Origin of the sequence: Spirillospora sp. NPDC046719 (assembly GCF_040645715.1) — a bacterium.
Classification (GTDB): Bacteria; Actinomycetota; Actinomycetes; order Streptosporangiales; family Streptosporangiaceae; genus Spirillospora.
On the sequence record NZ_JBEYYT010000033.1, the window covers coordinates 1 to 43,160 of the forward strand.

Sequence of the window (43,160 nt, forward strand, 5' to 3'; positions counted from 1 at the left end):
TCCCGGCCGCCGAAGCCCGAGCGCACCCTACCCGCGGCCCCGCACCGCCGCAGCCGCCGCGCGCGGGCGGCCCGCCCGGGGGTCGCGCCGCGCGGCGCGGGGAAGGATCATGGCGGGCGGAGGCGACAGGGGAGGGCATGCCGGTGACCGGGATCGACACCACGGCCGTGGACGCGCTGGACGAGGAGCCGCTCGACTGGCGGTTCAAGGCGATCCCGGCGTCCGCGCAGGGCATGACGGTGGCGCAGGCGCGGGACGCCCGGCTGCCGCTGGACGACTTCGGCACGCCGCTGCTCACGCTCGACGGCGGAGCGCTCGACCACAACGTCCGGTTGATGGCGGACTGGGTGAGCGCCACCGGTATGGAACTCGCACCGCACGGTAAGACGACGATGGCGCCCGCGCTCTGGCGCCGGCAGCTCGACGCGGGCGCGTGGGGCATCACGCTCGCGACGTTCCCGCAGCTGCGCGTCGCGCGCGCGTTCGGCGTCCGCCGCCTGCTGCTCGCGGGCGCGCCGCTCGACCCCGCCGGCCTCGCCTGGCTGGCCGGCGAGCTGGACGGCGACCCCGAGTTCGCGTTCGTCTGCTGGGCCGACTCGGTGCGGTCCGTCGAGCTGATGGCCGAGGCGCTGCACCTCGCGCGGGCGCAGCGGCGCGTGGACGTGTGCGTCGAGCTCGGCGGCCCGAACGGCCGGACGGGCGTCCGCGACGACGGCGAGGCACGGGCCGTCGCCGACGCGATCCGCGCGGCGCCGCCGCTGCGGCTCGCCGGGATCGGCGGCTACGAGGGCGCCCTCGCGCACGACGCGTCCGCGGAGAGCCTCGACGCCGTCGACGCCTACCTGCGGCGGCTCGCGAACCTGCACGGGCGGCTCGCCTACGAGACGGACGACCCCGTCGTCACGGCGGGCGGCAGCGCCTTCTTCGACCAGGTCGCCGAGGTGCTCGGCGGGCTCGACGCGCGGGTGGTGCTGCGGTCCGGCGCGTACCTCGTCCACGACGACGGCTTCTACCAGGACATCACGCCGTTCGACCGGGGCGCCGGAGCGGGCGGCGAGCACCTGCACCCGGCCATGCACGCGTGGGGCCGCGTCGTGTCCGCGCCGGAGCCCGCTCTGGCGCTGCTGGACGTGGGGCGCCGCGACGTCCCGTTCGACTCGGGCCTGCCGCGGCCGCAGCTCGTCCGCGGCAAGGGCGCCGGGCCGGTCGAGGGCGCGCGCGTCACCGCGCTGAACGACCAGCACGCCTTCCTGCGGGACGCGTCCGTCGAGCCCGGCGACATCGTCCGCCTCGGCCTGTCCCACCCCTGCACCGCGTTCGACAAGTGGACGCTCATCCCGGTCGTCGACGACGCCGCCGCCGAGCACCCCGTGGTGACCGACTACATCCGCACCTACTTCTGACCGCCCTCCTCCCGACCGTCCTCCTCCCCGACCATCCTCCGACCGAGCGTTAGTGGTCGAGGAGGGAGCGGACGTGCCCGAGGATCGGGGTGCAGAGGGCCGGGAGGGTCGCGTGCTCGCCCAGCGCGACGCGGCCGGTGACCAGCGACGCGATGCCGCCGATGAGCATCCGGCAGGCGAACTCCGGGTCGGGCAGCGCGCGGAACCGCTCGTCCTCCGCCAGCAGCCCGTCCACGACCTCGGTGAAGCGGTGCTGCACCCGGTACCGCAGCGCGGCGGCGGCCGGGCCCGCCGCGTAGATCTCCAGCAGGAACGTGCGGGCCGCCGCCGCGTCCGCCGCCAGTTCCCGCAGGTAGGCGCGCAGCGCGCGCTCTAGGCGGCCCATCACCGGCTCGTCGCGCGCGCTCAGCGCCTCGTTCACGACGCCGAGGATGCGGTCTGCCGCGTGCTCGTACGCCGACATGAAGCACTCCTGCTTGTCGGCGAAATGCTCGTAGAACGTCTCGCGCGACACGCGCGCACGTTTCAGCACGTCCGCGACCGTCGTGCGGGCGTAGCCGCGCTCGCCGACCGCCGCCGTCATGCCCTCCAGCAGCCGGAGCCGCTGGGACGCCCTGACCTGCTCGCGGCTCAGATGGTGCCGCCCGCGCGGCAGCGACCCGCCCCCCGCACCGCCGGACCCCGCACCCGCACCGCCGGACCCCGCACCCGCACCGTCGCGCCGCGCGCCCGCACCGCCACCGCTCACGGCGCAAACGCTAGCCGGTCGCGGCGTCTCCGCCCAGTAGATCGGGTTGTTCACGAACAATCGTGTTCGCGGGGATGTTACGGTTTTCCCTTGCACAAGGGGGGCCGGACGTCTCCGCCGGCGCGTACGGCGGGACGGCCGAGCGATCAGGGCCCGGCGCAGCCGGTGCGCGGTGATGTCGCTACGTCCAGGCAGTGCGCCACGGGGGCCGATCTGCACTGGACGGCGCGTGCCGTCGCACCACCAAGGCTGACCCCGTCGCCGGGCCGATCGCCCGCCCCGCCTGCCCTGCCGGCTCTGCCGGCCGCCGGCCCCGCCCGTCCCGCAACGGGTTGTGCGCGCGCGGGGTTGTCCCGCCATGACTCCCACAGACGACGGCGTCCGGCATCCGCGCGGGATGCTCGCGGTGCTGTTCCTCGGCCAGTTCCTGGTGAACGTCGACACCGCGATCGTGAACGTGGCGGGCCCGTCCATCCAGGACGACCTGCACCCGTCCGGCGGCGCGCTGGAGCTGGTCGTGTCCGGCTACACGCTGACCTACGCGGTGCTGCTGGTCACCGGCGCGCGGCTCGGCCAGGCGCGCGGGCACCGGCGGATGTTCCTGCTCGGCCTCGCCGCCTTCACCGCCTCGTCGCTGGCCTGCGGCCTCGCACCGGCCACCGGGGCGCTGGCGGCGGCGCGGCTCGTCCAAGGCGCGGCGGGCGCGCTGATGGTGCCGCAGGTGCTGTCCGGCATCCAGATCCACTTCACCGGTAAGGCGCGGGCGCGCGCGCAGGGCATGCTGGTGCTGACGCTGTCCGGCGGCGCGGTCGCGGGACAGGTCCTCGGCGGTGTCGTGGTGTCCGCCGACCTGTTCGGGCTCGGCTGGCGACCCGTCTTCCTGGTGAACGTGCCGGCGGGGATCGCGCTGCTCGCGGCGGGCGCCCGCCTCCTGCCCCGGGACGCCGGGAACGGCTCCGGCCGGCTCGACCTCGGCGGCGTCGCGCTGCTGTCGGGGAGCGCGCTGCTGGCGACCGTCCCGCTGATCTTCGGGCGCGAGGCCGGCTGGCCCGCCTGGACGTGGATCTGCCTCGCCGCGAGCGCCCCCGCGCTGGCGCTGTTCGTCCGGCGGCAGCGGCGCGTCGCGGCGCGCGGCGGGACGCCGCTGATCGACCTGCGCGTGCTCGCCCGGCCCGTCGTCGCCTGGTCGCTCGCGTCGATCGCGCTCGCGACGTCCACCTACTTCGCGATGCTGTTCACCCTCGCGCTCTACCTGCAGCAGGGCCTCGGGAAGAGCGCGATGTTCTCCGGCCTGGTGCTCGTGTCGTGGGTCGCCGCGTTCGGCGTCGCCGGGCCGCTGCTGCCGCGCCTCCCGGCCCGCGTCGCCGCCCACGCCCCGGTCGCCGGCTACCTGATCCTCGCCGCCGCGTACCTCACCATCGGGCTGACCAGGGCGGACGGGGCGCTCCTCGTCGTGCTGCTCGGCTTCGGCGGGCTCGGCCTCGGCCTCGGCTTCGCGTCCCAGCTCGGGCGCGCCACCGCCGGCGTCCCGGCCCGGTTCGCCCCCGACCTCAGCGGCGTCGTCAACACCAACTCGCAGCTGTCGGCCGTCGCGGGCGTCGCCGTCTTCGGCACCCTGTACCTCGGGCTCGGCGGCACGCCGCAGCACGCCTTCACCGTCGTGATGACCGTGTTCGCGGGCACCGCGCTCGCCGCGTGCGCCGCCGGGTTCGCCGGATGGGCCGCCGCGCGCCGCGAGCAGGCCCCGGGTCAGGGCAGCAGCCCGGCGCGGCGCGCCGACGTCACCGCCTCCAGCCGGGTGTGAGCGTCGAGCTTGCGCATCGCCGACCGCAGGTAGCTCTTCACCGTCTCCGGCAGCAGCCCGAGGCGGTCGGCGGCCTCCGCGTTCGTGCAGCCGATCGCGACGTACGACAGCACGTCCAGCTCGCGCGGCGACAGCACCGGCCGCGGCGGCACCGCCGGGCTCGCGGCGTCCGGGTCAGGTCCGGCGCCGGGGGCCAGCCCGGCGGCGGCGAGCCGCAGCGTCATCGCGCGCAGCCGGTCGCGGGTCGGGCCGTCCGCCACCTGCTCGGCGAGCGCCCGCAGCTCGGCGTGCACCGCCCGGACCTCCTCCCACCGCGCCGCCGCGTCCGGCGGCTCCGGCGGGCGCCACGCCAGCGCCTCGTCGGCACGGTCCCGGACGGCGAGGTCCTGCTCCAGGTCGCGGGCCGCCTGCACCGCCGCGCCGACGATCCGGTCGGCGAGCGACAGCGGCTCGCGCAGCGCCCCGTACAGCACGCCGCGGACGCGCCGCCGCACCACCACCGGCACCGCCACGATCGACAGCAGCCCCTCGCGGCCGACCGGCTTGTCGTAGTCGTGGCTGATGGACGCCGCGCACGGGTAGTTGCTCACCCACACCGGCCGGCCCGTCGCCATCGACTTGCCGCCGAGCCCGTTGCCGTGCCGGACGACGAGGCCGTTCAGCGAGTCGGTGGTGTTGCCGACCAGCTCGGTGATGCGCAGCCGGTCCCGGCCGCTGAGGGCGCCGCCGAACACCATGGGCAGGCCGGTCGTGCGGTGCAGCGTCAGCACCGCCGACCGGACCGCCCCGGCGTCGTCGCCCATGCCGCCCAGCATGCCCGCGCGGGACCGATCACGGAAGGTCACGCGCCCGGAAAAACGCGCCGGCCGGACCTCACGCGTGCTTCCGGGCGGCCACGTCGCCGAGCCCGAGGATGTCCACGGCCTCGGCCCGCATCTGCACCTTGCGGATCTTCCCGGTGACCGTCATCGGGAACTCGTCCACCACGTGCACGTAGCGCGGGATCTTGAAGTGCGCCAGTTTGCCGTGGCAGAACTCGCGCAGCGCCTCGGCGGTGAGCTCCGGCGCGCCCTCGCGCAGCCGCACCCACGCCATCAGCTCCTCGCCGTACTTCTCGTCCGGGACCCCGATGACCTGGGCGTCCACGATGTCGGGATGGGTGTAGAGGAACTCCTCGATCTCGCGCGGGTACACGTTCTCGCCGCCGCGGATCACCATGTCCTTGATCCGGCCGGTGATGTTGACGTAGCCCTCGTCGTCCATCACCGCGAGGTCGCCGGTGTGCATCCAGCGGGCCGGGTCGATCGCCTCGGCCGTCTTCTCCGGCTCCTCCCAGTACCCGAGCATCACCGAGTAGCCGCGCGTGCAGAACTCGCCGGGAGTGCCGCGCGGGACGGTGACGCCCGTCTCCGGGTCCACCACCTTGACCTCCAGGTGCGGCATCACCGTGCCGACCGTGGACACGCGGCGGTCCAGGGAGTCGCCCGCCCGGGTCTGCGTCGACACCGGCGACGTCTCCGTCATGCCGTAGCAGATCGCGACCTCCGCCATCCCGAGCCGGTCGATGACCTGCTTCATCACCTCCACCGGACACGGCGACCCCGCCATGATCCCGGTGCGCAGGCTCGACAGGTCGAGGGCGTCGGCGGACGGCTCGTTCAGCACCGCGATGAACATCGTCGGCACCCCGTACAGCGACGTGCAGCGCTCCGCCGCCACCGCGTCCAGGGTCGCCTTCGGGTCGAACGCGGGCGCCGGGATGACGATGCACGCGCCGTGGCTGGTCGCCGCGAGGTTCCCCATCACCATGCCGAAGCAGTGGTAGAAGGGCACCGGCACGCAGATCCGGTCCTCCTCGTCGTAGCCGCACAGCTCCCCGACGAAGAACCCGTTGTTCAGGATGTTGTGGTGCGACAGCGTCGCGCCCTTCGGGAACCCGGTCGTCCCCGACGTGTACTGGATGTTGATCGGGTCGTCCGCGCCGAGGCCCTCGCCGATGCCGTGCAGCAGGTGCCGGTCGCCGGCCCGCCCCGTCGCCACCAGCGCGTCCCACGCGTCCGTGCCGATGAGGACCACGTCGGCCAGCGCGGCACAGCGCGGCCGCACCTCCTCGATCATCGCCGCGTAGTCGGACGTCTTGAACGACGGCGCCGCGACGAGCGTGCGGATCCCCGCCTGGTTCAGCACGAACTCCAGCTCGTGCACCCGGTACGCCGGGTTGATGTTGACCAGGATCGCGCCGAGCTTCGCCGTCGCGTACTGGACCAGCATCCACTCCGCGCAGTTCGGCGCCCAGATCCCGACCCGGTCGCCCTTCGTCACGCCGAGGTCCCGCAGCCCGAGCGCGACCGCGTCGACGTCGGCGGCGAACTGGTCGTAGGTCCAGCGCCGCCCGGACGCCATGTCCACCACGGCCTCGCGGTCGGCGAACGCGGCGACCGTCGCGTCCAGGTTGGCGCCGATCGTGTCGCCGAGCAGCGGCGTCGCCGAGACGCCCGACGCGTAGGAGAGCGTCATCGCAGGTCCTCCTCACGGAACTCCCCGGGCGGCCGGTCGTCCGCGCCCGGATGCTTGCCGATCTCCGCCGTCCGCAGCTCCACCCGGCGGATCTTCCCGGAGATCGTCTTCGGCAGCTCGCCGAACTCCAGCAGCCGCAGCCGCTTGTACGGGGACAGCTGCGCCCGGCTGTGCTCGAAGATCGCCCTCGCGGTCTCCGCGGTCGGCTCCCAGCCCGCCGCGAGCGTCACGTACGCCTTCGGCACCGCGAGCCGCACCGGGTCCGGCGACGGCACCACCGCCGCCTCCGCCACCGCCGGATGCTCGATCAGCACGCTCTCCAGCTCGAACGGGGAGATCTTGTAGTCGGACGCCTTGAACACGTCGTCCGCGCGCCCGACATAGGTGATGTAGCCGTCCGCGTCCCGGGAGCCGATGTCGCCGGTGTGGTAGAAACCGCCCGCCATCGCCTCCTCGGTGCGCGCCTCGTCCCCGTGGTAGCCCGTCATCAGCCCGAGCGGACGGTCCTCCAGGTCGAGGCAGATCTCGCCCTCCTCGCCCCGCTCCCCGGACACCGGGTCGATCAGCGCCACCGTGTAGCCCGGCACGGGACGTCCCATCGAGCCCGGCTTGACCTCCTGGCCGGGCGTGTTCGCGATCTGGACGGTCGTCTCGGTCTGCCCGAACCCGTCCCGGATCGTCCGGCCCCACGCGTCCTTCACCCGCTGGATGACCTCGGGGTTCAGCGGCTCGCCCGCCGCGACCACCTCGCGCGGCGGCGTCGGCAGCCGGCCGAGGTCGGACTGGATCAGCATCCGCCACACCGTCGGCGGCGCGCAGAAGCTCGTCACGCCGCACCGCTCCATCGCGTCCAGCAGCCGGTCGGCGTCGAACCGCGTGTAGTTGAAGATGAACACGCACGCCTCGGCGTTCCACGGCGCGAAGATGTTGCTCCACGCGTGCTTCGCCCACCCCGGCGACGAGATGTTCAGGTGGACGTCCCCGGGCCGCAGCCCGAGCCAGTACATCGTCGACAGGTGCCCCGCCGGGTACGACGCGTGCGTGTGCTCGACCAGCTTCGGCTGCGCCGTCGTCCCGGACGTGAAGTACAGCAGCAGCGTGTCCGACGACATCGTCATCCCGTACTGGGAGAACACGTCGCTGCCGTCGTAGGCGTCGGCGTACCGCAGCCACCCGTCGACCGGCTCGCCGACCGCGATCCGGGTGAACTCGCCGTCCAGCCCGGCGAACTTCCCGGCGTCGGACGAGCCCGCCACCACATGGCGCGCCCGTCCCCGCGTCAGCCGGTCCTGGAGGTCCGCCGGGCCGAGCAGCGGCGTGCACGGGATCAGCACCGCGCCGAGCTTCATCGCCGCGAGGACCGTCTCCCACAGCTCGACCTGGTTCCCGAGCATCAGCACGATCCGGTCGCCGCGCCGCACCCCCGCCGCGCGCAGCATGTTCGCGACCTGGTTCGACCGCCGCGCGAGCTGCGCGAACGAGTACCGCTCCTCCGCGCCGTCCTCCTCGACGATCCACAGCGCGGGCGCGTCGTTCCCCTCGGCGATCTTGTCGAACCAGTCGAGCGCCCAGTTGAACCCGGTCAGAACCGGCCAGCGGAACTTCTCGTACGCGGTCGCGTAGTCGTCGCGATGCGCGAGCAGGAAGTCGCGCGCCGCACGGAACTCGACTGCGGGCATGGTCTCTCCTCGTAGCCGCACGGACACCTGGCACTCCCGCCCCTCGGCCGGCCCCCGGTCTCCTCGGGGCGCCGCCGCCCGAAAGGCGTGGTCAGGGGCATGGTCGGACATCCAGAGTGACCTACGCCACCCCCGAACGGGGGTAGTCGTACCCGGTTGCCCTTGTCGGTGATCGCCGTAGGGTCGGGGAGCATGATCGCCTCCCACCTCGACACCACCCGCGCCGGCTACGACTCCGTCGCGGACCTGTACGCCGACCTGTTCGCCACCGCGTTCCTCGACATGCCGTTCGACCTCGGGATGATCAACGCGTTCGGGCGGCTCGTCCGGGACGCCGGGCCGGTCGCCGACCTCGGCTGCGGCCCCGGGCACCTCACCGCCCACCTGCGCTCGCTCGGCTGCGACGCGTTCGGCGCCGACGTGTCCGCGGAGATGATCCGGATCGCCCGCGCGGCGCACCCGGGCGTCCGGTTCGACCACGTCCCGATGACCGAGGTGGACGTCCGCGACGGCGAGCTCGGCGGCGTCCTCGCCTGGTACTCGATCATCCACGCGCCGGTGGAGGACGTGCCCGGCCTGCTCGCCGCGTTCCACCGGATGCTGGCGCCCGGCGGGCACCTGCTGCTCGGCTTCTTCGCGTCCGACACCGCCGAGCCCGTCCCGTTCGACCACAAGGTGGCGCCGGCGACCCGCTGGCCCATCGACGCCCTCGCCGGCCTGACGACCCAGGCCGGCTTCACCGAGGTCGCGCGGCTCCGCCGCGAGCCCGGCGAAGGCGAGCGCCACCGCCAGGGCCACCTCCTCGTCCGCAAGTCAGTGCAGGAGGGCGAGGCGGAGGCGGTGTAGGCGGGCCGGGTCGCTGATCACGGTGAAGCCGGCGATCCGGTCGTCCTCCACGGCGACCTGGAGGACGGCCGCGAGGCGGCCGCGGGGCGCGACGACGACGCCGACCGCGCCGTCCACCAGGGCGAGACGGGCGTTCCGGGCACGGACGGGGTTGGCGAGGGTCTCCCCGGCGATGCGGCGGGCGCCGCGGACCTCCGCCGCCCCCTCGGCGCGCCGGAACGCGTCCGGCGCGAGCACCGCGAGCAGCGCGTCCATGTCGCCGGAGCGGGACGCGGCGAGGAACGCCGACACGGCCTCCCGCTGCCGCGCGAGGTCGGCGGCGGGCACCGACGGCGACCCCTGGACGCGCTGCCGGGCCCGGCTGGCCAGCTTCTTCGTGGTCTCCGGGGTCCGCTCGACGATCCCGGCGATCTCCGCGAACGGCACGGCGAACAGGTCGTGCAGCACGAACGCGACGCGCTCGGCGGGGCCGAGGCGGTCCAGGACGACGAGCATCGCCAGCCCCACCGAGTCGGCGAGGACCGCCTCCTCCTCGGGGTCGCCGCCGGCGCGCTCCGGCCCGTCCAGGCCGTGGAGGCCGCCGGGGTCCTCGCCGCGGCGCCGCCGCGACCGCAGCATGTCGAGGCAGATCCGCCCGGCGATCGTGGTCAGCCAGCCGGGCAGGTTCGCGACGTCCCCGGCGCCCGCCCGGGACGCCCGCAGCCACGTCTCCTGGACGGCGTCGTCGGCCTCGTCCAGCGAGCCGAGCATCCGGTACGCGACCGCCCGCAGGTGGCCGCGGCACTCGTCGAACCGCTCGGCCAGCACCTGCTCGTCCATCGGTCCCTCCAACAGGGGAATTCGTGCTTTCAGGTGTGTGGAAGAGCACTTCGGCTGGGGCCAGCCGAACTCGGTTCGCCCTGCAGCCCTACCGAACTCACACGTTCCGTAGGCGAGTGCGTACTTATTGTTCCTATGATGACCACGTCCTCGTGATCAGATGCCGCTGCGCATCGAGACAAAGCACGGACCAGTGGAGGATTGGGGAGGAGGCGGTCGTGAGGCGTGCCTATAAGTTCCTTCTCAGACCCACGTCCCCTCAGGAACAAGCGCTGCGGGAGATGCTGGCCGATCATTGCTCTCTGTACAACGCAGCGTTGCAGGAGCGTCGGGACGCCTACCGGCACACGTCCAAGACGAAGATCCGATACGAGCATCAGTCGGCTCAGTTGAAAGAGATCCGGGCGTTCGATCCCGTCCGTCAGGGGCGCTGGTCGTTCTCCTCCCAGCAGGCCACGCTGCGCCGATTGAACAGGGCGTTCGAGGCGTTCTTTCGCCGGGTCAAGGGCGGGCAGATGCCTGGTCACCCGCGTTTCAAGGGCACTGGGCACTTCGACACGGTGGAGTTCCCCAGGGACGGCGACGGGTGCCGTTGGGACTCCATCCCGCACGACGCCCGCACGCGTGTCCGGCTGCAAGGTGTCGGGCATATCCGGGTGCATCAGCACCGGCCCGTTCGGGGACGTGTGAAGACGATCAGCGTGAAGCGGGAAGGGCGCCGCTGGTTCGTGATCGTCGTTTGTGGCGATGTGCCCGCAGAGCCGCTCGCGCCCACTGGGTCGGCCGTCGGCATCGACCTGGGCGTGGCCCATCTGCTCACCACATCCGAGGGGGAGTTCGTCGAGAACCCGCGCCTCCTGGCGTCGATGGCCGAGGAACTGGCGGCGGCGCAGCGGCACTTGGCCACCTTTCCCCAGCGCACGCGGCAGCGGACCAAAAGGCATCGGGCGGCGGCCCGCAAGGTCGCCAAGTTGAACGCCAAGATCCGGCGGCAGCGACTGGATCGCCACCACAAGACCGCCCTGAAACTCGTGCGCGAGCATGACGTGATCGCCTGCGAACAACTCAACATCGCGGGTATGACCAGGGCGCCCGCCTCCAGACCCGACGTCGAGCAGGCGGGCGCGTTCCTGCCCAACGGCGCTGCGGGCAAAGCGGGTCTGAACAAGAGCATTCTGGACGCGGGTTGGGGGCTGTTCCTGGGAATTCTGGCGGACAAGGCTGAGAGCGCCGGTCGCCAGGTGATCCCGGTGGACGCCCGCGATACCTCCCGTACCTGCCCGCCCTCCGCCGGAGGCTGCGGGCACGTCGCCAGGGAGAACCGCCTCACCCAAGCAAGGTTCGAGTGCGTCGCATGCGGGTTCACCGCGAACGCCGACCACGTCGGCGCCTTGAACGTTCTTCATCGGGCCGGGCTGGCCCGCTGCCCGGCGGCCTAGCCGTCGATGCAGGAAGCCCGCGACTTTCGTCGTGGGTGGAGTCACCGGTCCCCTTTCGTCGGCGCGGGTCGTCATAGCTGTGGGAACAAGGACGACACGAGAGCGAAGGAGACGCGCTCCACCATGCTATCGGCCCACGACCAGGTCACCTCGCTGCTGCACCTGGACTCCAGCCACTCCGGCGACTCCATCACCCGGCGCCTGTCCGCGCGGTTCGCGGACGCGTGGCGGGAACGGCACGGGACGTCCGGCTACCGGTACCGCGATCTCGTCGCCGATCCGGTGCCGCCGATCTCGGCGGCCTACTGCGAGCTCGGACGCCGCGTCGAGAAGAACGGCTACGTCCCGCCCGCGAAGGTCGACGCGCTCGTCGAGGGCGCCGCCGAGGAACGCGAATGGTCGCTGACCCTGCCGCTGATCGAGCAGTTCCTGGACGCCGGAACGGTGCTGATCGGCGCTCCGATGTACAACTTCTCGATCCCCGCGTCGCTCAAGGCGTGGATCGACCGGATCACCTTTCCCGGCGCGTACACCGACCCGGACACGGGCCGGAGCCTGCTGCACGGCAAGCGGGTCGTCGTCGTGACGGCGCGCGGCGGCGCGTACGGTCCCGGTACGCCGCGCGAGGACTTCGACTTCCAGGAGCCCTATCTGCGGGCCTATTTCGGCAATCTCGGCGTCGCCGAGGACGCCGTTTCCTTCGTCAACGCCGAAATGACCCTCGCCGACCTCGTCCCGCATCTGGCGCGATTCAGGGAAATGGCGGCACGGTCACTCGCCGAGGCCCGCGAGGCGGTGGTCGATCTGGCCGCGCGGTAGCGGCGGCGCAGCCGCTACTTGGCGGGGGTGTAGGGCGGGGCTTCGCCCCAGCTCCAGTGGGGCATGGGCGCTTCGAGGGGCGGGGTCGCGCCCGGCTGGGAGTTCGCCAGCGCGATGCGGGTGCCCCATTCGATGTAGGACGCGAACGCGGCGCGGAACTCGGGGTCGGCGGGCAGCCCGGCCTCGTCCGCCGCGTCCATGAGCAGGCTCACCCAGCGGCGGCGCTGCGCCTCGGTGATCGCCTTGCCGAGGTGCTGCCGGACCATGTGGTGGTAGCCGCCGCGCTCGCGGCTGTAGCGCTCGGGGCCGCGGAACACCTCGCCCAGCCAGATCGCGACCCATTTCGGGTGGTCCGGGGCCATGTGCTCGAAGAGGGGGCGGAGGAGGTCGTCCTTGAGGACGGCGGTGTAGAAGACCTCGGTGAGGCGCTGGAGGGCGTCGGCGCCGCCGGCCCAGTCGTACATGGTGGGGACGGACGAGCCCCTGCCGTGGACGGGCGTCGCCTCGTAGTGCCGCATCTCCTCGATCTGCTGGACGTACGGCTTGATCTCGGCGAAGAAGGCGGGGAAGTGCTCGCCGGAGCGGAAGCCCTGGGAGTGGTCCTCGGCGGACGTCCAGCGGATCCGCAGGATGTAGCACTCGGGCTCGTCGACGCAGCGGGTCAGCTCGTAGTCGACGCACTGCGGGGCGGCGGCGAGCGGGACGGCGGCGCGGGCGTAGGCGGCTTCGAACTCCTCCGCCCTCGCCCGGTCGATCCGGTAGCGGATGTACTCGACGATCACTGGGCCCCCAGGGATGATCTTCCGGTCGGGTAATCAATGTAACGCTGTAATCACCCGACCGGAAGACCGTTGATCATTTCTCCGGGGATTCTCCCGAGGTCCGGCGGTACCAGGCGAACCCGCCGCCCGCGACCACCACGACGGCGGCGGCCAGGCCGATCCACAGCCAGCCGGACGAGCCGCCGGAGCCCTTCCCGGCGGCCTTCGCGGCGGGCGCGGTCGCCCCGGGCGCGGTGCCAGCGGTGCCGGCGGCGCCGGTGGATCCGGTGACGGTGAACGTGTAGGTGCCGCTGATCGGGTGGCCGTCCGGCGACACGACGCGCCAGCCGACCGTGTACACACCGTTCGGCAGCGTGCCCTTCACCGCCTCGGTGACCTTGTTGTCCACCGCCTGGGCCTTGCCCGCCTCGTGCCGCCCGCCGCCCGCGTCCGTCAGCACGACCTGCGGCAGCTGCACCGGGTCGGCGTACGTCAGGACGATCTGGGTCGGCGGCGCGACCGTCGCGTTCGCGGCGGGGTTCGCGCCGGTCAGCGACGTGTGGGCGGAGGCGGGCGGGGCGGTCAGCGCCAGCGCGGCGAAGGCCGCGGCGGCGCCGGCGGCGGTGCGCCGGACGGCCCGGCTCACGCCCGGCTCCGCGCCCGGGACAGGCCGTAGCCGCCGACCGCGATGCCGATCACGCCGACGCCGATGCCGACGCCGCCGAGCACGCGGGCGGTGCCGTCGTCGGAACCCGCCTCCGTCTTGGCGGCGGGCTTGGACTGGGCGGTGAGCCCGGCGGCGGCGGTGTCGGAGGCGCCCTTGGGCGTCAGCTTGAGCGTGGGCGCCGGGTGCTCGGGCTCGTTGGCGCCGTCGCCCGGGTCCTGCTCCCACTTGACGACCTGGCCGTCGGAGTAGGTCTGGTCGGCCTTGAACGTCAACGTGTCGGTGTCGGTCGGCAGCGGGCCGAGCGAGACGTCGAACTCCTGGAACTGGCCGGGCTCGATCCTGCCGCCGGACCAGGTGATCTGCGTGACGGCCTTGGTCAGCTCGCCGCCCTCGGTCTTGACCGGCTTCGGCAGCGTGGACTCCACGACCTTCGCGGTCCAGCCGGGGACGGGCCGCACCGACACCGAAGCGAGCGGGTGGTCGGTGGGGAGGTTCACCACGAGCTTGGTCGTGGCGGCGTTGTCCTCCTCGTTCGGCACCCGGAACGAGACCTTGGCGTAGGAGCCCTGCTCGGCGGTCTTCGGGTTGACGGTGACGTGCGCGGACGCGGCGGTCGCGAACGCGACCACGCCGGCGCCGGCGAGGACGGCGAGCGTGCCGAGCCGGCGGGCATGCGTGCGGGAAGGCAAGACGGAACTCCGTTCGAGTCGTACGGGAAGGGCCGGGCGCCGGGGGTCCGGCGGCCGGTGACGTACGGCGCTCGCTCAGAGGTGGGCGAGCGCCCTCGAACGCGGAGGGGGTCCCCGCCGGACGACCTGGTGCCGGAGCGCGCGTCCCGTGGCGATCGCGCCGGCCGCCACCGGCACCACCGGGGTACGCACCGGGCGCTCCGCCGGTTCGATCAGCAGCAGCGCGAGCAGCAGCCGGATCGGGCGGTCGGCGGCGGACGCGAGGCGCCGCGCGAGGGACCACGCGGCCCGCTCGCCGCGCCGCAGCCACCAGGCCGCGACCACGGCGGCGGCGACGTGCGCGACGGTCATGGACGTGCCGGAGCCGTGCATCGCGGGCGTCGCGGCGGCGTGCCCCGCGTGCGCGGCGGTGTCGCAGTCGCGCATGCCCTCGGTCGCGCTCGTGAACAGCGTGTGCAGCGCGAACTGGCCGCCGAGCAGCCCGCCCATGATCGTCGGGAGGGAGCGCTCGTGGCCGGCGAGGGCGACGGCGACGGCGAGGGCCGCGCCGAACCCGGCGAGCACCGCCCAGCCCGGCACCGGCTCGTGCGACGCCAGGTCGTGGCCGGCGGTCGCGAGCGCGACGCACACGGTCGCGAAGACGACCGCGCGCGCGGTGCGGAAGGCCGGCTGCTTGGGACGCGGGGACATGACGGGGACATCGTCCCACCCCGCTCCGCGGCCGCGCATCCGACCCCCGCGATCCGATCCCGACGCGCCCTACATGTTGGGGTTGCGCAATGAGGATCAACAAGATGTAGGGTTCAATCCCGTGCTGGTTCGCCCCCGCCGCTCGCGGCGGGGGCGTCGTAAGAGGGAACCCGGTGCAAGTCCGGGACTGCCCCGCAGCGGTGAGCGGGAACGACCGCCGTCACAGGCACTGAACCGGATCGTCCGGATCGGGAAGCGACGGCCAGTAGGTCGTGCCTCCGGCAGGAGGCGCGGGCGCCCGCGAGTCCGAAGACCTGCCATGCACGCCGTACGTCCGAGGCTTCGCGGGTGAGCCGGGGGACGGTGCGCGGCAGCCTGCCGTCGCGCCCGTTCGCATGCCCTCGCGAGGCCGTCTCACGAGGGGAGAGAACGTGACAGTCACCATGCCTGCGGAAGCGCCGGCCGCCGGGGGGATCGCGGCCGAGGTCGCCGCGGCCTGCGCCGGCGTCGAGGGGACCGCGCCGGAACGGGTGCTCGGCGCGGTCCGGGCCGGGGACGGCGCGAGCGCCGCCGCCCTGCGGGACCTGGCGATCGGGGAGGCCGCCGCGCTGGTCGCGGCGGAACCGGGGTACTCCCGGGTCGCCGCGCGGCTGCTGGCCGCCCGGATCCGCGACGAGACCGCCGAGGCCGGCGTCCGGGGCTTCGCGGAGTCCGTCGCCGCCGCGCACGCCGAGGGCCTCCTCGCCGACGGCCCCGCCGCGTTCGTCGCCGCGAACGCCGCCGCGCTGGACGGCCTCATCGACGCGGGTCCGGGGGGCGCGGGGGGTCGCCCCCCCTCGGGAGGCGCGGTCGAGGAGGCGGACGACCGGTTCGGGTACTTCGGGCTCCGCACCCTCTACGACCGGTACCTGCTGCGGCATCCGCGTACCCGGCTCGTCCTGGAGCGGCCGCAGCACTTCTTCCTGCGAGTGGCCGTGGGCCTGTCCGACACCGTCGACGAGGCCGCCGAGCTGTACGGGCTGCTCAGCACGCTGTCGTACCTGCCCAGCTCGCCGACGCTGTTCAACTCCGCGGCGCGGCGCCCGCAGCTGTCGTCGTGCTTCCTGCTGGACTCGCCGCGCGACGAGCTGGAGGCGATCTACGAGCGGTACGGGCAGGTCGCGCGGCTCAGCAAGTACGCGGGCGGGATCGGGATCTCCTGGACGCGGGTCCGGTCGCGCGGGTCGCTGATCCGGGGGACGAACGGGCACTCGAACGGGATCGTCCCGTGGCTGCGCACGCTGGACGCCTCCGTCGCCGCCGTCAACCAGGGCGGCCGCCGCAAGGGCGCGGCGTGCGTGTACCTGGAGCCGTGGCACGCCGACGTCGAGGAGTTCCTCGAACTGCGCGACAACACCGGCGAGGAGGCGCGCCGCACCCACAACCTGAACCTGGCGAACTGGATCCCGGACGAGTTCATGCGCCGCGTCGAGGCGGACGGGACGTGGTCGCTGTTCGACCCGAAGGAGGTCCCGGAGCTGACGGACCTGTGGGGCGACGCCTTCGACGCCGCGTACCGGGCGGCCGAGAAGGAGGGCTGGTACGTCCGGCAGGTCCCGGCGCGGAAGCTGTACGGGCGGATGATGCGGACGCTCGCGGAGACCGGCAACGGCTGGATGACCTTCAAGGACGCCGCGAACCGGGCCTGCAACCAGACCGCCGAGCCGGGCCGGACCGTCCACCTGTCGAACCTGTGCACCGAGATCCTGGAGGTCACGGGCGACAACGAGGCGGCGGTGTGCAACCTCGGGTCGGTGAACCTGGCCGCGCACGTGTCGCCGTCCGGGATCGACTGGGACCGGCTCCGCGCGACCGTCCGCACCGCCGTCCGTTTCCTGGACCGCACCATCGACCGCGGCTTCTACCCGACGCCCGAGGCGGAAACGGCCAACCGGAAATGGCGTCCCGTCGGCCTCGGCGTCATGGGCCTCGCCGACGTGTTCTTCACGCTCCGGCTCCCGTTCGACTCCGCCGAGGCCCGCGAGCTGTCCACCCGGATCGCCGAGGAGATCGCGCTCGCCGCCTACGCCGCGTCCGCCGACCTGGCCGAGGCGCACGGCCGGCTCCCGGCCTACGCCGAGACCCGCACCGCGCGCGGGCAGCTGCACCTCGACCACTTCCCGGACGCCGCGCCGGCCCGTCCCGCCGAATGGGACGCGCTCCGCGCCCGGATCGCCGACGTCGGGCTGCGCAACTCGCTGCTGATCGCGATCGCGCCGACCGCCACGATCGCGTCCATCGCGGGCTGCTACGAGTGCATCGAGCCGCAGGTGTCCAACCTGTTCAAGCGCGAGACGCTGTCCGGCGAGTTCCTGCAGATCAACGGGTACCTCGTCGAGGACTTGAAGTCGCTCGGGCTGTGGAACGACGCCGTCCGCGAGGCGATCAAGCGGGCGAACGGCTCGATCCAGGGCCTCGTCGACCTGCCCGAGGAGATGCGGGACCTCTACCGGACGGCCTGGGAGCTGCCGCAGAAGGCCTTGATCGACCTCGCCGCCGCCCGCACCCCGTACATCGACCAGTCGCACTCCCTGAACCTGTTCATGGAGACGCCGACGATCGGGAAGCTGTCCTCGATGTACGCCTACGCGTGGCGCAGCGGCCTCAAGACCACCTACTACCTGCGTTCCCGGCCCGCCACGCGGATCGCGCAGACGACCGTCGCCGCGGCGGTCTGCTCCCTGGAGAACCCCGAGACCTGCGAGGCGTGCCAGTAATGCCGCTGCTCGACCCCGGCATGGACCTGACCCTGCGGCCCATGCGCTACCCCGACTTCTACGAGCGCTACCGCGCCGCGATCCGCAACACCTGGACGGTCGAGGAGGTGGACCTCGCCTCCGACCTCGCCGACCTCACCCGGCTCACGCCGGCGGAGCTGCACCTGGTGAACCGGCTCGTCGCGTTCTTCGCCACCGGCGACTCGATCGTGGCGAACAACCTCGTCCTCAACCTCTACAAGCACGTCAACGCGCCGGAGGCCCGGCTGTACCTGTCGCGGCAGCTGTTCGAGGAGGCCGTGCACGTCCAGTTCTATCTGACCCTCCTCGACACCTACCTGCCCGACCAGGACGAGCGGGCCCGGGCGTTCGCGGCGATCGAGCACATCCCGTCCATCCGGGCGAAGGCGGAGTTCTGCTTCCGCTGGATCGACTCGCTCGGCGCGCTGGACGAGCTGCGCACCGCCGCGGACCGGCGCGCGTTCCTGCTCAACCTGATCTGCTTCGCCGCGTGCATCGAGGGCCTGTTCTTCTACGGCGCGTTCGCCTACGTGTACTGGCTGCGGTCCCGCGGCCTGCTGAACGGCCTCGCGTCCGGGACGAACTGGGTCTTCCGGGACGAGTCCATGCACATGGAGTTCGCGTTCTCGGTCGTCGACACCGTCCGGGCGGAGGAGCCGGAGCTGTTCGACGCGGAGCTGACCGCGCAGGTCACCACGATGCTGGAGGAGGCCGTCGAGGCGGAACTGGCGTTCGCGCGCGACCTGTGCGGCGACGGCCTGCCCGGGATGGGCGCCGGCGACATGCGCGCCTACCTGGAGTACGTCGCCGACCAGCGGCTCGCCCGCCTCGGCCTGCCGGTCCGCTACGGGACGGCGAACCCGTTCGCGTTCATGGAGCTGCAGGACGTCCAGGAGCTGTCGAACTTCTTCGAGCGCCGCGTGTCGGCGTACCAGATCGGCGTGGAGGGCAGCGTCGCCTTCGACGAGGCGTTCTGACGGCCCCGGGCCCCGGCCCCGAACTTTCCGGCCGGGGTGCTCGTTGAACTGGGAGAAGCTAGGCCGAGGAGGAAGAACGTGGCTTCTCTCATCGACCGGATCATGAATTTCGTCCGGGGACCGCAGGGGCAGAAGGCCCGGGCGAAGGCGGAGCGGCTCGCGCAGAGCCCGCAGGCGCAGAAGGCGAAGGCCAAGGCGGAGCAGTTCGCGCACGGCCCGCAGGGCCAGAAGGCGCGGGCCAAGGCGGAGCAGCTCGCCCGCAGCCCGCAGGCGCAGAAGGCCCGCGCGAAGGCGGAGCGGTTCATCAACGACCCGCGCAACCAGGAGAAGGCCCGCAGCCTCCTCTCCCGCCTGCGCGGCGGTCCCCGCCGCTGACCGCGCGGACGGCCCGCCCCGATCCCGGGACGGGCCGTCCGGTGGCTCCGGCGTGGGGGCCGGCTCAGGTGTCGAGGTTGGCGAGGTAGGACTCGTTGCCCTGGGCGCCCGCCGCCGCGTCCGGGGGGACGATCTCCTCCAGCCGCGCGAAGACCGGCGCGTCCAGCGCCAGGTCCCCGGCGGCGGCGTTGGCGAGGGCGTTCGCGGCCTTGCGGGTCCCCGGGATCGGCAGCGCGCCGCGGTCCACCAGCCAGGCCAGCACGAGCTGCGCCGCCGTGACGCCCTGCTCGGCGGCGAGCGCGGCCACCCGGTCCGCGAGCGAGACGTTGCGCTCCACGTTGCCTGCCTGGAAGCGCGGGTTCCCGCGCCGCCAGTCGCCCGCCTCCAGGTCGTCGAAGCCGCGGACCTGGCCGCCGAGGAGGCCCCGCCCGAGCGGGCTGTAGGCGACGAACGCGACGCCCAGCTCCGCGCACGCCGGGATCAGCTCCTTCTCCGGCGCCCGCTGGAGCGGCGAGTACTCGGTCTGCAGCGCCGTCACGGGGTGGACGGCGTGCGCGCGCCGCAGCGTCCGCTCCGACACCTCCGACAGCCCGTACCCGCCGATCTTCCCCGCCTGGACGAGCTCGCCGAGCGCCCCGGCCGTCTCCTCGATCGGGGTCGTGGGGTCGAGGCGGTGCAGGTAGTACAGGTCCACGTGGTCGGTCCGGAGCCGCGACAGGCTGGCGTCCAGGGCCCGCCGGACGTACTCGGGCCGCCCCATGCCGGGGACGAGGATGCCGTTCGCGTCCTGGTTCCCGCCGAACTTGGTGGCGAGGACGTACTCGTCCCGCCGCTTCTCCAGCGTGCGGCCGATCAGGGTCTCGCTGTACCCGGCGCCGTAGATGTCGGCGGTGTCGACGAACGTGACGCCGGAGTCCAGCGCGGCCAGGAGCGTCTCCGTGGCGTCGCGCTCCTCGACGCCGCCGTAGACGGGCGCCACGTTCATCGCGCCGAACCCCACCACCGACACCTGCGGGCCGCCCGTTCCAAGGGTGCGATAGCGCACTGGTCAGTCACCTCTCGTCTGTCATGGATGTGCTTTCACCCTGCCGCGCGCGCCCCCGGGCGACCAGTGCCCGCCGATGGCTAGGACTCAGAGGGCCACCTTCCGGAGGCACACTGGGCCCATGGCGACACGCGAGATGGCGGACTTCCTGCGTTCCCGGCGCGACCGCATCAGCCCCTCGTCCGTGGGCCTGCCCGACGGCGGGCGGCGGCGCGCCCCCGGCCTGCGCCGCGCGGAGGTGGCGCTGCTCGCCGGGATCAGCCCCGACTACTACATGCGGCTGGAGCAGGGCCGCGGCATCCGCCCCTCGCCGTCCGTCCTGGACGGTCTCGCCCGGGCGCTCGTCCTCAACGACGACGAGCGCGACCACCTCTACCGGCTGGCGCTGTCGCTGCCGTCCCCGCCCTCCGCCGCCGCGGACGCTCCCGTGGCGGACGCCCCGGTGCACCCCACCGTGCGGCGCCTCCTGGACGAGATCGCCCCGGTCCCCGCCTACGTGATCAACCCCCGTCTCGACGTGCTGGCCTGGAACGCGACGGCCGCCGCGCTCATGCCGCACCTGGCGGAGCAGCCCGCGTCCCGCCGCAACATGCTCCGGTACGCGCTCTGCGACCCGCGCGCCCGCACGTTCTACGTGGAGTGGGAGGAGGTGGCCCGGCACGGCATCGCGCAACTGCGCACCGCCACCGGCCGCGACCCGGACGACCCCGCGACGCGGGCCCTGATCCGCGAGCTGTCACGGACGCCGCACTTCGGCACCTGGTGGGACCGGCAGGACGTCAAGGGCCCGGGCATGGGCCGCAAGGAGTACCGGCATCCGGTGGTCGGCCGGCTGGCCCTCGACTACATCGGCATGGTCCTCCCCGGCACCGCCGACCACCAGTTCGTCACGCTCACCGCCCCCGAGGACGGCCCCGCCCGAGCCGCCCTGGACGAGCTCGCCGCCCTGGCCCGCTCCTGAGCGCCGGGGCACATCGAATAAGTGTCACTGAAGCTTTTCGCAGCAAAAAGTAAATGGATCTTCTCCGTGCGGTCCGGGACGGTGGCGGGATGGCCTCCCGCTCCGGTTCCGCTCACCTTCTCGCCCTGGCGGGCACCGTCGTGCTCTGGGCCTCGGCCTTCCCCGCCATCCGGGTCGGCATCGACGGCCTCGGCGTGGCGGCGCTGTCGTTCCTGCGGATCGCGATCGCGGCGACGGCGCTCGCCCTGGCGGCGCCGCTGGCCAAGGTGCGCCCGCCCCGGCGCCGCGACCTGCCGATGATCGCCTTGTGCGGGGCCACCGGCGTCACCGCCTACCAGGTCCTGCTCAACTGGGGCGAGGTCCGGGTGGAGGCCGGGACCGCGAGCCTGCTGATCGCGACCGCCCCCGTCTTCAGCGTCCTGCTGGGAAGCCTGCTCCTCGGGGAGCGGCCGACGCGCACCGTCATCGCCGGGAGCACCGTCGCGCTCGCCGGCGCGGCCATGGTCGGCCTGGCCGAGGGCACCGGCGGATTCACCGTCTCGGCCCTCATCGTCCTCGCTGCCGCCGTCGTCCAGGGGACCTACCACTTCGCGACCAAGCCCCTGCTCCGCCGCTACACCGGCCTGGAGGTCGCCACCTACGCGATGGTCGCGGGAACCGTCTTCGCGCTGCCCCTGGTCCCCGCGGCGTGGTCCGCGACGTTCCGCGCACCGGCGGACGCGCTGGCCTCCGCGGTCTACCTGGGGCTGCTGCCGTCCGCGCTCGGCTTCGTCATCTGGGCCTACGCCGTCGCCCGCCTGCCGCTCGCGGCCTCCACGGCGGCCCTGTACCTGGTGCCGCCGGTGGCGCTGATCGTCTCGTTCGTCTGGCTCGGCGAGGTGCCCCACCCCGTCGAGCTGATGGGCGGCGCGGTCAGCGCGGCCGGGGTGATCCTCATCCACCGGCACAGGGCGGCTCCGGATCCCGGCGACGCCCCGGACGGCGACGTGCCGGATCGCGACGTGCCGGAGGCCGTCGGGACACACTGGGAACCGCCGCCCCGATTCGAGCGATCCGAGTAAGGAGCCCGTCCGTGCTCGACGTACGCCGTCTGCGGATCCTCCAGCACCTGGCCGCCTACGGCACCGTCGCGGCCACCGCCGAGGCCCTGCATCTGACGCCGCCGGCCGTTTCCCAGCACCTCGCCGCCCTGCAGAAGGAGGCGGGCACGCCGGTGGTGGAGAAGGTCGGCCGCACGCTGCGGCTGACCGCCGCCGGAGAGCTACTGGTGGCCCATGCCGAGATCATCCTGGCGGAGCTCGCGGCGGCCGAGTCCGGCCTGGCCGCCCTGCAGACCGGACGGCGCGGCATCGTGCGGATCGCCGCGTTCCCCTCCGCCGCCCGCGCCCTCGTCGCGCCCCTGTGGCGGCGCCTGGCCGAGACGGACGCCTCGCCGGCCCCCTCGCTGCGGCTGTCCGTCGTGGAACCCGACGAAGCCCTCGACCAGCTGCGCAAGCGCTCCACCGACCTCGCCGTGGTGCACAGCTACACCGTGCTGCCGCGCGACTTCCCCGCCGCATGCGAGCAGGCCGTCCTGATGGAGGAGCCGGTGCTGCTCGCCCTGCATCCCCGGCAGGCCGAGGCGCTGCGCCTGGCCCCCGGGCAGCCCGCGGATCTCTCCCGGCTGTCGGATGTGCCGTGGCTGACGCCCGGGCCGGAGACCTCCTGCCACGAGATGATCCAGCGCGCCTGCGGCATCGCGGGCTTCGTCCCGGACATCCGCGCCCGCGGCAGCGACTTCTCCGTGCTGGCCGCCCTGGTCGCGGCGGGAGCGGGCGCCGCCCTGATCCCTCGCATGGCGTTGCCGGAGACCACCGCGGCCCTCAGCCTCCACCCGCTGGTCCAGCCCGTGTCCCGGACCATCTTCACCGTCAGCCGGGCGGGCACCGCCAGGCGCCCCGACCTGCGGCGCGTCCTGGACCTGCTCCACGACCCGGCGACCGTTCCCGGGGGAATGCGCGACTGACCCCGTGCCGGGTCAGTGCGGGCCGGCGGACGCGGTCAGGCGGTCGAGGAGGGCGGGGAGCTCGGCGAGGCGGTCCTGCTCGTCCGGGGTGAGGGCGGTGGCGATGGCGGCGGCGAGCCAGTCGCGGCGGGCGCGGCGGTCGCGGTCGAGGGCGGCGCGGCCCTCGGGGGTGATCGCGATGACGCGGCCCCGGCCGTCGCGGGGGTCGGGACGGCGGACGGCGTAGCCGAGGCTTTCGAGGTCCTTCACCGTGCGGCTCTGGCTCTGGTGCCGGACGCGGCGCCGCTGCGCGAGCGAGGCGATGCTCGCCTCGCCCTCGCGGTCGAGCAGCCCGAGCGTCTGCGCGACCGGCGGCGCGAGCGCGTCGGCCTGGGACCGGGCGGTGCGGACGAGCCCGCCGATGGACGTGCGCAGCCGCTCGGCGAGCTGGTCGTGGTCCGTCATGGCGGCCTCCGGGGTGCGGCGTCCCGCCAGTATATACAGCAAAGGTGTACAGTTTGAGCTGTAGATATCGCGGAACGGACAGGAAGGAAGACCGCCCGATGCAGCTCACCAAGCACGCCCACGCCTGCGTCGTCCTCGAGAAGGAGGGCACGACGATCGTCCTCGACCCGGGGACGTTCACCCCGGACGCGGAGGCCGCGGTCGCCGCCGCGGACGCCGTCCTGATCACCCACGAGCACTTCGACCACTTCGACGACGCGCTCCTCGGCGCCGCCCTCGACAAGCGTCCCGACCTGCACGTCTACGGCCCCGCGTCCGTACGGGACAAGCTGGGCGACCACGGCGGCCGGGTGCGGGCCGTCGCGTCCGGCGACGCGCTCTCCATCGGCGACTTCGCCGTCACCGTCCACGGCGAGCGGCACGCGGTGATCCACCCCGACATCCCGATCGTGGCCAACACCGGCTACCTGATCGACGGCCGGCTGTACCACCCGGGCGACGCCTACCACGTCCCGGACGTCCCGGTCGACACGCTGCTGCTGCCCACCAGCGGGCCGTGGACCAAGCTCGGCGAGGCCGTCGACTTCGTCCGGAACGTCCGGCCCAGCAGGCTGCTCCAGATCCACGAGCTGATGCTCAGCGAGCTGGGCCAGAACTCGGTCGCCGGAATGCTGAACAACCTGACCGGCCTGGAGATGGCGCTCCTCGCGCCGGGGGACGCCCGCGAACTCTGAGCGGGCGCTAGACGAAGTCGGCGAAGTCCATGTTCGCGATCTCCAGATTGGCGGCCATGCTCCCGACCTCGTCGAGCGGGACGCGGGCCACCTGGCCGGGGGTGTCGTAGAGGTCGACGACGAGCAGCGGGCGGGCCGGATCCGCGAGGGCCTCCGCGTCCGCGAGCGCCACCATCGTGGTGTGGCCGTCCGGGCTCCGGCCGGGCGGCACGAGAGCCGGGACCTGGCCCGGCTGCAGGTCCGCGTAGGCGGGGTCGTCGACGACCACGGGGTCCAGGTCGACGTGGTCGCCGTACTCGCCGTCCTCGGGCTCCCCGTCCAGCTCCGGATCGGGGAGGGCGCCGAGCAGCGCGCGCCAGCCCGCGTCATCGCGGAAATCGGTGCGGACGAGGATCGTCCCGCCGCCGGCGGGCAGCCGCGGGAACGAGGTGCGGACGACGCCGGTCGAGGTGGGGGTCTCCGGGGCGCCGCCGTCGCCCCGGTACCTGCCGTACCGGTCCATCCCCTGGACGAGCTCGTCGAAGCGAAGGGCGCCGGACGCCAGGTCCGCCAGGACGCGGCCGAGGTCGTTCGCGGCGACCCGGACACCGCGTCCGGGGACGTCGCGCATGTCGACCACCAGCGGATCGTCGCCGCCGAACACGACGGGGATGTCGGCGTGCACGATCACCTGCGGCGCCGGGCCGTCCGCCGCGGCCAGCGCGGGGAAGTCCCCGCCGTGCAGGTAGTCCCAGCCGGGGTGCTCGGCGAGGCGGAGCCGGACGCCGCCGTTCAGCGTGACCGTGTCGCCCTCGCGCCGTCCGCCCAGGGCGGTGAGGGCGCCGCCCCAGCGGGCCTTGCCGTCCTCGTAGGAGGTGCAGACGAGCAGCACCTCGCCGGGCGCGGGCGCGGGCAGCCTCGGGTGCGGCATGGGGCCTCCGTCGGAGTGGCAGGACGAGCCGTCGCGCCGATTCTGCCGGGGGCCTCGGACATCGGGCGGCACGCTTGTTGCGTACTGGACGTAAGTGCGAATCATTTGCAATAGTGGCGGCATGGCCGACTACACGCTGCCCGACCTGCCGTACGACTACGCCGCGCTGGAGCCGGCGATCACCGGGGAGATCCTGGAGCTGCACCACTCCAAGCACCACGCCGCCTACGTCAAGGGCGCCAACGACACGCTGGAGAGGCTCGCCGAGGCGCGCGACAAGGAGCAGTTCGGCGGGCTCGTGGGGCTGGAGAAGACGTTCGCGTTCAACCTGTCCGGGCACGTCCTGCACTCGATCTTCTGGGACAACCTGTCGCCGGACGGCGGGGACCGCCCGGACGGCGAGCTGGCAGCCGCGATCGACGAGCACTTCGGGACGTTCGACGCGTTCCGCAAGCAGCTGACGGCCGCGACGTCCACCGTCCAGGGGTCCGGGTGGGGCGTGCTCGCGTGGGAGCCGCTCGGCGAGCGGCTCGTGGTCGAGCAGGTCTATGACCACCACGGGAACGTGGGCATGAACACCACGCCGCTGCTGGTGTTCGACGCCTGGGAGCACGCGTACTACCTGCAGTACCGCAACGTGCGGCCGGACTACGTCGAGAAGCTCTGGTCGCTGGTGAACTGGACGGACGTCAAGGCCCGCTTCGACAAGGCCCGCTTCGACAAGGCCGGCACGGCGTAGACGGCCGCCGCGCCGCGTCCCGAGACCACGGCGCCCTCCAGGCCGGGATCGTGCTCAGAACCCTTTCCTTGCGGCCCGGAGGGCGCCGTGCCGCGTGCCACCAGGGGATACCTAGACTGGCGCGCGTGATGAGCGACTACCCCCACCAGGTCAGCGTGCCGACGCGCTGGAAGGACAACGACGTCTACGGCCACGTCAACAACGCCGTGCACTACTCGCTGATGGACACCGCCATCAACGAGTGGATGATCGGCAAGGCGGGGTTCGCGCCGCTGGACGCGCCGTCGATCGCGCTGTGCGTGGAGTCGCACTGCCAGTACAAGGCCGAGGTGTCGTTCCCGGACACGATCCGGCTCGGCCTCCGCGTCGGCAAGCTCGGCACGTCCAGCGTCCGCTGGGAGATCGGCATGTACCGGGCGTCCGACGACGCGCTCATCGCCGAGGGCCACTTCGTGCACGTCTTCGTCGACCGGGAGACCCGCCGTCCCGTGCCGATCGCCGAGCCGATGCGCACGGAGATGGCCAAGCTCGTCGTCGCGTGACGGCGTCCGGCGCCGGTCAGCGCCGGTTCAGCAGGGAATGGCGCCGGCTGTAGGCGAAGTAGACCGCGCAGCCGATCAGGAACCACACCACGAACCGCACCCAGGTCTGCCACTGCAGGAACGTGATCAGCCAGACCGAGAAGACGACCCCGACGGCGGGCACCACCGGCATCCCCGGCGTCCGGAACTCGCGCGGCAGGTCGGGGCGCCGGTAGCGCAGCACGATCACCGCGACGCACACCACGATGAACGCCAGCAGGATCCCGATGTTGGTGAGCTCCGCCGCCTCCGCGATCGGCAGGAACCCCGCGATCAGCGCCGACCCGAGCCCCAGGATCCAGGTGATCCGCGTCGGGACGTGCCGCGTCGGGTGCGTCCTCGCGAACCAGCCGGGCAGCAGCCCGTCCCGGCTCATCGAGAACCACACCCGCGTCGCGCCCATCATGAACGTGAACAGCACCGTCAGCACGCCCAGGATCGCGCCGACCGCGATGACGATCCCGACGGTGTCCAGCCCGACCGACTTGAACGCCGAGGAGAACGCGGCGTTCGGGTTGATCTCCCGGTAGTCGACCATCCCGGTCAGCACCAGGCAGGCCAGCACGTACAGCACCATCGAGATCGCCAGCGAGTAGATGATCGCCTTCGGCATGTGCTTGCGCGCCTCCCGCGACTCCTCCGCCGCGGTGCTCATCGCGTCGTAGCCGAAGACGGCGAAGAAGACCGTCGCGGCCCCGGTGAACGCGCCGGACAGGCCGAACGGGAAGAACGGCGAGTAGTTCCCGCTCCGGATCTTGAAGACGCCGACCACGATCACCAGCAGGACGATCGCGACCTTCAGGTACACCAGTACCGTCTCGAACCGCGCCGCGCTGCGCATCCCGAGGTTCAGCACCCACGCGATCAGCAGGCACAGCAGCGCCGCGAACAGGTTGACCTTGTAGCTGCCGCCCGCCACGTCCTTCGGCTCGGTCCCCGGCGCGCCGCTCATCCACAGCGGCAGATGGACGTGCATGAACCCGAGCAGGTCGTCGAAGTACCCGGATATCCCGATCGCGACCACCGCCACGATCGCGGTGTACTCCAGCAGCAGGTCCCACCCGATCGCCCAGCCGGTGAACTCGCCGAGCACCGCGTACCCGTAGGTGTACGCCGACCCCGCCTTAGGGATCAGCCCCGCGAACTCGGCGTACGAGAACGCCGCCGCCGCGCTCGCCACCCCGGCGACGAGGAACGAGATCAGCACCGCCGGCCCGGCCTTCTCGTTCGCCACGGCCCCGGCCAGCGAGAAGATCCCCGCGCCGATGATGCCGCCGACCCCGATCGCGGTCAGCTGCCACAACCCGAGCGTCCGGGTCAGGCCCGCGCTCCCCGACTCGTCCTCGATCTGCTCGATCGGCTTCCGCCGGACCATCCCGTCCAGGACCGAAGGCATGCAGCCACCTCCCAGGCGCCGTCGCCACGGCAGATCATGTGCCCCCGCGGCGCCCCGCGAACCCGCCGGCGGCCGGGTCGGTGGCGGCGTCGTAGGTGTGCTGGGCGGTGATGATCTCGGCGGCGTGCTCGCGGATCCAGCCGGTCAGGCCGCGGAGGGGGACGGTGATGCCGCGGCCCAGCGGGGTGAGGGCGTAGGTGACCGAGGGCGGGACGGTCGGCTCCACCGTGCGCAGGACGAGGCCGTCGCGGACGAGGGTGCGGAGGGTCTGCGACAGCATCTTCTCGCTGACGCCCTCGATGCGGTCGCGGAGCTCGTAGAAGCGCAGGTCGGAGGAGTCGAGCGCGGTGAGGACGAGGATGCCCCACCGGCGGGTCACGTGGTCGAGGACCACCCTTGCGGGGCAGTCGCGCCGGAAGACGTCGTCCATCAGGGCACCTACTCTCGGCGCATGGGCTTACCTTTCGGTACGTACTTTCGAAAGGTTAGCCGCCTCTCCTAGCGTGGGCGGCATGGAACCAGTCGCACTCGTGACCGGTGGGGGCCGTGGCATCGGCGCCGCCACCGCAAGGGAACTCGCCCGCCGCGGATACCGCGTGGTCGTCAACTACCACCGCGACCGGGCGTCGGCGGAGGCCGTCGCCGCGGAGACGGGCGGGACGGCGATCCGCGCCGACGTCCGGGACCCGGCCGAGGTGGCGGCGCTCGTGGCCGCGTGCGGACCGGTCACCGCCCTGGTGTGCAACGCGAACATCGATCCGTCGTTCGGGCCGGTGCGGTCGCTGCCGTGGGAGGCGTTCATCGGGAAGGTGGAGGGCGAGCTGGCCGCCGCGTACCACGTGACCCAGGCCGTCCTGCCGGACATGCCGGAGCACGGGCGGATCGTCTACGTGTCGAGCCTCAGCGCCGACCTCACGCGGCCGATGACCGGCGCGCACACGACGGCGAAGGCGGCGCTGGACGCGTTCGCGCGGCATGTGGCGGCGGAGGCGAGCCCGGTGGCGGTCAACGTGGTCGCGCCGGCGGCGGTGCGCACCGAGGGGTCGTCGGCCGCGCGGACGCCGGAGATGGAGGAGGCGCTGGCCGGACGGTCCGTGCTGGGGCGGATGGTGGAGCCGGACGACGTGGCGGCGGTGATCGCCGCGGTGGCGGACGGGTCGCTGCCCGCGGTGGCGGGCGCGCGCATCCCGGTCGACGCGGGGTTCCGGGTGCTCGCGGCGCCGTGAGCGGGCTCCGCGGGCGCGGCGGGCGCGGCGGGGGCGGCGGGCGCGGCGGTCAGGGTTGGAGTTCGCTGGTGAGGAGCCGGGCGAAGTCGGTCTCGAAGGTCTCGTAGCCGCCGCGGAGGGCGTCGCCGGGCCAGCCGGGCGGGAGGAGTTCGGGCGGCAGGATCGGGTCGCGGAGCAGGTGGCGGAGGGCGGCGGCCGCGAGGGTGAAGCGCTCGGCGATGCCGTCGGCGCCGGCGAGGGCGGCGCGGAGCGCCTCGGCGGTGGCGGCCCAGCCGTCGAGGTCCCAGAGGGTCCGGGCGAGGGCGGCGGGGTCCTGCTCGGGGCGGCCTTCGAGGAAGGTGCACTGGCGGACGACGGTGCCGGGGCGCGGCCGGTCGAGGTTGGCGGGGCGCAGCCAGGTGCCCTCGCGCAGTTCGGCGAGGCGGAGCGCGGACATGGCCTGGCGGAGCGCGGCGCGGTCGGCGGCGGGGCGGCGCTCGGCGGTGATGACGGCGATCTCCCAGGCGCCGTCCCAGGGGCGGGTGCGGGGGCGGCGGCTCTCGTCCTGGCGGGCCTGGCGTTCCAGGAGCCGGTCGGTGAGGGCGTACCGGCCGTCGGTCTGGACGAGGTCGCCGGAGGTGACCATGCGGGAGAGCGCGACGCGGACGGTGCCCTCGGCGATGCCGAACAGGTCGCCGACGCGGACGAGGTGGCGGGCGGCGAGGCGGGGCGGATGGACGCCCAGCAGGGTGCTCAGCACGACGGAGCGTGCCGTGAGCGGGCGGATGTTCGGCGTGTCCATGGCTGCTGCGGACTTTAGCCGGTGCGGGCCCGGCGGAGCGGGCGGTCCGGGTGCGGTCACCGGTGAGATTACAGTCTTCCATCACGTGAAATGGAAGCGTAATGTCCGGGGCATGGCCTCTTACCTGATCGAGCCGTTCGACCGGCTCCCCTTCGGCGGCGCGGACAAGGCCCGCCGGTACGCGACGGAGCGCTACCAGGGGGCGGCGGGCCTCAACTGGTACGACTGCGACCCGACGCTGCGGTTCCTGATGCGGCGCCACCTCGGCGACGGCTTCGGCTGGGCCGAGCCCCGGCTCCGCGGGCTGGGCGCGCTCATGGGCGGCCCGGTCAACGCGTGGGCGGAGGAGACCGACCGGAACCCGCCGCGGCTGGAGAAGTACGACCGGTGGGGGCGCGACGTCAGCGAGGTCGTCATGCCGGGGTCGTTCGAGGCGGCCCGGCGGGAGCTGGTGGCGACGTCGTTCACCCGGCCCGCCTTCGTCGCGGAGGCGAAGGCGAACGGCGTGGACCCGGCGCCGCTCGGCGTCGCCTGGAGCTACCTGCTCGACCAGGCCGACATCGGCATGGCGTGCGCGCTCGGCACCGGCGGGGACATGGTCGTCGGGCTCACCGAGCTGTTCGCGCCGGACGAGGTGAAGGAGCGCGTCCGCGCGCTGTTCGCCGAGGGTGCGTTCTCCGGCGAGGCCGCGCAGATGCTCACCGAGCGGTCGGGCGGCTCCGACCTCGGGGCGCTGGAGTCGACGGCGACGCGGGACGGCGACGCGTGGCGGCTCAACGGGTTCAAGTGGTTCGCGTCGAACGCGAACGGGTCGGCGTTCGTCGTCCTCGCCAAGCCCGAGGGCGCGGTGGACGGGGTGCGCGGCATCGCGCCGTTCCTGGTGCTGCGGGAGCGGCGGGACGGGACGCGCAACGGGGTGCGGATCCGCCGGCTGAAGGACAAGCTCGGCACCCGGTCGGTGGCGTCCGCGGAGATCGAGTTCACGGACGCGGAGGCGTTCCTGCTGGCCCCGGCGTCGAGCGCGGGCGAGGGCGGGGACGGCAAGGGCCTCGCGCGGATGATGGAGCTGACGAACGGCGCCCGGCTCGGCATCGCGATGATGGGGCTCGGCTGCGCGCGCCGGTCGCTGGTGGAGTCGCTCTGCTACACGCGGGCGCGCGAGGCGTTCGGGGCGTCGCTGGACGAGCAGCCGCTGATGCGGCGCAAGCTCGCCGAGATGATCGTGGAGACGGAGGCCGTCCAGGCGCTGGTGTTCGACGGGTACCTGGGCAGGCCGCGGTTGCGTGTGGGCGCGGCGCTCATCAAGCTGCGCGCGGCGCGGCTCGGTGTGACGGCGGCGAGCGACGCGATCGAGATCCACGGCGGCAACGGGTACATCGAGCAGTGGCCGGTCGCCCGCATCCTGCGGGACGCGCAGGTCAACCCGATCTGGGAGGGCGGCGACAACATCCTCTGCCTGGACGTCCGCCGCGCCATCGAACGCGACGACGCGCACGAGCCGTTCCTCGACCGGCTCACCGAGGCCGTCGCGAGCGCCCCCGGCGGCGACGACGCGACCGCCGAGCTGGTGAACGCGCGGATCGGGCACCTCCGCGAGGCGATCGGGAAGTGGCGCGGCCTCGACCGGGCGACGGCGGAGGCGCGCCTGTACCCGCTCGCCCAGTACATGGCCGACGTGTACGCGGCGGCGCTGCTGCTGGAGCAGGCCGGCTGGGAGCGCGCCGACTCCGGCGCCGACCGCAAGGCGCTCGTCGCGCGCCTCTACGCTCGGAGGCACCTCGCCGACGCGGGCCCGCTGCGGGCGATCGACGCGCCGGCGGAGGACCTCGAACGCTTCAAGGACCTGGCGGACGGCGCGTTCGTCCGCGTGGAGGAGTGACATGCGCGTCAGGAGCGAGCGCCGCGGGCCCGTGACGACCGTGATCATGTCCCGTCCGGAGGCGCGCAACGCCGTGGACGGGGCGGTGGCGGACGGGCTCGCGGCGGCGTTCCGGGCGTTCGACGCCGACCCGGACGCGAGCGTCGCCGTCCTGTGGGGCGAGGGCGGGACGTTCTGCGCGGGCGCCGACCTGAAGTCGATCGGCACGGAGCGGAGCCCGCGCGTGGACGCGCCGCCCGCCGACGGCCCGCTCGGCTGCACGCGGATGCGGCTGTCGAAGCCGGTGGTCGCGGCCGTCGCGGGGCACGCGGTCGCGGGCGGCCTGGAGCTGGCGCTCTGGTGCGACCTGCGGGTCGTCGAGGAGGACGCGACGTTCGGCGTGTACTGCCGCCGCTGGGGCGTCCCGCTGGTGGACGGCGGGACGGTCCGGCTGCCGCGGCTGATCGGGACGAGCCGCGCCATGGACCTGATCCTCACGGGCCGTCCGGTCGGCGCGCGGGAGGCGTTCGACATCGGCCTCGCGAACCGGCTCGTCCCGCCGGGGACGTCTCGGGAGGCGGCGGAGGAGCTGGCGGCGGACCTCGCCCGCTTCCCGCAGGCGTGCCTGCGCAACGACCGCATGTCCGTCCTGGACGCGGAGGGCCTGCCGGAGGAGGAGGCGCTCGCCGTCGAGTACCGGCACGGCCTCGGCTCCCTGCGGGACGCGCTCGACGGCGCCGGGAGGTTCAGCGCGGGCCACGGCCGCCACGGGGATTTCGGCGACCTGGGCTGACGGTGCCCGCGCCGCGGCGCTCGCCGCCGCGCCCGCCCGCCGCGCCCGCCGCGGAACGGGCGGGAGGCGGGCGCGAAGGCCGCCGCGGAATGCCCGGATCGCTCTATCATGTCGGCCGGTGGACAGCCGGTTGAAGAGCCTGGGCGCGCACGATCCCGCGCGGGTCGGACCGTACCGGTTGCTGGCGGTGCTCGGCAGCGGCGGGATGGGCCGCGTCTACCTGGGGCGGTCCCCGGGGGCGCGCGCCGCGGCCGTCAAGGTGGTGCGTCCCGAGCTGTCCGGCGATCCGGCGTTCCTGGCGCGGTTCCAGCGCGAGGTCGCGGCGGCTCGCGCGGTCGGCGGCGCCTTCACCTCGCCCGTCCTGGACGCCGACCCCTCGGCGGATCCGCCGTGGCTGGCGACCGCGTTCGTCGCCGGGCCCCCGCTGAGCGACGCGGTGCGGGCGCACGGCCCGCTGGAGGAGCCGGTCGTGCGCGTCCTCGGCGCCGCGCTCGCCGAGGCGCTGGCGGCGGTGCACGCGGCGGGGCTCGTCCACCGCGACCTCAAGCCCGCGAACGTGCTGCTCGCCGCCGACGGCCCCCGGGTCATCGACTTCGGGATCAGCCGGGCGCTGGACGGCACGGCGGTCACCCGCAGCGGCGCGCTGGTCGGGTCCCCGGCGTTCATGGCGCCCGAGCAGGTCGCCTCGGGACGCCGCGCGGGGCCCGCCGCCGACGTGTTCGCGCTGGGCGGCGTGCTGGTGTACGCCGCGACCGGCACGCCGCCGTTCGGCACCGGGGCGGTCCCGGCCGTGCTCGCCCGCGTCGTCGGGGCGGACCCGCGACTGGACGGCGTGCCGGACGGCCTGCGGCCCGTGGTGGCCGCGTGCCTGGACAAGGATCCCGGCCGGCGCCCGTCCCCGGAGGAGCTGGTCGAGCGGCTCGGCGGGGCCGATCCGGTGGAGTGGTGGCCCGCGCCGGTCCGCGCGGAGATCGCCGCGCGGGCGGGCGAGGCGTCCGCCCTGCTCGCCGCGCCGCCCCTCGTCCCGCCCGTCCCGGACGGGAGCCCGACGCACCCGGGGGCGGCCGGGGACGACGCGCCGACGGTGCGCGAGCCGTCGCCGACGCGTGTCCTGCCGGACCCTCCCGGCCGCCGCCGCTTCCTGGTCGTGGCCGGTGCCGCCGCGGGAGCCGCCGCGGCGGCGGGCGTCACCGGATGGCTGCTGCACGACCGGGGCTCCGACCGGCCGCGCGGCCCGCGCTCCGCGGCCGTCGGCGCGCCCCAGGGGCCGCGCCCGCTCTGGACCTACACCCCGGCGCTGGACGATCCGTCGCCGGACCTGCCCGCCGCCGTGAGCGGCGGCGCGGTCCTGCTCGGCGAGGCGTCCGGGCTCACGTGCCTGGACGCCGCCACGGGCGCCCGGCGATGGGCGGTCCGCGTGGACGCCGGGATCGGCCACGTCGAGGTCTCCGGCGGGACGGTGTACGGCCTGGCGCGGAACGGCGAGCTGTTGGCGTTCGACGCCGCCACCGGCGAGCGCCGGTGGCGGGTCGCCGGTGACCGCCTTCCCCTGGGCCCCGGCGACGACGTGGTCGGCGTCGCGGGCACGCTCATGATCGGCCGCCGGTACCCCACGGGCGGGGGCCCGGCGTCCGTCCGGGCCTTCGAGGTGCCGGGCGGGCGGACGCGGTGGCGGCTGGAGGTGGCGTCCCGGCTCCCGCCCGTGCTGGCGGCGGGCCGCCTGCTGGCGGCCGGGAAGGGCGCCGTGCTGGCGGTCGACGCGGCGACGGGGAGGCGGATGTGGCGGACGCCGCTGGCCGAGGACCCGCCGTCCCTCCAGGTGTCCGAGTCGGCCGTGCTGGTCCCCGGGGCCGGCACGCTCATGGCGTTCGCTAGCGGCACGGGAGCGCGGCTGTGGACCGCCGGAGGGTTGGGCCGGCTCCTGCCGACCGTCCTCGCGGCCGCCGGGGACCTGGTGTGCGTCGCCGACGGCCCCACCGCGATCGGCCTGGACGCGCGCACGGGGAGCGTCCGGTGGCGCACCCGGCTGCCCGCCGCCCCGGCCGCCGCGACGCCGCCGTGGTCCCCGGCGCTGGTCGCCGTGCCGCTCGCCCCCGATGACGCGCAGGCCCGGGCCGGGGCCGGCGCCGGGCTGGCGGTGCTGGACCCCGGCGGCGGCCGCGTCCGCTGGATGTACCGCGTCCCCAACGACGCCGAGACCGAGTGGGACGTGCGGACCGACGGCGCCCGCGTGTACGCCTTCGACGGCAGGCGGCTGCTGGTGTTCCGAGGATGACGGCCGACGCGGAGAGGACCCGAGTGGAGATGACGGAGCCGCTGCGCCCCGAGGACCCGGAGACGCTCGGGCCGCACCGCCTCGTCGGGCGGCTGGGGCAGGGCGGGATGGGGAGGGTCTACCTCGCGCGCTCCCGCGCCGGGCGGCTGCTCGCCGTGAAGGCCGTCCACGCCGAGTACGCCGACGACCCGGCGTTCCGCGCGCGGTTCCGGCGGGAGATCGACGCCGCGCGCCGGGTGGCGGGGGCCTTCACCGCGCCCGTCGTCGACGCCGACCCGGACGGATCGCCGCCGTGGCTCGCCACCGCGTACGTGCCCGGGCCGTCGCTGCGGGACGCGGTGCTGCGGCACGGCCCGCTGCCGGAGGGCACGGTCCGCGCGCTCGGGGCCGGGCTCGCCGAGGCGCTGGCCGCCGTGCACGCGGCGGGGCTCGTGCACCGCGACCTCAAGCCGTCCAACGTCCTGCTGGCGGCCGACGGGCCGCGGCTGATCGACTTCGGCGTCAGCCGGGCGGTGGACGACGCGGCGCTGACGGCCGCCGGGGCGGTCGTCGGCTCGGCCGGGTACCTCTCGCCCGAGCAGGCCGCCGCGGACGAGGCGGGCCCGGCGTCCGACGTGTTCTCGCTCGGCGCGACCCTCGCCTTCGCCGCGACCGGCCGCCCGCCGTTCGGCGACGCCCGCCTGGAGGTGCTGCTCTACCGGGTCGGTCACGAGGACCCCGACCTGGCCGGGCTGCCGGGACCGCTCCGCGACGTCCTGGCCGCCTGCCTGCAACGCGAACCGGAGCGGCGGCCGCCCGTCGGCCGGCTGCCCGCGCTGTTCCTCCCTGAACCCGATGCCGCCCCGGGGGCGGCTCCGGCTCCGGCGCGGCACTGGCTGCCGGACCCGGTCGCGGCCGAGGTGGCGGAGTGGCTCGCGGACGCCGCGGACGCCGGGGACGGCCCGTCCGGTGGCGGGGACGGCACGTCCGGTGGCGGAGGGGTCGGCCGCCGGTGGCTGCTGGCGGGGCTGGCGGCCGCCGGGGTCGCGGCGGTGGCGGGCGGCGCGATCGCCCTCGCGTCCCGCGGCGGCTCGGCGCCCCGGCCCCGGCCGTCGGCCAAGGCGAAGACCACCCCCCGCCCGCTCTGGAGCGCGCGAGCCGAAGACCCGGACGGCATCGCGATCGCGGGCGGCCTGGTGCTCTACACCACCGGCATGTTCTCCGCGGACCTGGTCGGGCTCGACCTGCGCACGGGGCGGCGGCGGTGGCGCAAGGGCAAGGTGCTGCTCGCGGACGGGCCCGGCGAGGAGTGGGCCCGGCCGCCCGTCGCGGCGTCCGGCGGCGCCGTGTACGCCGCGCTCGGGTCGCTGAACGGCGGCGCCCCGCTGCGCGCCCTCGACCCGGCCACCGGCGCCGTCCGGGCGACGATCGACCTGCCCGGCGGCCTCGAACCGGGTTTCGTGTGGGGAGCGCAGGGTCCGGTGGTCTTCTGCAGGTCCTCCGCCGCCGGCCGCGCCCTGATCGCGGTCGACGCGGCGGCGCGGAAGGTCCTCTGGTCGCACCGGGGGGAGGGTGTGGAGGACGACATGGTCACCGTCCCGCCCGCCGGGGGCCTGGTGTTCCGGACCGACCGGACCGGGACCGTGCACGCCCACGCGGTCGCGGACGGCACCGAGCGGTGGCGGGTCCCGACCGACGCCGCCGCCGGGGGCCGGCCGGTGATCGCGGCCGGGGACGCCGTCTACGTGTCAGGCGGCTACCTGTACGCGCTGGACGCCGCGACCGGGCGCCGGCGCTGGGCGTTCGCCACCGGGAGGGACGGGCGGGCCGCCGTCCGGGGCGGCGACGTCTTCGTCACGCTGCCCCGCCTTACCGCGCTCGACGCGCGCACCGGCGCGCCGCGCTGGCAGGTGGAGGCGGGCGGGACGCTCGGGCGCCTCGCGATCTGCGCGGATCTGCTGCTCGCCGTGGACCTCGACAGGGAGCGTCCCGCCGTGCACGGCTGGGAGGCGGGCACGGGGAAGCGGCGCTGGGAGTATCCGCTCCCCGCGGACGAGGGCGGGAACCCGTACCGCTCCGTCGAGACCGCTGGAGACGTGTTCGCGATCCGCCACGGTTCGGCGATCGCCGCCTTCCAGGTCACCTGACCCGGCGCCGCCCTGGGAGTAACCCTGTACTTACGGTCCGGGGCGCGCCGTTCTAAGCTCGACACCGACGACCCGAAGGAGCGGTATGACCCTGAGCGTGGACGAGGCGGGCCGGGCGCTCGCCGACCCGAAGGCGTACGCCGATGAGGCCCGGCTGCACGAGGCGCTCGCGCTGCTCCGGCGGGAGGCGCCGGTGCAGTGGGTGGAGCCGCCGGACTACAACCCCTTCTGGGCGGTCACGAAGCACGCCGACGTGATGGAGATCGAGCGGAACCACGAGATCTTCCTGAACGGGCCGCGGCCGCTGCTCGCCACCGCCGAGTTCGACGAGCTGAACCGGGAGCGCGCGGAGCAGGGCATCGCGCTGCGCACGCTGATCCACATGGACAACCCCGACCACCGGGTGATCCGGGCGATCGGCGCGGACTGGTTCCGGCCGCGCGCGATGCGGGCGCTCGAACCGCGCGTGAAGGAGCTGGCGAAGCGGTACGTCGACCGGATGGTGGAGCTCGGCGGCGAGTGCGACTTCGCCCGGCAGGTCGCGGTGCACTTCCCGCTGTACGTCATCCTGTCGCTGCTCGGCCTGCCGGAGAGCGACTTCGACCGGATGCTGAAGCTGACGCAGGAGCTGTTCGGCGGGGACGACGACGAGCTGCAGCGCGGCCAGACGAACGAGGAGAAGCTGCAGGTCCTGCTGGACTTCTTCGCCTACTTCCAGGGGCTGACGGAGGAGCGCCGCAAGCACCCGACCGACGACCTGGCGTCCGCCATCGCGAACGCGCGGATCGACGGGGAGCCGCTGAACGACTTCGACACCGCGTCCTACTACGTCATCATCGCGACGGCCGGGCACGACACGACCAGCGCGACGATCGCGGGCGGCCTCCAGGCCCTCATCGAGCATCCCGAGCAGCGGAAGCGGCTCGCGGACGACCCGGGCCTGATGCCCCTCGCCGTGGACGAGATGATCCGCTGGGTCACCCCGGTGAAGGAGTTCATGCGGACCGCGGCCCGCGACTACGACCTGCGCGGCGTGACGATCCGGGAGGGCGACGCGGTGCTGCTGTCCTACCCGTCGGCGAACCGCGACGAGGACGTGTTCGACGACCCGTTCTCCTTCGACGTCGGGCGCGACCCGAACAAGCACCTGGCGTTCGGGTTCGGCGTGCACTACTGCCTGGGCGCGGCGCTGGCCCGCATCGAGGTCCGCGCCTTCTTCGAGGAGCTGCTGCCGCGGCTGCGCTCGATCGAGCTCGCGGGTCCGGCGGAGAGCATCGCGACCACGTTCGTCGGCGGGCTGAAGCGGCTGCCCATCCGCTACTCGCTGGACTGACACCCGCCGCCCGATACCGGCCCGCCTGGCACCAGCCGCCCGGCACCCGCCGTCCTGACACCCGCCGTCCTGACAGGAGAGCCCCAGTGCAGATCGACGCCGCGGTGCTGCGCGCCGCAGACGCCCCCTACACGATCGAGCGCGTCGAGCTCGCCGACCCCGGTCCGGGCGAGATCGTCGTCCGGATCGCGGGCGTCGGGATGTGCCACACCGACCTGCTCGGGCGGGTGCCGGGCGACCTGGTCGCGAAGCCGGTGATCCTCGGGCACGAGGGGTCCGGCGTGGTCGAGGCGGTGGGGCCGGACGTCACCGGCGTCACCGAAGGTGACCACGTGGTCATGTCGTTCGACTCGTGCGGGTCCTGCGCGAACTGCCGCGACGCGGTGCCCGGCGCGTGCCCGCAGATGGCCGCGCTGAACATGATCGCGGTCCCGCTGGACGGGCGGCCCCGCGCCACGGACGCCGGCGGGAACGCGGTCGGCAACCGGTGGTTCGGGCAGTCGTCGTTCGCGTCGCACGCCCTCGGCACGGTGCGGAACGTCGTCCCGGTGACCAAGGACGTGCCGATCGAGAGGCTCGGGCCGCTCGGCTGCGGCGTGCAGACCGGCGCCGCGTCCGTGCTGATCTCCCTCGGCGTCCGGGCCGGCGACAGTATCGCGGTGTTCGGCGCGGGCGCGGTCGGGCTCGCCGCCGTGATGGCCGCGAAGGTCGCGGGCGCCACCACGATCGTCGCGGTCGACCTGAACGACGCGCGCCTCGACCTGGCCCGCGAGCTCGGCGCCACGCACACGGTCGACGGCGCGGACGACGACATCGCGGGCCGGATCCGGGCGCTTTCCGGCGGCGAGGGCGTGCAGTACTCGTTCGACACGACCGCCGTCCCGTCCGTGGTGTCGACCGCCGTCGCGGCGCTGCGCACCACCGGCGTCTGCGGTCTCGTCGGCGTCGGCTCCGAGGAGTACCGGCTCGACCCGAACCTGCTGCTCATGGGCCGGACGGTCAAGGGCATCATCGAGGGGGACGCCGTCCCGCACACCTTCATCCCGAAGATGATCGACCTGTGGCGCAGGGACCTGTTCCCCTTCGACCGCCTCATCGCGACCTACCCGCTCGACCGGATCAACGAGGCCGAGGCGGACGCCGCGTCCGGGAAGGTCGTCAAGCCCGTCCTCCTGCCCGGCTGACCCGCGGGCCGCCGCGACCCGCCGCGGGGCGCCGCGGGTCACCGCACGCGGTGGAGGAGGTCGCGGCCGGAGGCGAGCCGGCGGCAGTTCTCCGCCGCGACCTCGAAGTACCGGTCCCACGTCTCGCCGGTGAGCCACGCGACGTGCGGCATCACGACGACGTTGTCGAGCGCGAGCAGCGGGTTCCCCGGATCGACCGGCTCGCGCTCGAAGACGTCCAGGCCGGCGCCGCCGAGCCGGCCGGACTCCAGCGCCGCGACCAGCGCCGACTCGTCGATCACCGCGCCGCGCGCCGTGTTCACCACGACCGCGCCGGGCGGCAGCAGCGCGAGCCGCTCGGCGTCCAGCAGGTGGTGCGTCTCGTCGGTCAGCGGGATGTGCACCGACAGGACGTCGCTCGCCCGCAGCAGGTCGTCCAGCTCCCGCCAGGCCGGGTCGTCGCGGCGCGGGCGCCGCGAGGTGTACAGGACGCGGGCGCCGACCGCCTCCAGCATCCCGCGCAGCAGCCCCGCGATCTCGCCGCCGCCGAGCAGCCCGACCGTCCGGCCCCGCAGCTCCCCGCCGGCCAGCGACCGGTCGGCGGGCCAGCCCTCGCCGCGCCGCGTCCGCGCGTCGAAAGCGACCAGCTTGCGCAGCGCCGCGAGCGCCAGCAGCAGGCTCGTCTCCGCGACGGCCTGCGCGTTGCGGCCCGGCATGTTCGCGACGGCGATCCCGCGCTCGGCGGCGGCGTCCAGGTCGATGGTGTTCACCCCGGTGCCGAGCTTCTGGACCAGCCGCAGCTTCGGCGCCCGGTCCATGTCGGCGGCGGTCAGCGGCCGCAGCACGTGCCAGATCACCTCGGTGTCCGGCAGCAGCGCGTGGAAGCGGGCGTCGTCCTGCTCGGAGCAGGAGACGATGTCCAGGCCGGGCTCGGTGTGGTCCATGTCGTAGTGCAGCAGCACCCGCATCCTGGTCCCTCTCGGTCGGTTCACGTTCGCTGAACCCGGCGGTCGCGGCCGGTGTCCCGCGGCTATCTTTCCGATCGTGGCGCATGCCGCGAGCCCGGGAAGGGCCGCCCCCGGCGGCCGCGCGGGCGGTGGTTGATCCGCGACGCCCCGGAAAGGGAACCGATATGACGGCATCCTGGCTTCCCGACCTGCCGATCGTCCAGGCGCCGATGGCGGGCGGCCCGTCCACGCCGGAGCTCGCCGCGGCCGTGTCGGACGCGGGCGGGCTCGGCTTCCTCGGCGCCGGCTACAAGACGGCGGACGCCGTGCGCGCCGACATCGACCGGACGCGGGCGCTGACGTCCCGCCCGTTCGGCGTCAACGTCTTCATGCCGTCGCACGACGACGTCGACCCCGCCGCCGTCGCCGCCTACCGGGACGCCCTCGCGCCCGAGGCGCGGCGGCTCGGCGTCGAACCCGGCACCCCGGGGGCCCGCGACGACGCCTACGACGCCAAGATCGCCGTCCTGCTGGCGGACCCGCCCGCCGTCGTGAGCTTCACGTTCGGCTGCCCGGACGCCGCCGTCGTCCGCGCCTTCCAGGAGCGCGGCACCACCGTCGTCGTCACCGTGACCACCGCCGAGGAGGCCCGGCTGGCGTCCGCCGCCGACGCGCTGTGCGCGCAGGGCACCGAGGCGGGCGGGCACCGCGGCTCGTTCACCAACACCTTCGACGGCGCGCTCGCGCTCCGCGACCTGCTCCGCGACGTCCTCGCGGTCACGGACCTCCCCGTCATCGCCGCCGGCGGCCTCGGCACGCCGGACGACGTCGCCGGCGTCCTCGCCCTCGGCGCCGTCGCCGCCCAGCTCGGCACGGTGTTCCTGCGCTGCCCGGAGAGCGGCGCGAGCGCCGTGCACAAGGCCGCGCTCGCCGACCCGCGCTTCACGTCCACCGCGATGACCAGGGCGTTCAGCGGACGTCCCGCGCGCGGCCTGGTCAACCGCTTCCTCGCCGAGTACTCCGCCGGCGCGCCCGCCGCCTACCCGGACGTCCACTACGTGACGTCGCCGCTGCGCAAGGCCGCCGCCGCGCAGGGCGACCCGGACATCCCCAACCTCTGGGCCGGGACCGCCTTCCGCGCCGCCGCCGAGACCCCGGCCGCCGACCTCGTCGGGCACCTGGCGTCCCGCCTCTGACGCGCGCTTCGCGTCCGGCCCTTGAGCCGCGCCTCCTCGCGGCCGGGCCGCACCCGGCCGGGCCGCGCCCAGCGGGGCCGTGTCAGCCGACGGGGTCGTCCCGCAGGCCGCGCGGGTGGCAGGCCACGTGCCGGCCGTCGCCGGTCAGCCGGGCCGGGCGGACGAGGTGGTCGGTGCCGTAGCCGCGGCGCTGCTGGTAGACCCAGAAGGCGGCGCGGGCCCGGCCCGTCCAGCGGTCGAAGATCATGACCTCGCGGGTGCCGGCGTCGCCGGTCGCGTTGACGACGAGGTCGCCTGCGGCGAGCCGGGCGGGCGGCACGCGGTCGCAGTAGGACGCGAGCAGCGACGCGGAGTTGGGGCCGGGCGCGGGCAGGCCGAGCGCCATCGCGGCGTACCCGGACCCGTCCGCCCGGTAGCCCTGGTAGCTGGCCGCTTGGCCGTACGGGACCCGCTGCCGCGTGCGGGGGTGCCAGCTTTCGGCGCGCGCGATGACGTCGTGGCGGTAGACGGTGCGAGCGGGCGCGTGGGTCGAGCGCGCGGGCGCCGCGGCCTGGCGTCCGCCGTCGCTCGCGGGCTCCTGAGCATTGGTGTGCAGGGTCGTCCCGAGGATGACGCCGGCCGCGCCTGAGACGAAGGTGCATCCCACCGCCGCTCCGATCAGCAGCCCTCGCGGAACCCGCTTCCGCGCCGCGGGCGGGGGCGCGGGCTCCCGCGCTGAGAGCGGCTCTGCGGGCGTGGTGGGGGCGCCGGGCTGGCCGGCGGTGTCGCCCGCCGGCTCCCGTTCATCGGCGTGCGCCGTCTCGGGCACCGCGTCCGCTGTCTCGGGCGCCGTCTCGGGCGCCGCCTCCGGTGCCGCCTCCGGCGCCGCGTCAGCCGTCGCGGACGGCGCCGACGCGCGGGCGTGGTCGGCGACCTCCCAGAGGGCCTCCAGGCGGTGCCGGTCGGCGCCGCACACCCGCGCGAGGGCCGTCACCGCGGACCGGGGGATCGGCGTCTCGCCGCCCAGCCAGCGGCTCCACGACGACCTGCTGGCGTGCGTCCGGCGCTCCAGCGCGCGCAGGTCGTGCCCGGACGCCTCCTTCAGGCCGCGCAGCTCGGTGAGCAGGACGCGCACCGCGTCCGGCAGGTCGTCGGGCAGCGGCGCCGGCGGGCGGCTTCGGCTCATCGGTGCATCTCCTGTAGGTCAGGCCGCCGCCCGGCAGCGGGCGGCGGACAGCGCCCAGGGCCTGTCGCGGCCGCCCATTATGCCCAGTTCCCTCGCGGGAAATGCCGGAACAACGATCGTCGCCCAGCGTTTCCGGCGCGCCGCGAAGGGTGATCGGCGTGCTGTCCCAGCGGGGTTCCGATGTCCCGTCCGGAGCCGGTCCGGATCGCTGTCTCAGCAGGTCACAGCCGTCTCCCCGTCTCGTTGTCCCAACCTCGCCGCCGGGTCTGCGAATGGCGCCCGGTGATCCCTAATGTCTCCGGCGTCGATCAACGAACCCCCTTCACGGCGTCCTCGCGGACGCAATTCGACGACCATTCACGGAGGTTTATCAATGGCTTCCCCTCGGGCCATCCTCATCGGGGTCAGCTCCCTCGCGCTGGCCGCCGGCACCGCCGCCGGGCTGGCCGGGACGGCGTCCCCGGCCGGGCAC

The 43,160-nt window shown here is 74.2% G+C and carries 39 protein-coding genes and 1 riboswitch; of the genes, 22 read left to right on the forward strand and 17 right to left on the reverse strand.

Annotated features, from left to right (window positions below; translation table 11 throughout):
- Positions 1-137 precede the first annotated feature (137 nt).
- Positions 138-1,403, forward strand: a complete 1,266-nt coding sequence (locus tag ABZ914_RS08705) for an alanine racemase (protein WP_500192433.1) — start codon at positions 138-140, stop codon at positions 1,401-1,403.
- Between the two features lie 49 nt (positions 1,404-1,452).
- Here ABZ914_RS08705 and ABZ914_RS08710 read toward each other — a convergent pair whose 3' ends face one another.
- Positions 1,453-2,151, reverse strand: a complete 699-nt coding sequence (locus ABZ914_RS08710; protein WP_500192434.1) for a TetR/AcrR family transcriptional regulator — start codon at positions 2,149-2,151, stop codon at positions 1,453-1,455.
- A 358-nt stretch (positions 2,152-2,509) separates the two neighbouring features.
- Here ABZ914_RS08710 and ABZ914_RS08715 point away from each other — a divergent pair, with 358 nt between their 5' ends.
- On the forward strand, positions 2,510-3,955 hold the full coding sequence (locus ABZ914_RS08715) for an MFS transporter (RefSeq protein ID WP_500192435.1): 1,446 nt from the start codon (positions 2,510-2,512) through the stop codon (positions 3,953-3,955).
- On the opposite strand, the gene ABZ914_RS08720 is transcribed toward ABZ914_RS08715, so the two are convergent.
- Genes ABZ914_RS08720 through ABZ914_RS08730 form a run of 3 tightly spaced genes read right to left on the reverse strand, consistent with a single transcriptional unit; the run spans position 3,901 to position 8,151 of the window.
- Positions 3,901-4,800, reverse strand: coding sequence for a helix-turn-helix transcriptional regulator (locus tag ABZ914_RS08720; protein ID WP_500192436.1), 900 nt, complete (start codon positions 4,798-4,800; stop codon positions 3,901-3,903). The genes ABZ914_RS08715 and ABZ914_RS08720 overlap by 55 nt on opposite strands.
- A 28-nt stretch (positions 4,801-4,828) precedes the next feature.
- Positions 4,829-6,472, reverse strand: coding sequence for an AMP-binding protein (locus ABZ914_RS08725; RefSeq protein ID WP_500192437.1), 1,644 nt, complete (start codon positions 6,470-6,472; stop codon positions 4,829-4,831).
- Complete coding sequence (locus ABZ914_RS08730) at positions 6,469-8,151, reverse strand: AMP-binding protein (protein ID WP_500192438.1); 1,683 nt, start codon at positions 8,149-8,151, stop codon at positions 6,469-6,471. The genes ABZ914_RS08725 and ABZ914_RS08730 overlap by 4 nt, the downstream gene beginning before the upstream one ends.
- A gap of 192 nt (positions 8,152-8,343) precedes the next feature.
- On the opposite strand from ABZ914_RS08730, the gene ABZ914_RS08735 reads away from it, so the two are divergent.
- Positions 8,344-8,997: a class I SAM-dependent methyltransferase gene (locus ABZ914_RS08735; RefSeq protein WP_500192439.1), complete on the forward strand. Its 654-nt coding sequence runs from the start codon at positions 8,344-8,346 to the stop codon at positions 8,995-8,997.
- Here ABZ914_RS08735 and ABZ914_RS08740 read toward each other — a convergent pair.
- Complete coding sequence (locus ABZ914_RS08740) at positions 8,965-9,816, reverse strand: sigma-70 family RNA polymerase sigma factor (RefSeq protein ID WP_500192440.1); 852 nt, start codon at positions 9,814-9,816, stop codon at positions 8,965-8,967. The two genes, ABZ914_RS08735 and ABZ914_RS08740, sit on opposite strands and share 33 nt — an antisense overlap.
- 218 nt (positions 9,817-10,034) lie before the next feature.
- On the opposite strand from ABZ914_RS08740, the gene ABZ914_RS08745 reads away from it, so the two are divergent.
- A complete protein-coding gene (locus ABZ914_RS08745) occupies positions 10,035-11,255 on the forward strand; it encodes an RNA-guided endonuclease InsQ/TnpB family protein (protein WP_500192441.1) in 1,221 nt (406 codons plus the stop codon).
- A 123-nt stretch (positions 11,256-11,378) separates the two neighbouring features.
- Positions 11,379-12,074, forward strand: coding sequence for an FMN-dependent NADH-azoreductase (locus ABZ914_RS08750; RefSeq protein ID WP_500192442.1), 696 nt, complete (start codon positions 11,379-11,381; stop codon positions 12,072-12,074).
- Between the two features lie 14 nt (positions 12,075-12,088).
- On the opposite strand, the gene ABZ914_RS08755 is transcribed toward ABZ914_RS08750, so the two are convergent.
- The 4 genes from ABZ914_RS08755 to ABZ914_RS08770 form a co-directional block, all read right to left on the reverse strand.
- On the reverse strand, positions 12,089-12,856 hold the full coding sequence (locus tag ABZ914_RS08755) for a group II truncated hemoglobin (RefSeq protein ID WP_500192443.1): 768 nt from the start codon (positions 12,854-12,856) through the stop codon (positions 12,089-12,091).
- A 73-nt stretch (positions 12,857-12,929) separates the two neighbouring features.
- Positions 12,930-13,481 (reverse strand): copper resistance CopC family protein, encoded by a 552-nt coding sequence (locus tag ABZ914_RS08760; RefSeq protein WP_500192444.1) that lies wholly within the window; start codon positions 13,479-13,481, stop codon positions 12,930-12,932.
- Positions 13,478-14,191 carry a YcnI family copper-binding membrane protein gene (locus tag ABZ914_RS08765; protein ID WP_500192445.1) on the reverse strand — a complete coding sequence of 238 codons (714 nt, stop codon included), beginning with the start codon at positions 14,189-14,191 and terminating at the stop codon, positions 13,478-13,480. Before ABZ914_RS08765 ends, ABZ914_RS08760 begins: the two co-directional genes overlap by 4 nt.
- A 75-nt stretch (positions 14,192-14,266) precedes the next feature.
- Positions 14,267-14,881, reverse strand: coding sequence for a hypothetical protein (locus ABZ914_RS08770; protein ID WP_500192446.1), 615 nt, complete (start codon positions 14,879-14,881; stop codon positions 14,267-14,269).
- 108 nt (positions 14,882-14,989) lie between these two features.
- A riboswitch (cobalamin riboswitch) is annotated at positions 14,990-15,218 on the forward strand.
- A gap of 94 nt (positions 15,219-15,312) precedes the next feature.
- On the opposite strand from ABZ914_RS08770, the gene ABZ914_RS08775 reads away from it, so the two are divergent.
- The 3 genes from ABZ914_RS08775 to ABZ914_RS08785 all read left to right on the forward strand — a co-directional run bounded on the left by ABZ914_RS08775 (position 15,313) and on the right by ABZ914_RS08785 (position 19,010).
- Positions 15,313-17,637: a ribonucleoside-diphosphate reductase subunit alpha gene (locus tag ABZ914_RS08775; RefSeq protein ID WP_500192447.1), complete on the forward strand. Its 2,325-nt coding sequence runs from the start codon at positions 15,313-15,315 to the stop codon at positions 17,635-17,637.
- Positions 17,637-18,635, forward strand: coding sequence for a ribonucleotide-diphosphate reductase subunit beta (locus ABZ914_RS08780; RefSeq protein ID WP_500192448.1), 999 nt, complete (start codon positions 17,637-17,639; stop codon positions 18,633-18,635). The genes ABZ914_RS08775 and ABZ914_RS08780 overlap by 1 nt, the downstream gene beginning before the upstream one ends.
- 78 nt (positions 18,636-18,713) lie before the next feature.
- The gene (locus ABZ914_RS08785) at positions 18,714-19,010 is read left to right on the forward strand and encodes a hypothetical protein (protein ID WP_500192449.1); all 297 of its coding nucleotides are present in this window, start codon (positions 18,714-18,716) and stop codon (positions 19,008-19,010) included.
- A gap of 64 nt (positions 19,011-19,074) precedes the next feature.
- On the opposite strand, the gene ABZ914_RS08790 is transcribed toward ABZ914_RS08785, so the two are convergent.
- Entirely contained in the window at positions 19,075-20,055 is a 981-nt protein-coding gene (locus ABZ914_RS08790; protein WP_500192450.1) for an aldo/keto reductase, read from the reverse strand.
- A 121-nt stretch (positions 20,056-20,176) separates the two neighbouring features.
- On the opposite strand from ABZ914_RS08790, the gene ABZ914_RS08795 reads away from it, so the two are divergent.
- The 3 genes from ABZ914_RS08795 to ABZ914_RS08805 are packed head-to-tail and all read left to right on the forward strand — an operon-like array spanning position 20,177 to position 23,021.
- A complete protein-coding gene (locus ABZ914_RS08795; RefSeq protein WP_500192451.1) occupies positions 20,177-21,016 on the forward strand; it encodes a helix-turn-helix transcriptional regulator in 840 nt (279 codons plus the stop codon).
- 53 nt (positions 21,017-21,069) lie between these two features.
- Positions 21,070-22,077, forward strand: coding sequence for a DMT family transporter (locus tag ABZ914_RS08800; protein ID WP_500192452.1), 1,008 nt, complete (start codon positions 21,070-21,072; stop codon positions 22,075-22,077).
- Positions 22,078-22,088: 11 nt separating this feature from the next.
- On the forward strand, positions 22,089-23,021 hold the full coding sequence (locus ABZ914_RS08805) for a LysR family transcriptional regulator (RefSeq protein WP_500192453.1): 933 nt from the start codon (positions 22,089-22,091) through the stop codon (positions 23,019-23,021).
- A 12-nt stretch (positions 23,022-23,033) separates the two neighbouring features.
- On the opposite strand, the gene ABZ914_RS08810 is transcribed toward ABZ914_RS08805, so the two are convergent.
- Positions 23,034-23,465 carry a MarR family winged helix-turn-helix transcriptional regulator gene (locus ABZ914_RS08810; RefSeq protein ID WP_500192454.1) on the reverse strand — a complete coding sequence of 144 codons (432 nt, stop codon included), beginning with the start codon at positions 23,463-23,465 and terminating at the stop codon, positions 23,034-23,036.
- Positions 23,466-23,563: 98 nt separating this feature from the next.
- On the opposite strand from ABZ914_RS08810, the gene ABZ914_RS08815 reads away from it, so the two are divergent.
- A complete protein-coding gene (locus ABZ914_RS08815; RefSeq protein WP_500192455.1) occupies positions 23,564-24,199 on the forward strand; it encodes an MBL fold metallo-hydrolase in 636 nt (211 codons plus the stop codon).
- A gap of 7 nt (positions 24,200-24,206) precedes the next feature.
- Here the strand turns inward: ABZ914_RS08815 and ABZ914_RS08820 are convergent, their stop codons facing one another.
- Positions 24,207-25,109, reverse strand: coding sequence for a DUF6924 domain-containing protein (locus tag ABZ914_RS08820; RefSeq protein ID WP_500192456.1), 903 nt, complete (start codon positions 25,107-25,109; stop codon positions 24,207-24,209).
- Positions 25,110-25,230: 121 nt separating this feature from the next.
- Between ABZ914_RS08820 and ABZ914_RS08825 the strand changes: the two genes are divergently transcribed.
- On the forward strand, positions 25,231-25,848 hold the full coding sequence (locus tag ABZ914_RS08825; protein ID WP_500192457.1) for a superoxide dismutase: 618 nt from the start codon (positions 25,231-25,233) through the stop codon (positions 25,846-25,848).
- A 128-nt stretch (positions 25,849-25,976) separates the two neighbouring features.
- Entirely contained in the window at positions 25,977-26,390 is a 414-nt protein-coding gene (locus tag ABZ914_RS08830; RefSeq protein ID WP_190863522.1) for an acyl-CoA thioesterase, read from the forward strand.
- Positions 26,391-26,406: 16 nt separating this feature from the next.
- Here ABZ914_RS08830 and ABZ914_RS08835 read toward each other — a convergent pair whose 3' ends face one another.
- Positions 26,407-27,825 (reverse strand): amino acid permease, encoded by a 1,419-nt coding sequence (locus ABZ914_RS08835; protein ID WP_500192458.1) that lies wholly within the window; start codon positions 27,823-27,825, stop codon positions 26,407-26,409.
- A gap of 34 nt (positions 27,826-27,859) precedes the next feature.
- Complete coding sequence (locus tag ABZ914_RS08840) at positions 27,860-28,255, reverse strand: winged helix-turn-helix transcriptional regulator (protein WP_500192459.1); 396 nt, start codon at positions 28,253-28,255, stop codon at positions 27,860-27,862.
- An 82-nt stretch (positions 28,256-28,337) separates the two neighbouring features.
- Here ABZ914_RS08840 and ABZ914_RS08845 point away from each other — a divergent pair, with 82 nt between their 5' ends.
- On the forward strand, positions 28,338-29,051 hold the full coding sequence (locus ABZ914_RS08845) for an SDR family oxidoreductase (RefSeq protein WP_500192460.1): 714 nt from the start codon (positions 28,338-28,340) through the stop codon (positions 29,049-29,051).
- Between the two features lie 49 nt (positions 29,052-29,100).
- On the opposite strand, the gene ABZ914_RS08850 is transcribed toward ABZ914_RS08845, so the two are convergent.
- Positions 29,101-29,832, reverse strand: coding sequence for a PaaX family transcriptional regulator C-terminal domain-containing protein (locus ABZ914_RS08850; protein WP_500192461.1), 732 nt, complete (start codon positions 29,830-29,832; stop codon positions 29,101-29,103).
- A 112-nt stretch (positions 29,833-29,944) separates the two neighbouring features.
- On the opposite strand from ABZ914_RS08850, the gene ABZ914_RS08855 reads away from it, so the two are divergent.
- From ABZ914_RS08855 to ABZ914_RS08880, 6 genes are all read left to right on the forward strand, one after another.
- Entirely contained in the window at positions 29,945-31,711 is a 1,767-nt protein-coding gene (locus ABZ914_RS08855) for an acyl-CoA dehydrogenase family protein (RefSeq protein WP_500192462.1), read from the forward strand.
- A gap of 1 nt (position 31,712) precedes the next feature.
- Complete coding sequence (locus ABZ914_RS08860; RefSeq protein ID WP_500192463.1) at positions 31,713-32,483, forward strand: crotonase/enoyl-CoA hydratase family protein; 771 nt, start codon at positions 31,713-31,715, stop codon at positions 32,481-32,483.
- 118 nt (positions 32,484-32,601) lie between these two features.
- Entirely contained in the window at positions 32,602-34,758 is a 2,157-nt protein-coding gene (locus ABZ914_RS08865) for an outer membrane protein assembly factor BamB family protein (RefSeq protein WP_500192464.1), read from the forward strand.
- A 29-nt stretch (positions 34,759-34,787) separates the two neighbouring features.
- On the forward strand, positions 34,788-36,884 hold the full coding sequence (locus tag ABZ914_RS08870) for a protein kinase domain-containing protein (RefSeq protein ID WP_500192465.1): 2,097 nt from the start codon (positions 34,788-34,790) through the stop codon (positions 36,882-36,884).
- Between the two features lie 85 nt (positions 36,885-36,969).
- Positions 36,970-38,217: a cytochrome P450 gene (locus tag ABZ914_RS08875; protein WP_500192466.1), complete on the forward strand. Its 1,248-nt coding sequence runs from the start codon at positions 36,970-36,972 to the stop codon at positions 38,215-38,217.
- An 86-nt stretch (positions 38,218-38,303) separates the two neighbouring features.
- Positions 38,304-39,401, forward strand: a complete 1,098-nt coding sequence (locus tag ABZ914_RS08880; RefSeq protein ID WP_500192467.1) for an NAD(P)-dependent alcohol dehydrogenase — start codon at positions 38,304-38,306, stop codon at positions 39,399-39,401.
- A gap of 38 nt (positions 39,402-39,439) precedes the next feature.
- On the opposite strand, the gene ABZ914_RS08885 is transcribed toward ABZ914_RS08880, so the two are convergent.
- Positions 39,440-40,372 carry a 2-hydroxyacid dehydrogenase gene (locus ABZ914_RS08885; protein ID WP_347256955.1) on the reverse strand — a complete coding sequence of 311 codons (933 nt, stop codon included), beginning with the start codon at positions 40,370-40,372 and terminating at the stop codon, positions 39,440-39,442.
- 140 nt (positions 40,373-40,512) lie between these two features.
- Here ABZ914_RS08885 and ABZ914_RS08890 point away from each other — a divergent pair, with 140 nt between their 5' ends.
- Positions 40,513-41,523 carry a nitronate monooxygenase gene (locus ABZ914_RS08890; protein WP_500192468.1) on the forward strand — a complete coding sequence of 337 codons (1,011 nt, stop codon included), beginning with the start codon at positions 40,513-40,515 and terminating at the stop codon, positions 41,521-41,523.
- An 82-nt stretch (positions 41,524-41,605) separates the two neighbouring features.
- Here ABZ914_RS08890 and ABZ914_RS08895 read toward each other — a convergent pair whose 3' ends face one another.
- Entirely contained in the window at positions 41,606-42,688 is a 1,083-nt protein-coding gene (locus ABZ914_RS08895) for a helix-turn-helix domain-containing protein (protein ID WP_500192469.1), read from the reverse strand.
- Positions 42,689-43,160: the final 472 nt, after the last annotated feature.

Excerpts from the sequence above, each read along its gene's own strand:
- ABZ914_RS08845 (WP_500192460.1), top strand. The coding sequence starts at position 28,338 with ATGGAACCAGTCGCACTCGTGACCGGTGGGGGCCGTGGCATCGGCGCC.
- ABZ914_RS08705 (WP_500192433.1), top strand. The coding sequence starts at position 138 with ATGCCGGTGACCGGGATCGACACCACGGCCGTGGACGCGCTGGACGAG.
- ABZ914_RS08890 (WP_500192468.1), top strand. The coding sequence starts at position 40,513 with ATGACGGCATCCTGGCTTCCCGACCTGCCGATCGTCCAGGCGCCGATG.
- ABZ914_RS08795 (WP_500192451.1), top strand. The coding sequence starts at position 20,177 with ATGGCGACACGCGAGATGGCGGACTTCCTGCGTTCCCGGCGCGACCGC.
- ABZ914_RS08770 (WP_500192446.1), bottom strand. The coding sequence starts at position 14,881 with ATGTCCCCGCGTCCCAAGCAGCCGGCCTTCCGCACCGCGCGCGCGGTC.
- ABZ914_RS08780 (WP_500192448.1), top strand. The coding sequence starts at position 17,637 with ATGCCGCTGCTCGACCCCGGCATGGACCTGACCCTGCGGCCCATGCGC.
- ABZ914_RS08830 (WP_190863522.1), top strand. The coding sequence starts at position 25,977 with ATGAGCGACTACCCCCACCAGGTCAGCGTGCCGACGCGCTGGAAGGAC.
- ABZ914_RS08800 (WP_500192452.1), top strand. The coding sequence starts at position 21,070 with ATGGATCTTCTCCGTGCGGTCCGGGACGGTGGCGGGATGGCCTCCCGC.
- ABZ914_RS08750 (WP_500192442.1), top strand. The coding sequence starts at position 11,379 with ATGCTATCGGCCCACGACCAGGTCACCTCGCTGCTGCACCTGGACTCC.
- ABZ914_RS08715 (WP_500192435.1), top strand. The coding sequence starts at position 2,510 with ATGACTCCCACAGACGACGGCGTCCGGCATCCGCGCGGGATGCTCGCG.
- ABZ914_RS08875 (WP_500192466.1), top strand. The coding sequence starts at position 36,970 with ATGACCCTGAGCGTGGACGAGGCGGGCCGGGCGCTCGCCGACCCGAAG.
- ABZ914_RS08810 (WP_500192454.1), bottom strand. The coding sequence starts at position 23,465 with ATGACGGACCACGACCAGCTCGCCGAGCGGCTGCGCACGTCCATCGGC.
- ABZ914_RS08870 (WP_500192465.1), top strand. The coding sequence starts at position 34,788 with ATGACGGAGCCGCTGCGCCCCGAGGACCCGGAGACGCTCGGGCCGCAC.
- ABZ914_RS08895 (WP_500192469.1), bottom strand. The coding sequence starts at position 42,688 with ATGAGCCGAAGCCGCCCGCCGGCGCCGCTGCCCGACGACCTGCCGGAC.
- ABZ914_RS08740 (WP_500192440.1), bottom strand. The coding sequence starts at position 9,816 with ATGGACGAGCAGGTGCTGGCCGAGCGGTTCGACGAGTGCCGCGGCCAC.
- ABZ914_RS08840 (WP_500192459.1), bottom strand. The coding sequence starts at position 28,255 with ATGGACGACGTCTTCCGGCGCGACTGCCCCGCAAGGGTGGTCCTCGAC.
- ABZ914_RS08730 (WP_500192438.1), bottom strand. The coding sequence starts at position 8,151 with ATGCCCGCAGTCGAGTTCCGTGCGGCGCGCGACTTCCTGCTCGCGCAT.
- ABZ914_RS08835 (WP_500192458.1), bottom strand. The coding sequence starts at position 27,825 with ATGCCTTCGGTCCTGGACGGGATGGTCCGGCGGAAGCCGATCGAGCAG.
- ABZ914_RS08825 (WP_500192457.1), top strand. The coding sequence starts at position 25,231 with ATGGCCGACTACACGCTGCCCGACCTGCCGTACGACTACGCCGCGCTG.
- ABZ914_RS08820 (WP_500192456.1), bottom strand. The coding sequence starts at position 25,109 with ATGCCGCACCCGAGGCTGCCCGCGCCCGCGCCCGGCGAGGTGCTGCTC.
- ABZ914_RS08735 (WP_500192439.1), top strand. The coding sequence starts at position 8,344 with ATGATCGCCTCCCACCTCGACACCACCCGCGCCGGCTACGACTCCGTC.
- ABZ914_RS08855 (WP_500192462.1), top strand. The coding sequence starts at position 29,945 with ATGGCCTCTTACCTGATCGAGCCGTTCGACCGGCTCCCCTTCGGCGGC.
- ABZ914_RS08815 (WP_500192455.1), top strand. The coding sequence starts at position 23,564 with ATGCAGCTCACCAAGCACGCCCACGCCTGCGTCGTCCTCGAGAAGGAG.
- ABZ914_RS08725 (WP_500192437.1), bottom strand. The coding sequence starts at position 6,472 with ATGACGCTCTCCTACGCGTCGGGCGTCTCGGCGACGCCGCTGCTCGGC.
- ABZ914_RS08850 (WP_500192461.1), bottom strand. The coding sequence starts at position 29,832 with ATGGACACGCCGAACATCCGCCCGCTCACGGCACGCTCCGTCGTGCTG.
- ABZ914_RS08860 (WP_500192463.1), top strand. The coding sequence starts at position 31,713 with ATGCGCGTCAGGAGCGAGCGCCGCGGGCCCGTGACGACCGTGATCATG.